This window comes from Deinococcus roseus (genome assembly GCF_014646895.1).
GTDB classification, from domain to species: Bacteria; Deinococcota; Deinococci; order Deinococcales; family Deinococcaceae; genus Deinococcus_C; species Deinococcus_C roseus.
Genome location: NZ_BMOD01000001.1, coordinates 176,843 through 232,512 on the forward strand (window position 1 = coordinate 176,843; position 55,670 = coordinate 232,512).

At 56.1% G+C, this 55,670-nt stretch carries 59 protein-coding genes (1 of these 59 cut by a window edge); 33 read left to right on the forward strand and 26 right to left on the reverse strand.

The window, feature by feature from the left end:
* From IEY52_RS00705 to IEY52_RS00720, 4 genes are all read left to right on the forward strand, one after another.
* A protein-coding gene (locus IEY52_RS00705) for a sensor histidine kinase (RefSeq protein ID WP_188998325.1) crosses the window boundary here: on the forward strand, positions 1-1,310 show its 3' portion. 100 nt of this gene lie to the left of the window's left edge; 1,310 of the gene's 1,410 nt are visible here — the last part of the coding sequence; its start codon lies beyond the left edge, outside the window; it ends in the stop codon at positions 1,308-1,310.
* A 141-nt stretch (positions 1,311-1,451) separates the two neighbouring features.
* Positions 1,452-1,880, forward strand: a complete 429-nt coding sequence (locus IEY52_RS00710) for a prepilin-type N-terminal cleavage/methylation domain-containing protein (protein WP_268239700.1) — start codon at positions 1,452-1,454, stop codon at positions 1,878-1,880.
* Positions 1,877-2,710, forward strand: a complete 834-nt coding sequence (locus IEY52_RS00715) for a prepilin-type N-terminal cleavage/methylation domain-containing protein (RefSeq protein WP_188998329.1) — start codon at positions 1,877-1,879, stop codon at positions 2,708-2,710. The genes IEY52_RS00710 and IEY52_RS00715 overlap by 4 nt, the downstream gene beginning before the upstream one ends.
* 51 nt (positions 2,711-2,761) lie before the next feature.
* Entirely contained in the window at positions 2,762-3,985 is a 1,224-nt protein-coding gene (locus tag IEY52_RS00720) for a hypothetical protein (protein ID WP_188998331.1), read from the forward strand.
* Here IEY52_RS00720 and IEY52_RS00725 read toward each other — a convergent pair.
* The gene (locus tag IEY52_RS00725) at positions 3,972-4,556 is read right to left on the reverse strand and encodes a TetR/AcrR family transcriptional regulator (RefSeq protein WP_188998333.1); all 585 of its coding nucleotides are present in this window, start codon (positions 4,554-4,556) and stop codon (positions 3,972-3,974) included. The genes IEY52_RS00720 and IEY52_RS00725 overlap by 14 nt on opposite strands.
* A gap of 111 nt (positions 4,557-4,667) precedes the next feature.
* Between IEY52_RS00725 and IEY52_RS00730 the strand changes: the two genes are divergently transcribed.
* Positions 4,668-5,306 (forward strand): NADPH-dependent F420 reductase, encoded by a 639-nt coding sequence (locus tag IEY52_RS00730; protein ID WP_188998334.1) that lies wholly within the window; start codon positions 4,668-4,670, stop codon positions 5,304-5,306.
* Positions 5,307-5,372: 66 nt separating this feature from the next.
* Here the strand turns inward: IEY52_RS00730 and cysS are convergent, their stop codons facing one another.
* Entirely contained in the window at positions 5,373-6,818 is a 1,446-nt protein-coding gene (cysS, locus tag IEY52_RS00735; RefSeq protein WP_188998336.1) for a cysteine--tRNA ligase, read from the reverse strand.
* Positions 6,819-7,268: 450 nt separating this feature from the next.
* Between cysS and IEY52_RS00740 the strand changes: the two genes are divergently transcribed.
* Positions 7,269-8,165: an alpha/beta fold hydrolase gene (locus IEY52_RS00740; protein ID WP_188998337.1), complete on the forward strand. Its 897-nt coding sequence runs from the start codon at positions 7,269-7,271 to the stop codon at positions 8,163-8,165.
* 80 nt (positions 8,166-8,245) lie between these two features.
* Here the strand turns inward: IEY52_RS00740 and IEY52_RS00745 are convergent, their stop codons facing one another.
* Positions 8,246-8,782: a YcjF family protein gene (locus tag IEY52_RS00745; protein WP_188998339.1), complete on the reverse strand. Its 537-nt coding sequence runs from the start codon at positions 8,780-8,782 to the stop codon at positions 8,246-8,248.
* A 118-nt stretch (positions 8,783-8,900) separates the two neighbouring features.
* On the opposite strand from IEY52_RS00745, the gene IEY52_RS00750 reads away from it, so the two are divergent.
* Positions 8,901-9,281: a response regulator gene (locus tag IEY52_RS00750; RefSeq protein WP_188998341.1), complete on the forward strand. Its 381-nt coding sequence runs from the start codon at positions 8,901-8,903 to the stop codon at positions 9,279-9,281.
* A 68-nt stretch (positions 9,282-9,349) separates the two neighbouring features.
* Here IEY52_RS00750 and IEY52_RS00755 read toward each other — a convergent pair whose 3' ends face one another.
* Positions 9,350-10,297, reverse strand: coding sequence for a Gfo/Idh/MocA family protein (locus tag IEY52_RS00755; protein WP_188998342.1), 948 nt, complete (start codon positions 10,295-10,297; stop codon positions 9,350-9,352).
* A 10-nt stretch (positions 10,298-10,307) separates the two neighbouring features.
* Complete coding sequence (locus tag IEY52_RS00760) at positions 10,308-10,697, reverse strand: acyl-CoA thioesterase (protein ID WP_188998344.1); 390 nt, start codon at positions 10,695-10,697, stop codon at positions 10,308-10,310.
* Between the two features lie 313 nt (positions 10,698-11,010).
* Between IEY52_RS00760 and IEY52_RS00765 the strand changes: the two genes are divergently transcribed.
* Positions 11,011-12,492 (forward strand): Vgb family protein, encoded by a 1,482-nt coding sequence (locus IEY52_RS00765; RefSeq protein WP_188998346.1) that lies wholly within the window; start codon positions 11,011-11,013, stop codon positions 12,490-12,492.
* An 87-nt stretch (positions 12,493-12,579) separates the two neighbouring features.
* On the opposite strand, the gene glmM is transcribed toward IEY52_RS00765, so the two are convergent.
* Positions 12,580-13,902, reverse strand: a complete 1,323-nt coding sequence (glmM, locus tag IEY52_RS00770) for a phosphoglucosamine mutase (RefSeq protein WP_188998349.1) — start codon at positions 13,900-13,902, stop codon at positions 12,580-12,582.
* A gap of 114 nt (positions 13,903-14,016) precedes the next feature.
* On the opposite strand from glmM, the gene IEY52_RS00775 reads away from it, so the two are divergent.
* Positions 14,017-14,733 (forward strand): ATP-binding protein, encoded by a 717-nt coding sequence (locus IEY52_RS00775; RefSeq protein WP_188998352.1) that lies wholly within the window; start codon positions 14,017-14,019, stop codon positions 14,731-14,733.
* Positions 14,730-15,812 carry a mandelate racemase/muconate lactonizing enzyme family protein gene (locus tag IEY52_RS00780; protein WP_229684591.1) on the forward strand — a complete coding sequence of 361 codons (1,083 nt, stop codon included), beginning with the start codon at positions 14,730-14,732 and terminating at the stop codon, positions 15,810-15,812. Before IEY52_RS00775 ends, IEY52_RS00780 begins: the two co-directional genes overlap by 4 nt.
* 3 nt (positions 15,813-15,815) lie before the next feature.
* Here the strand turns inward: IEY52_RS00780 and IEY52_RS00785 are convergent, their stop codons facing one another.
* On the reverse strand, positions 15,816-16,427 hold the full coding sequence (locus tag IEY52_RS00785) for an NUDIX hydrolase (RefSeq protein WP_188998354.1): 612 nt from the start codon (positions 16,425-16,427) through the stop codon (positions 15,816-15,818).
* Between the two features lie 115 nt (positions 16,428-16,542).
* Between IEY52_RS00785 and IEY52_RS00790 the strand changes: the two genes are divergently transcribed.
* From IEY52_RS00790 to IEY52_RS00800, 3 genes are all read left to right on the forward strand, one after another.
* Entirely contained in the window at positions 16,543-17,124 is a 582-nt protein-coding gene (locus tag IEY52_RS00790; protein WP_188998355.1) for an isochorismatase family protein, read from the forward strand.
* An 8-nt stretch (positions 17,125-17,132) separates the two neighbouring features.
* Complete coding sequence (locus IEY52_RS00795; RefSeq protein ID WP_188998357.1) at positions 17,133-18,083, forward strand: GlxA family transcriptional regulator; 951 nt, start codon at positions 17,133-17,135, stop codon at positions 18,081-18,083.
* Between the two features lie 172 nt (positions 18,084-18,255).
* Entirely contained in the window at positions 18,256-19,005 is a 750-nt protein-coding gene (locus IEY52_RS00800) for a TerC family protein (RefSeq protein WP_188998358.1), read from the forward strand.
* A 30-nt stretch (positions 19,006-19,035) separates the two neighbouring features.
* Here IEY52_RS00800 and IEY52_RS00805 read toward each other — a convergent pair whose 3' ends face one another.
* The 3 genes from IEY52_RS00805 to IEY52_RS00815 all read right to left on the reverse strand — a co-directional run bounded on the left by IEY52_RS00805 (position 19,036) and on the right by IEY52_RS00815 (position 21,580).
* A complete protein-coding gene (locus IEY52_RS00805) occupies positions 19,036-20,337 on the reverse strand; it encodes a replication-associated recombination protein A (RefSeq protein ID WP_188998361.1) in 1,302 nt (433 codons plus the stop codon).
* Positions 20,338-20,458: 121 nt separating this feature from the next.
* Positions 20,459-20,668 (reverse strand): hypothetical protein, encoded by a 210-nt coding sequence (locus IEY52_RS00810; RefSeq protein WP_188998364.1) that lies wholly within the window; start codon positions 20,666-20,668, stop codon positions 20,459-20,461.
* Between the two features lie 375 nt (positions 20,669-21,043).
* A complete protein-coding gene (locus IEY52_RS00815; RefSeq protein ID WP_188998365.1) occupies positions 21,044-21,580 on the reverse strand; it encodes a phosphoribosyltransferase family protein in 537 nt (178 codons plus the stop codon).
* A 273-nt stretch (positions 21,581-21,853) separates the two neighbouring features.
* On the opposite strand from IEY52_RS00815, the gene IEY52_RS00820 reads away from it, so the two are divergent.
* From IEY52_RS00820 to IEY52_RS00830, 3 genes are all read left to right on the forward strand, one after another.
* Positions 21,854-22,969 (forward strand): GGDEF domain-containing protein, encoded by a 1,116-nt coding sequence (locus IEY52_RS00820; RefSeq protein WP_188998368.1) that lies wholly within the window; start codon positions 21,854-21,856, stop codon positions 22,967-22,969.
* A 72-nt stretch (positions 22,970-23,041) separates the two neighbouring features.
* On the forward strand, positions 23,042-24,406 hold the full coding sequence (locus tag IEY52_RS00825; protein ID WP_188998370.1) for a 3' terminal RNA ribose 2'-O-methyltransferase Hen1: 1,365 nt from the start codon (positions 23,042-23,044) through the stop codon (positions 24,404-24,406).
* Positions 24,403-26,898 carry a polynucleotide kinase-phosphatase gene (locus IEY52_RS00830; RefSeq protein WP_188998373.1) on the forward strand — a complete coding sequence of 832 codons (2,496 nt, stop codon included), beginning with the start codon at positions 24,403-24,405 and terminating at the stop codon, positions 26,896-26,898. The genes IEY52_RS00825 and IEY52_RS00830 overlap by 4 nt, the downstream gene beginning before the upstream one ends.
* A 75-nt stretch (positions 26,899-26,973) precedes the next feature.
* Here IEY52_RS00830 and IEY52_RS00835 read toward each other — a convergent pair whose 3' ends face one another.
* The 5 genes from IEY52_RS00835 to IEY52_RS00855 form a co-directional block, all read right to left on the reverse strand.
* The gene (locus tag IEY52_RS00835; RefSeq protein WP_188998376.1) at positions 26,974-27,606 is read right to left on the reverse strand and encodes a LysE family translocator; all 633 of its coding nucleotides are present in this window, start codon (positions 27,604-27,606) and stop codon (positions 26,974-26,976) included.
* Positions 27,607-27,820: 214 nt separating this feature from the next.
* Positions 27,821-28,969 carry an alkaline phosphatase family protein gene (locus tag IEY52_RS00840; protein WP_188998379.1) on the reverse strand — a complete coding sequence of 383 codons (1,149 nt, stop codon included), beginning with the start codon at positions 28,967-28,969 and terminating at the stop codon, positions 27,821-27,823.
* A 39-nt stretch (positions 28,970-29,008) separates the two neighbouring features.
* A complete protein-coding gene (locus tag IEY52_RS00845; protein WP_188998382.1) occupies positions 29,009-29,203 on the reverse strand; it encodes a helix-turn-helix transcriptional regulator in 195 nt (64 codons plus the stop codon).
* Positions 29,200-29,598 (reverse strand): hypothetical protein, encoded by a 399-nt coding sequence (locus IEY52_RS00850; RefSeq protein WP_188998385.1) that lies wholly within the window; start codon positions 29,596-29,598, stop codon positions 29,200-29,202. The genes IEY52_RS00845 and IEY52_RS00850 overlap by 4 nt, the downstream gene beginning before the upstream one ends.
* Entirely contained in the window at positions 29,595-29,990 is a 396-nt protein-coding gene (locus IEY52_RS00855; protein WP_188998389.1) for a hypothetical protein, read from the reverse strand. Before IEY52_RS00855 ends, IEY52_RS00850 begins: the two co-directional genes overlap by 4 nt.
* Before the next feature lie 259 nt (positions 29,991-30,249).
* On the opposite strand from IEY52_RS00855, the gene IEY52_RS00860 reads away from it, so the two are divergent.
* The 5 genes from IEY52_RS00860 (at position 30,250) to IEY52_RS00880 (ending at position 33,305) form a co-directional block, all read left to right on the forward strand.
* Positions 30,250-30,753 carry a hypothetical protein gene (locus IEY52_RS00860; protein ID WP_188998392.1) on the forward strand — a complete coding sequence of 168 codons (504 nt, stop codon included), beginning with the start codon at positions 30,250-30,252 and terminating at the stop codon, positions 30,751-30,753.
* A 130-nt stretch (positions 30,754-30,883) separates the two neighbouring features.
* The gene (locus IEY52_RS00865) at positions 30,884-31,660 is read left to right on the forward strand and encodes a 50S ribosomal protein L11 methyltransferase (protein ID WP_188998395.1); all 777 of its coding nucleotides are present in this window, start codon (positions 30,884-30,886) and stop codon (positions 31,658-31,660) included.
* Complete coding sequence (locus IEY52_RS00870) at positions 31,657-32,355, forward strand: 16S rRNA (uracil(1498)-N(3))-methyltransferase (protein WP_188998398.1); 699 nt, start codon at positions 31,657-31,659, stop codon at positions 32,353-32,355. Before IEY52_RS00865 ends, IEY52_RS00870 begins: the two co-directional genes overlap by 4 nt.
* Before the next feature lies 1 nt (position 32,356).
* The gene (locus IEY52_RS00875; RefSeq protein WP_188999601.1) at positions 32,357-32,908 is read left to right on the forward strand and encodes a hypothetical protein; all 552 of its coding nucleotides are present in this window, start codon (positions 32,357-32,359) and stop codon (positions 32,906-32,908) included.
* The gene (locus tag IEY52_RS00880) at positions 32,895-33,305 is read left to right on the forward strand and encodes an inorganic pyrophosphatase (protein WP_188998401.1); all 411 of its coding nucleotides are present in this window, start codon (positions 32,895-32,897) and stop codon (positions 33,303-33,305) included. Before IEY52_RS00875 ends, IEY52_RS00880 begins: the two co-directional genes overlap by 14 nt.
* On the opposite strand, the gene IEY52_RS00885 is transcribed toward IEY52_RS00880, so the two are convergent.
* The 9 genes from IEY52_RS00885 to IEY52_RS00925 all read right to left on the reverse strand — a co-directional run bounded on the left by IEY52_RS00885 (position 33,259) and on the right by IEY52_RS00925 (position 41,783).
* A complete protein-coding gene (locus IEY52_RS00885; protein ID WP_188998403.1) occupies positions 33,259-33,993 on the reverse strand; it encodes a class I SAM-dependent methyltransferase in 735 nt (244 codons plus the stop codon). The genes IEY52_RS00880 and IEY52_RS00885 overlap by 47 nt on opposite strands.
* A 13-nt stretch (positions 33,994-34,006) precedes the next feature.
* Positions 34,007-35,260, reverse strand: a complete 1,254-nt coding sequence (locus IEY52_RS00890) for a polysaccharide deacetylase family protein (RefSeq protein ID WP_188998406.1) — start codon at positions 35,258-35,260, stop codon at positions 34,007-34,009.
* Positions 35,257-36,411, reverse strand: coding sequence for an LptF/LptG family permease (locus IEY52_RS00895; protein ID WP_188998409.1), 1,155 nt, complete (start codon positions 36,409-36,411; stop codon positions 35,257-35,259). The genes IEY52_RS00890 and IEY52_RS00895 overlap by 4 nt, the downstream gene beginning before the upstream one ends.
* A gap of 11 nt (positions 36,412-36,422) precedes the next feature.
* Positions 36,423-37,085 (reverse strand): glycosyltransferase family 2 protein, encoded by a 663-nt coding sequence (locus tag IEY52_RS00900; protein ID WP_188998411.1) that lies wholly within the window; start codon positions 37,083-37,085, stop codon positions 36,423-36,425.
* Positions 37,086-37,264: 179 nt separating this feature from the next.
* A complete protein-coding gene (locus IEY52_RS00905) occupies positions 37,265-38,539 on the reverse strand; it encodes an O-antigen ligase family protein (protein WP_188998414.1) in 1,275 nt (424 codons plus the stop codon).
* Positions 38,529-39,791, reverse strand: coding sequence for an MFS transporter (locus tag IEY52_RS00910; protein WP_188998417.1), 1,263 nt, complete (start codon positions 39,789-39,791; stop codon positions 38,529-38,531). The genes IEY52_RS00905 and IEY52_RS00910 overlap by 11 nt, the downstream gene beginning before the upstream one ends.
* Positions 39,792-39,794: 3 nt before the next feature.
* Complete coding sequence (fabZ, locus tag IEY52_RS00915; protein ID WP_188998420.1) at positions 39,795-40,214, reverse strand: 3-hydroxyacyl-ACP dehydratase FabZ; 420 nt, start codon at positions 40,212-40,214, stop codon at positions 39,795-39,797.
* Positions 40,215-40,284: 70 nt separating this feature from the next.
* Complete coding sequence (locus IEY52_RS00920; RefSeq protein WP_034335005.1) at positions 40,285-41,325, reverse strand: rod shape-determining protein; 1,041 nt, start codon at positions 41,323-41,325, stop codon at positions 40,285-40,287.
* Between the two features lie 203 nt (positions 41,326-41,528).
* On the reverse strand, positions 41,529-41,783 hold the full coding sequence (locus tag IEY52_RS00925) for a hypothetical protein (RefSeq protein ID WP_188998424.1): 255 nt from the start codon (positions 41,781-41,783) through the stop codon (positions 41,529-41,531).
* A 45-nt stretch (positions 41,784-41,828) separates the two neighbouring features.
* Between IEY52_RS00925 and IEY52_RS00930 the strand changes: the two genes are divergently transcribed.
* On the forward strand, positions 41,829-42,095 hold the full coding sequence (locus IEY52_RS00930; protein WP_188998427.1) for a hypothetical protein: 267 nt from the start codon (positions 41,829-41,831) through the stop codon (positions 42,093-42,095).
* Between the two features lie 56 nt (positions 42,096-42,151).
* Here the strand turns inward: IEY52_RS00930 and IEY52_RS00935 are convergent, their stop codons facing one another.
* Both IEY52_RS00935 and IEY52_RS00940 read right to left on the reverse strand, forming a co-directional pair.
* Positions 42,152-42,655 carry a hypothetical protein gene (locus IEY52_RS00935; protein ID WP_188998430.1) on the reverse strand — a complete coding sequence of 168 codons (504 nt, stop codon included), beginning with the start codon at positions 42,653-42,655 and terminating at the stop codon, positions 42,152-42,154.
* A gap of 35 nt (positions 42,656-42,690) precedes the next feature.
* Positions 42,691-43,860: an MFS transporter gene (locus tag IEY52_RS00940; RefSeq protein WP_188998433.1), complete on the reverse strand. Its 1,170-nt coding sequence runs from the start codon at positions 43,858-43,860 to the stop codon at positions 42,691-42,693.
* A 221-nt stretch (positions 43,861-44,081) separates the two neighbouring features.
* On the opposite strand from IEY52_RS00940, the gene IEY52_RS00945 reads away from it, so the two are divergent.
* The 11 genes from IEY52_RS00945 (at position 44,082) to IEY52_RS00995 (ending at position 55,390) form a co-directional block, all read left to right on the forward strand.
* Positions 44,082-45,344, forward strand: coding sequence for a S1C family serine protease (locus IEY52_RS00945; RefSeq protein ID WP_188998436.1), 1,263 nt, complete (start codon positions 44,082-44,084; stop codon positions 45,342-45,344).
* Positions 45,345-45,489: 145 nt separating this feature from the next.
* The gene (locus tag IEY52_RS00950) at positions 45,490-46,122 is read left to right on the forward strand and encodes a zinc metalloprotease (RefSeq protein ID WP_188998439.1); all 633 of its coding nucleotides are present in this window, start codon (positions 45,490-45,492) and stop codon (positions 46,120-46,122) included.
* A 52-nt stretch (positions 46,123-46,174) separates the two neighbouring features.
* On the forward strand, positions 46,175-46,837 hold the full coding sequence (locus IEY52_RS00955; protein ID WP_188998442.1) for a site-2 protease family protein: 663 nt from the start codon (positions 46,175-46,177) through the stop codon (positions 46,835-46,837).
* A gap of 200 nt (positions 46,838-47,037) precedes the next feature.
* Entirely contained in the window at positions 47,038-47,748 is a 711-nt protein-coding gene (purC, locus tag IEY52_RS00960) for a phosphoribosylaminoimidazolesuccinocarboxamide synthase (RefSeq protein WP_188998445.1), read from the forward strand.
* On the forward strand, positions 47,745-48,008 hold the full coding sequence (gene purS / locus IEY52_RS00965; protein WP_188998448.1) for a phosphoribosylformylglycinamidine synthase subunit PurS: 264 nt from the start codon (positions 47,745-47,747) through the stop codon (positions 48,006-48,008). Before purC ends, purS begins: the two co-directional genes overlap by 4 nt.
* Before the next feature lie 2 nt (positions 48,009-48,010).
* Entirely contained in the window at positions 48,011-48,712 is a 702-nt protein-coding gene (gene purQ, locus IEY52_RS00970; protein ID WP_188998450.1) for a phosphoribosylformylglycinamidine synthase subunit PurQ, read from the forward strand.
* Positions 48,709-50,937 carry a phosphoribosylformylglycinamidine synthase subunit PurL gene (purL, locus tag IEY52_RS00975; RefSeq protein ID WP_188998452.1) on the forward strand — a complete coding sequence of 743 codons (2,229 nt, stop codon included), beginning with the start codon at positions 48,709-48,711 and terminating at the stop codon, positions 50,935-50,937. Before purQ ends, purL begins: the two co-directional genes overlap by 4 nt.
* Before the next feature lie 244 nt (positions 50,938-51,181).
* A complete protein-coding gene (gene purF / locus IEY52_RS00980) occupies positions 51,182-52,597 on the forward strand; it encodes an amidophosphoribosyltransferase (protein WP_188998455.1) in 1,416 nt (471 codons plus the stop codon).
* A gap of 251 nt (positions 52,598-52,848) precedes the next feature.
* Positions 52,849-54,576, forward strand: a complete 1,728-nt coding sequence (locus tag IEY52_RS00985) for a hypothetical protein (RefSeq protein WP_188998458.1) — start codon at positions 52,849-52,851, stop codon at positions 54,574-54,576.
* Between the two features lie 130 nt (positions 54,577-54,706).
* Complete coding sequence (locus tag IEY52_RS00990) at positions 54,707-55,078, forward strand: hypothetical protein (RefSeq protein ID WP_188998461.1); 372 nt, start codon at positions 54,707-54,709, stop codon at positions 55,076-55,078.
* 120 nt (positions 55,079-55,198) lie between these two features.
* Complete coding sequence (locus IEY52_RS00995; RefSeq protein ID WP_188998463.1) at positions 55,199-55,390, forward strand: hypothetical protein; 192 nt, start codon at positions 55,199-55,201, stop codon at positions 55,388-55,390.
* Positions 55,391-55,670 lie beyond the last annotated feature (280 nt).

A 55,670-nucleotide genomic window follows, 5' to 3' on the forward strand; every position in this document is an offset into this window, starting at 1 on the left:
TCAGCATGACCCTGGCCCTCAGGGCACTGGAGAGCCAGTTTGAAACCCGTCTGAACGAGCAAGCAGATGTGATTGGCGAAGCTTTCAATGATCCTTCCAAAGCTTTCGGGCAGCCGGTGGTGCACACCGAGGCAGGCATTCAGGTGCAGGATGCTTCTGGTCATGTGGTGTCCTCTTCAGGAACCCTGACCCTGCTCAGCGAGCCTGTGTCAGCTGCACGGGTCACGGTTCAGGGCAAGTCCTTTCGTCTGGTGCAGCGAAACTGGACACGGGCAGGTCGGGTGCTGGGTCGCATCTGGGTGGCCCTTCCCGAAGACCCCCTGCTGGTTGAGCGCAACACCTTGCTGATCACCGTCAGCGTGGGAGCCCTGATTTCAGCCGTGTTGACTTTCCTGGTGGGTTTGTTTCTGGGACGCCTGGGACTCATTCCTCTGGAGCGGGCAGCCCACCATGCCAACAGCCTGCGCCCTGAACAGCAGGTTCTGCTTCCCTACCAGGGTCAGCAGGACGAGGTGTACCAACTGGTCAGCTCCATCAATGGGCTGCTGGAAAGGACCTGGGCACAGCAGGCTTTTGAAAAACAATTTGTGGGACAGGTGGCCCATGAACTGGGTGCGCCCCTCACCAGCCTGAGGGGGTATGCAGAACGCCTGCAGGCCCAGAGCCCTGATCCTGACCTGCAAAAAATCATCGGAATTGCCCGGGATTTGCAATTCACTGCCCATGACCTGATCCAGTATGCCCGTGGACGCACCGAGATGGACCTGGTGCTGCATTTTGTGCATGCCCGTGAATTGCAGCAAAAACTGGAACGGCTGGTGGAGGGGGTCTCTTACCTGGGGGCCTGGAATTCCACCTATCTGGTGGCCGATGTGGACCGTCTGGCGCAGGCGTTGCGCAACCTGTTCACCAATGCCCGGCGGGTGGTGGGGCCTGCAGGTCGCATCGAGTGCGAATTGGCTTTTGAGCAGGACCAGGTGGTGTTTTACACCCGGGACAATGGTCCGGGCATCTCAGAGCAGGACCTTCCCCATCTGTTCGAGGCATTTTATTCTGGTTCAGGAAGTTACGGTCTGGGCCTGAGTGTGGCCCGCAAAGTGGCAGAGCAGCATGGGGGTCAATTGACGGTGCGCAACCTTCCGACTGGCGGTGCAGAATTCCGGCTTTCCTTGCCCCTTCCCGAAGAAGAGTCTGCGGAAAACCCGGAAGATGACCTCGAAAATGACCTCGAAAATGACCTCGAAAACGGCATGGAAGACGGGATGGAAAATGACATGAAAAAAATTCAGGATTTGCCCAGACAATCCTGATCCAACACCTGGGTCTTCCTTCCAGCAGATCCCTGAACCCCAGTCAGGCAATGCCCCTGCTGCCACCCTGCTGGCTTTGCTGACTTTGTTTTAGCGGGTTGCCCTGAAGTCAAAATTTTCGAATTTCTTTACGCTGGTCAGGTGATTTCATCCAGATCTTGCAAGTCTTTTCATTCGCATGCACAGGGCATGACCCTGCTGGAAGTGTTGCTGGCTCTTTTTTTGTTGTGTGTGGTGGTTTTGAGCAGCTTTGAGTTGCAGAACACCAGCAGCCTTGCTTCTGTGAAAGCCCGTGTGGTGCAGCAAGCCTCCCAGGTGGTGTCCAGTCATTTGGAAGAATTGCGCGCCGCGCCTTTTGAGGACGTTCCCGGATTGTGCTCAACCGGGCTGGCGGTTGCAACAGGTGCAGCCAGCAAGACCCTCTCTGTGCATTGTTCCCTGGTGCCCTGTTCCGAATCCGCAGGAAAGCTCATCTGCCCTGGGCAGGATGTGGCAGCCTATCAGGTGACTTACAGGGCATTGCATCAGGAACGCATTGTGCTGGAGGTGGTCTCGGTGGTGGCCAGATGACAACCCAAAACAGATGCAGAGGATTCACCCTGCTGGAAGTGCTGGTGACCCTGGGCATTGTGGTGCTGGTGCTGGTTTTGACAGCGGGCCTCAGTTCAGGCATGCAACATGCTGCAGCAATGCAAGTCCGGCAGGACCTGTTGCAGCAAGATGCCACCCTCGCGGAAGCCCTGTTGAGCCTGCAGGTGTCCAGTGCAGGAGATCGGGGCAGTGATCCTGCCATATACCTGGGAAAAGACTGGACAGATGAAAGCCGTGCCAGTGCATTGAATTGGATGGCGGGACACTGGATCCTCTTTGCTGTTCCCACACTGGCCTCAGGGACAGGCAGTTCGGGCGATGTGCTGCAAGTCACCCGTGTGGAGGAGGTGGAACAGAAAGCCAATCCCGCTTTGCTGCGTTACCATCTGAAAAAAACCACTTTTTCCCGCTCCAGTTCAAGTGATGCTTTGTTGTGGAACGCCCAGAACCTGTGGTGTGAGGTGGATCAGGCCAGCAGTGCAGTGTCTTGCCTGGAAAGTGCCAGCAATCCTCAGCCTGTGGTGGACCATCTGGAAGCTTTTGAGGTGTTCTTTCTGGGGAAAACCTCAGGCTGGTCAGCCACGCGTCCAGCAGCAGCTGAGCTTTCTGGTGTGGGCATGTATCTCAGGTTCAAAGTGCCTGCAGAACAGCTGAAGACCTGTCTCAGCTATCCCAGCAAGCAGGTGAGGCTTCCTGCTGCAGCCAGTGTGCTGGGCATTCCCTCCAGAACCTACCAGGGCAATCAATGCAAGGCAAAACGTCTGGAACTGGTCAAAGTGCTGCACCTGTCCAGTCCTCAGGTGTATTGAAATCTCTTAACAAGCTGTACCAAAAGAAAAGCTGTAGCGAAAGGATGTTTCATGGATCAATCTTTTCAAGACCATCTGCAAGACCATCTGCAAGTCCATCGTTCAGGTCGCCATCAAGAGGGATTCATTCTGGTGGCCATGCTCTCACTGGCGGTGTTCGTTTTGCTGCTGGGCTCTGGCATGGCCTTCATGGCCCAGAACAGTTTGCAGGTGGGAGGCAATGCGCGGGCCAATCTGCGGGCCAGGGTTGCAGCCGATGCTGCCCTGGAAAGTGGTTTGGCTGTTCTGAAAGCCCATTCAGGTCCTGAGCAGCTTCAAAACCTGCACCAGCATGTGGTCACTGCTCCACTGGCAGGAGAAATGCAGGGCACTGCAGTGTTGTCGGTGCTGCAGCATGATGCCACTGCGGTTCTGGTTCAAATGAAGGGTGAAGGACAGGCAGAAAACCATGCCAGGCACACCTCCCTGATGGTGGTCCAGGGAACCCATCAATCCGATCCTGATGTCTTTGCAGGGGTGGTTTCCATGGATCAGGTGGTCTCACAAGGGACAGTGGCGCTGCAGAATGGGGCCATCTTGCATGCCAATGCAGGTCAAATGTCTTTGGCCAGTCCAGACTTGAAAACGGTAGAGGTGCCTGTTCCACAGGTCCAGTCCAGATCCCTTTTGCAAGAGGAAAGCTGTCAGGGCCTGCTGGGGGATACCCTGTTGACCTCTCAGGTTCAGGCAGATGCCCTGTTTCCGGCAAAGACCCTGGTGTGCGTGCAGGGAAATCTTGCTGTTGCTGCACCTTTGGTCTTGAAAAACACGCGCATTCTGGTGCAGGGAAAGCTGACCCTCTCAGCAGGCAGTCTTCTGGAAAACAGCCTGCTGGAAGTCAAACAGACCCTGCAAGCAGAGGGCCTTGAAGTGAAAGACAGCTCTGTGCTGGCCCAGCAGGACATGGTTTTTCAGGATTTAAAGGGGACTGGAAGGGTGCTGCTGGCCAGTGCAGAACACCTGACCGTTGTGCATGGCCAGCAAAACAACGTTCCAGCTTCCAGCCTGACCCTCATTGCCCAGCAGAACCTGAGCATTGACATGCAAAGTGACTTGCAAGGCATCTTCTGGGCAGGTGGAAAAATCATGCGCAGCGGACCCGGCAAACTCTGGGGGGCCATGGCCGCGGTGGGCTCCATCGATCTGGGGAAAGGCAGCACTGTGGTCAAAATCCCAGGGCTGGGTCAGGACTGGTTGCCTGGAAAATACCGTTTTCGGGTGATCAGTCGGAAGTAATGACCGAGACAACGGGCATGGCATGGGCAGCAATCAGGCTTCTGGCTGCCTGTGCCACCCCTGAAGCGTGGTTCTGGGGACCGAACATGCGTGCAGCTGCCCATGCCCCATCCAACAGCAAAAGCAGGTTGCCTGCCAGAACTTCAGGGTGTTGCAATTCTGCCGCTGTGGCCAGCTGAACAAAATAGTCCAGCAGCACTTCTTTGTGCCGGATGGCTTGCTGGTGGGCCGGGTGGTTCAGGTCCTGAAATTCCGCCGAAGCATTCAGAAAAGCACATCCCAGACACTGAATGCTTCCCGTTAGGTTCTGCACCCCCACAAAGATGCCTTCCAGCTTGCTGCGGGGCTGGCTGTGGGGTGCCGCTTGTTCTTCCATCCATGCCATCATGAAGGTGTGCGTGCGGTCCAGAAAAGCCACCATCAGGTCATCCTTGGAGGGAAAATGACGGTACAGCGTCATTTTCGCCACCCCAGATTCCTGGATGATGGTGTCCACGCCCACTGCGCGGATGCCATGCTGGTAAAACAGCTGGCTGGCGGTTTGCAGGATGTGTTCTCGGGCGTTGCGCATGGGCACCTCTTGCTCTTGACAAGTATACAGACCTGTCTCTATCATATCAACAAGTAGACAGACAGGTCTATCTCTTTACCCCTTCAACTTCACCCCTTCAAGGAGACAACCATGAACATTGGAATTCTGGGATCTGGCATGGTGGGAAAAGCCATCGCAACCGCACTGCTTGCCAAAGGCCATGATGTGGTCATCGGCACCCGTGATCCGGGCAAGCTCAGCGGATGGGTCAGCAGCCAATCGGGGAACCTGCGCATTGCCAGCCCAGCAGATGCTGCCAGCCATGCTGAAATTCTCGTTCATGCCACTTCAGGGCATGCCGCAATTCAGGCCCTGGAATCCGCGGGACGTGAAAACCTGCAGGGCAAAGTGATCATCGACATTTCCAACCCGCTGGATTTCTCCAAAGGCTTCCCCCCCACCCTCTTTGTCAAAGACGATGACTCTCTGGCAGAACAGATCCAGCATGCCTTCCCCGAAGCCCGCATCGTCAAAAGCCTCAACACCCTCACGGCAGATTTGATGCTGAACCCTCAACTGCTGAACGGCACCCACACCATCTTCATGAGTGGCAACGATCAGGACGCCAAGGACCAGGTGCGCGATTTGCTGGAAAGCTTCGGATGGCAGGACATTCTGGACCTCGGAGACCTCAGCACGGCACGCGGCACCGAAATGTACCTGGCCCTGTGGGCCAGGCTGTACGGCAGCCTCAGGCGTTCGCACTTCAATGTCAAAGTGGTGCGTTAAATCAGTGTGGCAAAGCAACACGAACCAAAAAAGAGGCGCAAATGCGCCTCTTTTCGTTGCCATCAACTATTGAATTTTCCAGCGGGTGCCCTGTGCTGTGTCCTCCAGCACCACCCCAATGGCCGACAGTCTGGCCCTGAGCTCATCGCTTTTCTGGAATTCACGGGTGGCCCGGTAATTCTGGCGGGCATCAATGACCAGTTCCATCAGGGTCTGGATCACCTCGGGGTTTCCTGCATCACTGCCCTTGTCTGCAAAGAGGCCCAGCACATCCCCTCCCAGAGCGAGGTAGGCATCCAGCACAGCCTGCAAAGTCTCTTTGCCCACCGATCCGGTCAGGGCAGAATTGACATCACGGGTCAGGTTGAACAGGGCAGCCACCCCTTCAGGCGTGTTGAAATCATCGCTGAGGGCTTCATGGAAGGTGTCCACATGCTGTTTCAACTGGCTTTCCAGGGTGGTGTAACGGCCTTCAGAAGCGGTTTCCAGACGGCGTTTCACTTCCAGCATGGTGTCCCGCAAGCGGGCGTAACCACTCTGGGCCGCCCGGAGGGGCTCCTCGGAAAACTCGGTGATGCTGCGGTAATGGCTGGAGACCAGCAGGAAACGCACCACCATCGGGTCGTATTTTTCAAAGAGGTCTTTCAGGGTGGTGAAATTCCCCTTGCTCTTGCTCATTTTCTCGCCGCCCTGCACCGTCACCATGTTGTTGTGGATCCAGTAACGGGCAAAAGGATGGCCTGCAGCCTCAGCCTGGGCAATTTCGGCCTCGTGGTGGGGGAACTGCAAATCCATGCCGCCCCCGTGAATGTCGAAGTTCTCTCCCAGGTACTTCAGGCTCATGGCAGAGCACTCAATGTGCCAGCCTGGAAACCCCTCTCCCCAGGGGGAATCCCAGCGCATGATGTGCCCCTTCTCTGCCCGCTTCCAGAGTGCAAAGTCTCTGGGATCGCGTTTGTCTTCACGGATGTCCTCGCGGGTGCCAGACTGCAAATCTTCCACCTTGCGGCCGGAGAGTTTGCCGTAAGCCTCGTAACTGGTCACCGAGAAGTACACGCTGCCATCCACCTCGTAAGCATGGCCTCTGTCGATGAGTTCCTGGGTCAGCTTGATCTGCTCTGGAACATGCCCCGTGGCCCGTGGGGTGATGTCTGGTTTCAGCACATTGAGGGCCGTCATGTCCTCAAAGTAAGACCAGTAGTACTTGTCTGCGATCTCCATGGGTTCCAGTTTTTCCAGGGCGGCCCGCTTGAGGATCTTGTCGTCTCCATCGTCGCTGTCATCGGTCAGGTGACCCACATCGGTGACGTTGGAAACAAAACGCACTTTGAATCCAGCATGTTTGAGGTACCGTCTCACCACATCGAAAGACACCTGGGCCTTGGCGTGCCCGAGGTGGGCATCGCTGTACACGGTGGGTCCGCACACGTACATGCCCACATGTCCGGGGGTGGTCGGCACAAAAGCTTCTTTTTGCCGGGTCAGGGTGTTGTACAGGGAAATCTCTGGCATAAATCCTCCACGTTGTTGTGCTGCAATGCTGTTCCAGTCCAATCTGTCCAGCTGAGCAGGAAAGTGATGTTGCAGATGGACAAGCAAAAACCGCGCGAGAACAGCTCTCACGCGGATCAGGTCAAGAATAAACGTCACCTTCCGCTGGGGTCAGCGGCAACAGGTGTTCAGGTGACGGGAAAAAAGCATGGACCCATGATAACCGATTTTTCAGCAAATGCCACTCTGCCAGATTGCGCAGGGGTGTAAAGTTCAGGGGTGGGACAGGAAGAGGCCGAAGGCTGAAGGCAGAAGGCAAAAATGCCGAGAGCCCAGAGCCGAGGGCAGAAGGCAAAAATGCCGAGAGCCCAGAGCCGAGGGCAAAAGGCTGAAGACAAAAGACAAAAGACAAAAGACAAAAGACAAAAGACAAAGTGCAGGATTTTTCTTTTTACAAAACAAGGAATTGAGATGCAACAGGAGTACTCCCGAACAATTGAGCTGGGGCAGCGCAAAATCCATCATCTGGAAGCCGGGCAGGGACCGCCACTGGTGCTGTTGCATGGAACAGCCATTGATTCTGCATGGCTGAGTTATGGCAAGCACCTGATGCACTTTGCCCAGCATTTCCATGTGTTTGCCCCGGATTTTCCGGGTTATGGACAGAGTGTGGATCCGGACAGGCGGTACCAGACCCGGGATTACGTGGCTTTCCTGCCAGAGTTTTTTGAGGCTGTAGGTTTGCAAAAAGCCTCTGTGGTGGCTTTTTCGATGGGAGGAGCCATTGCCCTGCAGGTGGCTTTAAAACATCCCGAGCTTTTTGAAAAACTGGTGCTGGTGGACAGTTTCGGGCTTTTTGGCAGGATTCATGTGCCCCTGCTCCCCAGGCTGGGCATCCGCTCTGAAAAATTTGCCCTGTGGCTGTGGGACCTCAGCAGGAAACACCCGTTTTTTCTGGGACTGGTCCTGAAATTGCTGGTGATCCACAATCCCAGATTGGTCACGTCTGAACTGCTGACCGAATTGCAGGGGGAAATGCACAACCCGGAGACTTTCTTGCGCTGGATGCAATCTGAACTGGGCTGGACCGAGTACACCACCAACCTCTTTGCAGAGCTTCCAGGCCTCAAGGTGTCGACGCTTTTGATCCATGCAGAGCAGGACCGGGTGACTCCGGCCAGCCGAACCCATTACGCTGTGAAGAAAATCCCTGGGGCCAGACACATGATCATTCCGCAAAGCGGTCACTGGGTGATGCGGGAACAACCCGAAGTCTGGCGCAAGTGTGTGCTGGATTTTTTGCTGGAAGGTGTGATGCCTGCAAATGAGCCCTCCAGTTTTCCCTCCAGCAATCCATCCAGCACCTGAAAAGAAATGAGAAACCGCACTTTTGAATCATCCAGCAAAACCCAATGTGGATGATTCAAAGGGAAAAACAAAAGTAAATTTTATTGTTGATCTTGATTCGGGGTCCCTGGATTTGCCGGGGTTTTCTTTTCGGCTTTGCTGTACTCTGCATCAAAAGTGCGGGCCGCAATTTCTTTGCGCTCTTTGTCGGTGAGTTCCAGACCCAGTTTTTTGCGTTTGAAGTACTCTTCGGCCAGTTTGCCCAGTGCAAAAGTCCAGCCATAAACCAGGGGGGCGGTGATCACCCCACCCAGAACCGGGGCCACCACTTTGGCCACTTGCCGCATGGCCTGTCTGGCGAGCATTCCGTAAGCGAAAGAGGCTCCGAGTTCCACCATGATTTCTTTGGCCCGTTTGCGGTTCAGTTCAAAACCGTAGATTTTGCCGACGTGCACGACCATCTTGATCTGCACCGGGGTGATCAGCAGGATGTCTGCCACCGGGATGGGCTCTGCTGCGATCACCGCCGAGAGGGTGGCCGCGCCCTTGATGACATCCTCGGCGTTCTCGGCTGCGGTCTTGTTTGGTTCGATGTCGAACTTAAAGTTTTCGAGCAGTTGTTTGATGATTGGAAGCATTTCAAATCAATGTACGCGACATTTACACGGCAAGTTGCATTCGATTACACTTTATGAACGACATGTAAGACACTTGTGACACCTCTCCGTTTACACTCCTACCAGAGAAAGAGGTCCTATGGCTAGCAACCCGAAAATCCTAGTGATTGATGATCAGAATGTGAACCTGATTCTGATCGAGAAAGCGTTGCGTTCAGGGGAATATCAGAACATTGTCACCACCAGCAGTCCCGAAGATGGGCTGGACCGCATTTTGAACGACAAACCCGACCTGGTGCTGCTGGATCTGATCATGCCCCGATTGAACGGCATTGAGATTCTTGAACATCTGAAAAGTCTCTCCCAGAACATGCCTCCCATCTTGATTGTCACCTCCGAGAACAGCGAAAACATGCAGCAAAAGGCCCTGGAAGCAGGGGCAAGACAGGTCATCAAGAAGCCCTTTCAGCGTGCCGAGTTGCTTGACAGTGTCCGGCAGTGGCTCGCCTTTGCCTACTGAGCAAAACGCTTTAAGTTCATTCACCAGCCTGATCCCATTTCAGGCTGGTTTTTTTTCTGCTGCGTCTATCAGGTTCTGGGATAATCCACAGCGTTCAGCACCTGCTCCAGGGTCTCCATCTGTGGCAGGGAATCCTGCTGGAGCGTGAAACGCAGGGGTTCTGTGCCTGCAATGGCTTTTTCAAAATGCTTGACCATTTCTGCATAAGGGTTGATTTTCGGGAAGGTTTCCGCCTTGCCATTCACGGTCAGGTGCGCTTCATAATTGTCGGTGGCAAAAGGGGCTTCCAGGATCAGGTTGCCTCTGGTGCCCTGCACTTCAAATACCTGCTGGAAAGGCAATCCAAAAGAACAGTTCAAGAGCCCGATGCAAGAAGAATAATGCAGCATGGCCCCCAGATCGAGGTCCACTCCACCTGTGGTCATGCGGGCCACGGCATGCACCTGTTCTGGCACCTCACGGGTGATCAGACGCATGATGTCGATGCCATAGCAGCCCACATCGTAAAAAGCCCCGCCGCCCAGCCTGGGGTCCCAGCGGATGTCGTCCGGGCGGTCCAGATTGAAACCGTAGGTGACTTTTAAAAAACGCACCTCGCCGATGGCACCTTCCCTGAGCCGTTCCAGCATGCGTTCAATTTGTGGGTGAAAGCGGTAGGAGAAAGCTTCCAAAACCAATTTTCCTGATTTCTGCTGGGCTTCAATCATTGCCCTGGCTTCGCTGGCATTGAGGGTCAGGGGCTTTTCGCACAACACATGCTTGCCTGCCTCCAGTGCCTTGATGGTCCATTCCAGGTGTTCAGAGTTGGGCAATGGCACATACACGGCTTCGATGTCTGAATTTTTCAGCAGTTCCTGATAAGAAGACGAATGTGGGATCTGGTTTTCTTCTGCAAAGGTGTGGGCTTTCTGCGGATCTCTGGCGGCCACCATGTGAACGGTGCTTCCCGCTTCCCGGATGGCGGGCACCAGTGCGGATTGTGCGATGCGTGCTGCTCCAAGGATTCCCCAGTTCATGTGGGTCAGTTTATTGCATGCTGGCGAGCAGGTTGTCGGGAATTCTTACAGGGCGGTAATTTTTATCGGTGGCAATGTGCTCGGTGGTGCCTGTTGCAACGGTCTCACCTGCTTCAGAGGTCAGCAGGTAATCAAAAGCCATGGTGCGGGATTTCACTTCTGACACCACCACCTTGATGTGCACCACATCATCAAAACGGGCTGCCCTGCGAAACCGCACATCCAGACGGGTGAGCATCAGGTAGATGCCCTGCTTTTCCACCTCGCGGTAGTCCATCTGCAATTCCCGCATGAATTCCACCCGGGCCAGTTCCATCCACACGGCGTAATTGCTGTGGTGGGCCACCCCCATCTGGTCGGTTTCGGCGTAACGGACACGGATATGGGTGCTGTATTCCATGTCTGGGATTCTAACCGATCTGCAAATGAGAGGAGCAGGCAATTCAGGCCGGGCAATTCAGGGAACCCTTGAAACCCTGTGTTTTGCTTGTGAAATAAAGATCTTCTACGGGGGATGGTTGGGGCAATAGGTGTTGTGTTTTTAAGTTTATTTAAAGGTATTGCTGACAGCATGGTTCCACACAACCCAAGAGGTGAACCATGATTGAACCATCCATTTGCCCAACAGCCCCATCCACCCTTTTGCTTCCTTTGCACCCTGCCCATTCTGCACACGCGGCAAACCATGACCTGCAAACACTGGGAGGTGCAGCATGAAAACCTTCCATGCCCTCCTGATGGCAAGCACACTGCTGTTCACAGCCTGTGGCAGCGTTCCAGCACCTTCAAACCCCACCCCTCCTGTGCAGCAAACCGACAGTCCAGTGGTTTACTTTGAACTGGACACCCAGACCGGAAAAGTCACCCCCCTGGGACAGGCTGCTGGAGTGCAGAAACAGACGGTGTACCGTTCCGGGACAGGTTTCAATTTCTCGGTCGCCACAAAAGAGCAGCTGGACGGGGTTTACACCCTGCAATTCACCGTGACCAACGCCACCGGGCAGGACATGGGTGTGGATGGCGAAATCACTGCCACCTTTGTGAACTTCCAGGCCCAGGACGGTGCAGGTGCCAGCGTGCCTGGAGGCGGTGTGGTCAATGCCTCTGGACACCAGGCCCAGACCTACTTCCCTTACATTGCCATCACCAACAGCAAAAACCTGGAAGGCACCAACCCCCTGCCCATCGAACCCACCACCAATTTCAAGTTCACCACCAGCATTCAGGTGCCTGCTCCAGCCACCAAAGCCGTGGTGGGCCTGGTGCTGCGGGCCTCCCAGCAATTCAACACCCTCCCGGTTGCACCCAATGCCTGGCTGACTCCAGCGTATGGCAAATACAGGGACAACATCTTCCAGCAGGGCAGCGAGGAAAAAGCACGCTTCAATGCTCCAGGGTCCCTGACCACCTGCCCGGATGGAACCGTCTACCTCACGGACCTCAATGGCCTGTGGAAACTTGATCACCATCAGGCGGTTCTTGTGCGTACAGGAGCAGCCTTCTCCAACTTCTCCCAACTGGCCTGCAACGAAGACGGTCTGTTCATGACCCAGATGAACCTGAACCGGATCTACAAACTTGATCCTGTCTCTTATGCCCCCACGTCCATTGCTGGCACCGGAGCCGTGGGCTCTGCAGATGGTCCTGGCAACACCGCCACCCTCTATGCTCCTTACCACATGGTGGCTTATGGGACCAGCCTGTACTTCAACGAATACGGCTCCTACAAGATCCGCAAGCTCAGCAAAACCACCACCGGGGATTATCAGGTGACCACCCGCTACGCTTCCACCGAGCAAACCGGAGGCATTGCTGTTGACCCGCAAGGCAACCTGTTTTACAGCACCTTTTATGGACTCTGGCGGCTGGATCCCCAGAGCAACACCCCCGTCAACATCAATTCCCAGACGCTGGGGATTTCCACGCTGCAATGGCACCCCTCAGGGCGTGTGGTCGCGGCAGTGCTGGGCGACAACCGGGTGTACGTCTACACCCCAACCAGCAGTGACCTCACCCGCTCCTGGACCCGCACAGTCCTGGCAGGCAATGGTTCTGTCGCTGATCCCGTGGCTTATGGGACAGCCAGCACTTCACCCCTGTCCTATCCTTATGGCATGACCATCGACCCTTATGGCAACCTGCTGGTGGCCAGTTTCAGTGCCCACCTGATTTACCGGATAGACCGCCTGAGGTGAGACTCAAACAGCCAAAAAACATCCCAAAAAAGACCGTCCCAATTGGGACGGTCTTTGACTTTTGCATTTCAGCTGCTTTACTGCAGGTTATTGCAGGCTGCGAATCACATCTGCCACTTCACCAGCGATCTGCTCGATCTCGGTCTGGTCTGGGCCTTCCACCATCACGCGCACGATAGGTTCGGTGCCACTGGGACGCAGGTTGATGCGCCCTCTGCCAGCAAGTTTGCCCTCTGCTTCTTTCACAGCGGCCTGCACTTCCGGACGCTTGCTGATGCCGTGTTTGTCTGCGCACTTCACATTCAAGAGGGTCTGGGGGAACATCACCAGTTCATCATGCAGGTCATCCAGAGATTTTTTCTGCTGTTTGCTGGCTTTCAGGACTTGCAAGGCGGTCAGGATGCCGTCTCCGGTGGGGCTGATGTCTGTGAACAGCACATGACCGGACTGTTCACCTCCCAGTGTGAGGGCTTTTTCCACCATGCGCTCGTGCACGTAGCGGTCTCCGACAGCGGTGCGCTCCAGGTGGATGCCTTCCTGTTTGAGTTTCACCTCTAAGCCCATGTTGGCCATGATGGTGGTGACCACCCGTTTTTCATTGCGGGCTTTTGCAGTCAGGTACAGGATGTGGTCTCCCTGAATGACGTTGCCTCTGGAATCCACCAGCAGGGCACGGTCTGCGTCTCCATCAAAGGCAATCCCCAGGTCAAAATCCCCTTCTTTGACAATCAGGCGCAGGTGCTCCATGTGGGTGGACCCGCAGTTGCGGTTGATGTTCAGGCCATCTGGTGTGGTGTAAACGGCAAACACATCTGCACCTGCCCGCTGAAACACCCTGGGGGCAATGCGGTAGGCTGCACCGTTGGCACAATCCAGCGCAATCCTCAAACCGTCCATGCGGGGAGCCTGGCTGACCAGATAATCGGTGTACAGGCGTTCTGCTTCCCGGTAATTGGTGACTGCACCCAGTGCAGAACCCGTGATGTCCGATAGGTCGGGATGTTCCCCAATCAGGGCCTCAATTTCCAGCTCCAGAGAATCCGACAGTTTCTCGCCGTTGGCACCAAAGAATTTGATGCCGTTGTCATCGTAGGGATTGTGGCTGGCGCTGATCACCACACCCGCACTGGCTTTCAGGTGGCGCACCAGATAACTCACCCCAGGGGTGGGCATCACAGACACGTGAACCACATTGACCCCACGGGAGGTCAGGCCTGCAGCCAGGGCAGCTTCCAGCATGTCACCTGAGTAACGGGTGTCCTTGCCGATCACCACACTGGGACGTTCAAAATTGCGCTTCAAAACTTCTGCAGCGGCCTGCCCCAATTCCAGCACCCAGCCTGCAGTGAGCGGGGACTTTCCTGCAACCCCTCTGACCCCATCTGTTCCAAAAAACTTGCGTTCACTCATAACGCTAACATTGTACGGGAAATGGTTCAGGATGCCCTGACGCTGGAACACAGGGTTTTGCCCGGCTAAGCAAGCCTGCCCTTCCAGCACGCACTTGCAATACAATCAGGCCACATGTTGAGCCGTGAAACCACTCCTTATCCTTTGAAAGACCAGCCCATCCTGATTGTGGTGGGGGTCACTGGTGTTGGCAAAAGCACCACCCTGGACGAATTGCAGGCCCTGGGTGTGCCGTTCACCCTGCTGCCCAACCGCCGGGAAGTCACCGACGATTTCATTTTTGATGGTGAAGTGATCACCGACCGCAGCGAGCGTTTCAAGCGCACCGCAAAGTTCCGGGAAACCCATCCTGGTGGCATGGGCCAGCTGCTGACCGAACTGTACCTGCAAGAAGCGCCCGGTCACACCCTGATCTTTGATGGCCTGCGTGGCCTGGATGAGGTGCAATACGCCGCCGAGCACTCCAGCAGCCGTTTCATTGTGCTGGATGCCCCTGATCTGGTGCGGGCTTCCCGATTGCTGGGCCGTGGTGACACCTTCGATCAGGTGAAAGTGGAGAACTCAGGCAACACCCTGGATTCCCTGAAGGCCCTGAAAGGGATTGAGCAGGTGTTCTCTGAGGAGGACATCGTGACCCTGTCCCAGCTGGACGCCAGACCCGAGGACATCCTCGCCAAGGTGAAAATCGTGGTGGATGAGCGCCAGAATTACGATCCCAGAGAAGCCAATGCCCACCTGAACAGCCTGGGAGACAGCAAAAGGGTGCTTTACGTGGACACCACCCAATATGGACCTGCAGAAGTGGCAAAACAAGTGAAGGACTGGCTGTGAAGATCCAGAACCTGGAACTGGTGCTGTACCGCCTGCCCATGAAAAGCGCCCTGAAGTGGGGTGCCGTGTCTGCCATGAGCACTGCAGATGCCGCTCTGGTGAGGATCACCCTGGAAGATGGCAGCACTGGAGAGGGCGAAGCGCTGGCCCGTCCCACCATTTACGGCGAAACCCTGCACAGTTTTGTGGGCATTTTTGACCTGCTCAAACCCCGCCTGATCGGGATGGACATTGAAGATGTGGATGGCCTCTGGAAAACCGTCCAAAGTGTGGCCAACAACCACACCATCAAAGGGGCCATCGACAGTGCCCTGTGGGAAGCCCGTTTCAGAAGCAGAGGCCAGGACCTCTTTGCTGAATTGCAGGGACCCCACAAAGCCCTGAAGGTCAGTTTCATTCTGGGCATCACCGACCTGGAAGGCATGCTGCAGGAAGCCCGGGAGGTACACGCCGCAGGGGTGCGGGTGCTGAAGGTCAAGGTGGGCCGGGATTACCAGAAGGATTTGCAGGTGATTCACGCCCTGAAAGCCGAACTCCCGGACATGGACCTTTACGCAGACAGCAATGAGACCCTCACCCCGGATGCTGCCCCCCAGATCCTGCAAGCCATGGGAGAAGCCGGTCTGTTGTGGGTGGAGGAACCCCTGCCTGTGCACCAGACCCGTGCCCGCATGGAGCTGAAAAAGCTGGGCGTGCTGCCCATCATTGCAGACGATTCCTGCTTCACGCTGGGCCAGCTGGAGCGGGAACTGGACCTGGACACCTTCGACATCCTGAACATCAAACCCCCCAGAACGGGCATCACTGGAAGCCTGAAGATGCTGGAACTGGCAAAAGCTGCAGGCAAACGGGTGATGATTGGTTCTCAGGCCGGAAACCTGACCAGCATGCGACACAGTGCCCTGATCGCCAGTCTGGAAGGCGTGGATTGCCCCAGCGAACTGACCTTCTTCCTGAAGCTGGGTGGCGACATCTCCGGGCCAAATCCAGTTTTGCAGGACGGGCACCTGAACCTGCAAGATCTGGCTGGACTCAGACCTGACCCTGAAAAACTGCAGCAATACAGCATCAGGCTCTAAACCCTAATCAAAATCCGCTGGCAAATCTGGATTCCGCAGGTGCTCAAACATCCTGCGGATCTGTTTTTCTGTGATGCGCTCTGTGGACAGGGGGGGCAGGGCATCTTCGCTGAAAAAGCCCACTGCGCTGGTTTCGATGCTGGTCTGGGCCGTGCCTCCCAGCAGTTCACAGTGCACGAAGATCTTGTAGCTGTCCCAGATGGAGTGCGGGTGGTCGTGGCGGTTGCGGTCATAAATGGCCAGCAGTTTCACGGCCCGCACATCAAAACCTGCTTCTTCACGGGTTTCCCGGATTGCCATTTCCGAGGGGCTTTCTCCCTGGTCTGCCCAGCCTCCGGGCAAACTCCAGCCTCCATCGGTCATTTCCTGAACCAGCAAGATCTGCTCATCTTTGAAAACCACAGCCCGCACATCAATTTTGGGGGTGGGATACCCTGCTTCGGCTTTGAGAAAAGCAAGCAGTTCTTCTGCAGGACGGTCTGTGTACGGGGCCAGCATTTCTGCGGCCATTTCCTGCAAGCGCTGGTAACGCTGGGTGTCGAAAACGTTGTTGGAATAGGCAAGCCCGGCCTGGGCAAGCCCGAGGATTTCTCTGGCCCACTGGAGTCGTGACATGCACCCAGCATACCTGCAGGAATCCCAGATTCATGCAATCAAGATGTCACAATCCGTCCGTTTGCTGGCAGTTTATGCCCTGAAAATCCCAACACACACGCAGTATTCTGATGGCATGAAAACAGCACTGTTGGTCATTGATGTGCAGGATTCCTTCAAAGCCCTCCCCCGCTGGCAGAAACGCAGCAATCCCCAGTTCGAGGAGAACCTTTCCCATCTGATTCTGGAATTCCGGGCACAGGGACATGAAATCATCTGGATCACCCACCAGGAATTTGACAGTCCCGACAACCCCTTCCACCCCGAGCACCCTGCTTACCGCCTGATGGACTTTGTGGAGCGCAAACCTGGAGAGGTGCTGTTCGAGAAAAGCACCCGCAATTCCTTCACCTCGACCGGCCTGCAGCAGTACCTCACCCAGAAGGGCATTGGGCATCTGGTCATCACGGGCATCCAGACCGAGCAGTGCTGTGAAACCACCACCCGTGTGGCAGGAGACTTCGGGTACCGGGTGTCTTTTGTGACCGAGGCCACCCAGACCTTCCCCATCAAGCACTGGGCCAGAGATGAGCACATCAGCACCGACGAGATCATCAAGGCCACTGAGTACCATCTGGCGGGCCGCTTCGCCACCATTCACACCGTAGACAGCCTGCTGGGGCAGCTCCAGACCGGCAAAGAACCCGTCCTGCTGTAAACTCAGTCATGCCCAGGGTTGCTTTCTTGATTCTTGAGGGGGTCCATCTGCTGGACCTGGCCGGGCCAGTGCAGGTGTTCTCCGAGGCTGAAGAGCTGGGGGCCGACTACAAACTGATCCACTGTTCTGTGAAACCCACGGTGAAAAGCGCCCAGGGGATCACCCTTGCTGATCTTGCTCCGCTCCCAGATTTGCTGCCTGGAGATTTGCTGCTGGTGGCGGGCTGCAAGGTGGGGGGCAACCTGAGAACCATGCCCTGCCCTCCCGATGAGGTGATTCACTGGCTGCAGGAACACCACCGCAGGGGAATCAGCATCACCTCGGTGTGTTCTGGGGCGGGGGTGCTGGGGTACGCTGGCCTGTTGCAAGGCCGCAAATGCACCACCCACCACATGCTGACGGACCAACTTCAGGAGATGTTTCCAAAAGCAAAAGTGCAGGACAACCGCCTGTATGTCACAGATGGGAACATCACCACCAGTGCCGGAATTGCTTCTGGCATGGACATGGCACTGCATTTCATCGAGCAGCAGCATGGGGCCATTTTTGCCGCGAAACTGGCCCGTGGGATGGTGGTGTACCACCGCAGGCAGGGCATGGATTTGCAGGACAGCCTGTACATGCAATACCGTGCCCACCTGCACAGCGGGGTGCACCGGGTGCAGGACTACCTGATCGAGCATGCCCATGAACAGGTGCCCCTCTCGAACCTGGCGCAACTGGCCCACCTGAGCCCCAGGCACCTGACGCGTGAATTCAAGGAGCATACGGGCCTCACACCTTTGCAATACCAGCAACGTCTGAGGCTGGAAAAAGCCCGTCAGCTCATGCAGAACCGCAACCTGACCGTGGAGCGCATTTCGGAGATGTGTGGATTTGAAGATGCCCGCCACTTCCGCAGGCTGTACCGGGAGTTGCTGGGGGTCAGTCCCAGAGAAGCCCGTGCCCTGCAGAGTTAGCAGGCCGTTCCAATTGTGAATTTCTTTGCATCTCCAGCTGCTTTTTCCAGTCAGTCTGAAACCCGGGTCCATCAGGACCCGTAAAAACAGTCAACCTCCAGCCTCCAGATGGAACTCACTCACACCCTCTCTGGAAAACACAGCTGGAGGAATGGCTCTACAGGGGGTTTGGATGTTTGAATGGATGGGCAGTTCTGAAATGTGGATCGCGTTTGCGACCCTCACCCTGCTGGAGATTGTGCTGGGGATCGACAACATCATTTTCATTTCGATCCTCAGTGGCAAGCTTCCGGCAGAACAGCAGGCACGGGCACGCACCACAGGTCTGCTGCTGGCGATGGGAACCCGCTTGCTGCTGCTGCTGTCGCTGGCCTGGATCATTCGCCTGACCGCACCACTTTTCACGGTTTTTGGCCAGGAGATCAGCGGTCGGGATCTGATCCTGATTGTCGGGGGTCTCTTTTTGCTGTACAAAGCCACCCGTGAAATTCACGAGAAGCTGGAAGGCCAGGACCATGAGGGGGTCAGCAAAGCCCCACCCAACTTCAGTGCGGTGATCGGGCAGATCCTGCTGGTGGACATTGTCTTCTCGCTGGACAGTGTGATCACGGCCGTGGGCATGGTAGACAACATCTGGGTGATGGTGTCCTCGGTGGTGGTCACGGTGGCCATCATGCTGTTTGCTGCTGGCCCCATCAGCAGTTTTGTGAACCGACACCCCACCGTGAAGATGCTGGCCCTGTCTTTCCTGCTGCTGATTGGAATGACCCTGGTGGCCGAAGGGGTGGGCTTCCATGTGCCCAAGGGCTACATTTACTTTGCCATGGGTTTTGCAGTGCTGGTGGAACTCCTCAACATTCGCACCCGCAAAGGAAAAGGCAAAAAGGTGCAGTTCAACGAACCCCAGACCGACAACCCCTGATCTGGGCATCACCTGACCCTGAGCTTTGGCTCAGGGTTTTTCTGTGTTTTCTTCTCTGGTCTCTTTGTGGTGCTTTTGCTGCAGGGCAGACCAGCGTTCCCGCACCCTGGATTCCCAGCCTTCTCCGGTGGGCTGATAGAACTGGGTGTCCAGCAGTTCATCTGGAAGGTAGGTCTGGGCAAAAGAACCTTCTGGATCATCAAAATAGTAAGCGTATCCTCTGCCATACCCCTGAGACTTCATCAGGCCTGTGACGGCATTTCTGAGGTGCAGGGGGATGGGGTGCTGGCGGTCTTCTTCGGCCATGCGCAGAACCTCGCCCCAGGCCTTGTAAACGCTGTTGGATTTGGGGGCCAGCGCCAGATACACCACAGCCTGGGCCAGGGCCAGATCCCCTTCCGGGCTTCCCAGCAGGTGCATGGCTTGCTGGGCACTCATGGCCAGCTTTAAAGCGTTGGGATCTGCCAGTCCGATGTCCTCTGCGGCCATGCGCACAATGCGGCGGGCAATGTAGATGGGATCTGCGCCACCTGCAACCATGCGGGCCAGCCAGTAAAGGGCACCATCCACATGGGAGGCGCGCACGCTCTTGTGCAAGGCAGAGATCAGGTTGTAGAAGTCCTCCCCCTGCTTGTCCATGCTGGGCACATGGGTGCCAAACGCTTCTTTGATGGCTTCCGGGGTGATGGGGTTGGCAATGCTGGAAGCCACTTCCAGTGCCCCCAGAGACCGTCGGGCATCTCCGTCTGCCAGTTGAATCAGCAGTTCCCGGCCTTCAGGGGTCAGGGTGACGCCAGCAAGTCCTTTGGGATCGGTCAGGGCACGGTCAATGAGTCCAGAGATGTCCTCATCGGTGAGGGGCTTTAAAACCAGCGTTCTGGCCCTTGAGCGCAAAGCTGGGTTCACCTCAAAGCTGGGGTTCTCGGTGGTGGCCCCGATCAGGGTCAGCAGTCCACTTTCCACATGGGGAAGCAACGCGTCCTGCTGGGCCTTGTTGAAACGGTGAATCTCGTCCAGAAAGAGCACGGTGCGTTCTCCTCTGGCGCGGCGGCCCTGGGCCACCTCCACCGCTTCTCGCACGTCCTTGATCCCGGCCGTCACTGCAGAAAGCTGAATGAAATGGGCCTTGGCGGTTCTGGAAATCAGGCGGGCCAGCGTGGTCTTCCCCACTCCAGGAGGTCCCCACAAAATCAGGGAGCTAAGAAATCCCCCTTCCAGCATGCGTCTGAGTGGTTTTCCTGGGGCCAGCAGGTGTTTCTGTCCATACACCTCGTCCAGGTTGGTGGGCCTCAGGCGTTCTGCAAGGGGGGGCGTGGGTTCAAAGAGGGTCACAAGCCCATTTTAAGTGTCCCTGTGAGCAGATAAAGCATTTTACTTACAGATTGTGGGCTTCCCATTTCATGGACAACAAAAAGCCCTGTCCGGTCTGGACAGGGCTTTGAGACATTTTGCTTTATGCAACAAGGTTGCGCAGCATGTTTTCCGGAATTTCCACGGTGATGGCTCCCCGCAGGTAAAGGTCATGGGTGGCCTGTCTGCCACAAATTTGCTCGAAGCGTTCCAGACTGACCACGCTCTGCCCTTCGGGGGTGTCAATGTATAGGCGGTTGGAGGTTCCTGGCACCCAGCGGGCGCTGCATGTGGACATGGTGGCTCTTTTCATGGGGTCCTCCTGAATTAGAAAACGAAATGCACCCTGCAGGGTTCCTTTTGGGGAAGAAGCTTGACAGGGAAAGAGAAAGGTTCGGACAGTTGTCTAACTTATCTTGATGATATGTTTAACTTCCGGGACTGTCAAATCTGGAACCGATCCCATTGTGAATTTGCTCTAAAAGTTCAGGAATTCTAAATTTTACTTGACAGTTTTATGAAAATTACCCTGAAATCCCGCTGAGAACGCCAAAAAAGTCACAGGTCTTTTTATGAAGACCTGTGAAAAATTCCACACAAACTTTGCTGTTTTTTCCCGAAAGGGAGAATTCCTGGAATGTCTCAGGGAAAACCCCAGAGCTTGTTAAATGTGTGACTCTTTACAATTTTACTCGACTTTGAACAGCGGCAGGTGCCCCAGGGCGATCACATCGTCCCGTTCATCCCCTTCGGTGAAGACGGTCAGCACCGCCACCACCTCACCACCCACCTCGGCAATGATCCTGGACAGGCTGATCAGGGTGCCTCCAGTGGAGACCACATCGTCCACAATGGCAATCTTCTTGCCTTTCAGGCTCCCCACATCCAGGCCGTCCAGCACCAGGGTCTGGGGTTTTCCGGTGGTGATGGAGACCACTTCACGGACCACGGGGTTGATCATGTAAGGCTTCTGGGTTTTGCGCACCACCACGTAGGGTTTGCCGCACTCCCGGCTCACCACATGGGCCAGGGTGAGGGCTTTGACCTCGGGGGTCACCAGCACATCCACCTCTCTGGGAAGCTTTGCAGCCAGGGCGATGCCTGCTGCCTCGGTCACCTCGGTGTCTCCGAGCATGTTGAACAGGGCCACACTCAGACCGGGGGCCAGTTCCACGATGGGAAGCTCCCGACTGACGCCACCAATGTTGACAGGATAGGTTTTCACAACCTGTTATTTTAAACGTTTCAGGCGGTCAATGCATCAGGGGCAGAGCAATCAGCGGTCAGCGATCAGCAAAAAGCTTTCTGGAATGCTCTGTCTGGGTGTCCAGAAAAGATCAGAATCCATATTTTTGCTGGTCGTCCAGGCTGCGCTGGATGATGCTTTGTGTTTTTTGCTGTCAGAGTCATGCAATACCGCAAGACCTATACTGGGTTCAAGAGCATTTCCATTGTTTCACACAGGGAAAACCATACTCCCAGAAAAGGAAGCCACACCATGTTGCCCCGCTTCAAAACCACCTCCACAGAGCCCCAACAGGATGCCTCTCGCAGGCCCACCTACCTGCTGGTGATGGGTCTGGTGGTGCTGGTGGGATGGTTTTTCTCTGTGGTGGTGCTGGATGCGGTGCCCCTGATCCACTGGATTGTGAATGGAGCTTTCGGCCTTCTGACGGTGCTGACCCTGCTGCTGGCTTTTGTTCCGGGCACACTGGCGGTTTTTGAGGTGGGTGTGACTCTGGTGATCAATTTTGGGATGCTCTCCACGGTGGTGGTGGGCCTGCTGGACCATCCCAGAACGTATGACCCGCTGGAATACGTGATGCTGGTCCCCATGGCTTACCTTGCTGCTTTCTCTTTCCTGGGGGTATGGCGGGGCACCCTGGTGTGCTTCTCGGTTTTTGTGGCCACAGTGGTGATCACCCTGAGGCATTACCTCCCCATTCTGGACCACCTGACAGATCCAGAAGCGCAGGCTTTCCGCATCCTGCAACTGCATTACATTGCCAGCATCGTGGAAATTGGCGGTCTGTATGGCCTCACCACCTTTCTGGAACGGCAAACCCGCGCCAGAGTGCAGGCAGAGGCCACTGCCAGATTCGCTTTCATTGACCCCCTGACCGGACTGGGCAACCGCAGGCGCTTTCAGCAGGTGCTGGAAGGCACCCTGAAACACGCCCAGCACGACGGGACCGGATTTGCCCTGATGTTTGTGGACCTGGACCACTTCAAGCAGGTGAACGACCTGCACGGGCACCAGGCCGGAGATGCCCTGTTGCAACAGATTTCCAGCCGCCTGGCCCAGAGCATTCGCCAGACGGATTTGCTGGCCCGCATCAGTGGAGATGAATTCGCCATTGTGGCAGATGGCATTTCCGAGGCCAGAACCGCCACAGCTCTGGCAGACAAGCTGATCGCTGCTCTTGCTGCAGAATTTGCCCTTGCAGATCTCAAATTAAAAGCCTCAGCCAGCATCGGAATCAGCCTGTATCCCCAGCATGGGGAAACCGCACAGGAATTGCTGGCCCATGCAGATCAGGCCATGTACCTCAGCAAATCCAGAGGGCGGCACGGATACACCCTGTATGGAACCGAACAGATTGTGCCCTGTTGAAGCTTTTATGCTTACTGCAGCAGGTCTTTTTGCGCACTCCAACCCACCCGGCATGTGACACAATTGGTGGGTATGTTGTTTTTATTGCGTTTGATCCATGAAAATGCCAGCGACCTGGGCTACCTTCTGCACAAGCATCCAGCAAAAGTGCAGCAGTTCTCTCTGCCTTTTGGGGAGAGCACCGTGTTTTACCCCGAGGTCTCTGATGAGAGCACCACCGCCTGTTTGCTGGTCAATGTCGACCCCATTTACCTGTCCCGTTTGCGGGCCGGAGACGTGGGCAGGCCACTGGAACCTTATGTCAATGACCGACCTTATACAGCAAACAGTTTTTTAAGTGTGGCTTTAGGGGATGCTTTTCGCACCGCCATGACCGGCCGCAGCCAGCACAGGCCCGAACTGGCCGCCCAGGCTTTGCAGCTTGAAATTGAAATCCCGGTATTGAAGTGCAACAGCGGTCTGGATCTGATGCAGAGGATTTTTGAACCTCTGGGCTACACCATCGAGGCCCAGCAACTCCCACTGGATGAACAATTCCCAGATTGGGGTCCCAGCCCTTATTTTCATGCAAAATTCCGGGTGCAGGCAAGGGTGCAGGATGTGCTGCGGCATTTTTATGTGCTGCTTCCAGTGCTGGACAACGCCAAGCACTATTTCATCAGCATGGATGAAATTGAAAAACTGCTGCGCAACGGAGAAGGCTGGCTGGAACAGCATCCAGAGCGGGAATTGATTTTAAAGCGTTACCTGAAGTACCGCCAGAACCTGATCCGCAAAGCAGCCCTGCAATTTGAAACCGAAGAGGAAGAGGAAAACCCCATTCAGGAAACCCCTGAGCAAAAAGAGAAACGCATCTCCCTGAACCAGCAGCGCCTCACTGCAGCCACCGAAGCCCTGGTGTCCAGTGGGACAAAAACCGTGCTGGACCTGGGGTGTGGCGAGGGGAATTTGCTCAGGCATCTGGTCAAGCATCCCTTTCAACGCATTGTGGCCGTGGATGCCTCGATCCGTCCTCTGGAACTGGCAAAAGAGAAATTTGCTGGCAAATCCATCGAGTTCATGCATTCTTCCATCACCTATCTGGATGACCGCCTGACCGGGTTTGATGCTGCTGCCCTCATCGAGGTGATCGAGCACCTGGATCCCGAGCGCATTCAGGCCATGGAGCGCAGCGTGTTCGGGCACATGAAACCCCGCACCGTGGTGGTGACCACACCCAATGTGGAGTACAACGTGCTCTTTGAGGAGATGACCGGACTGCGCCACCGGGACCACCGTTTTGAATGGACCCGTGCAGAATTTCAGAACTGGGCCAGCAAGGTGGCTGAAACCTATGGTTACCAGACTGAATTCCGCACGGTGGGCGATGTGCATGAACTTTACGGCTCTCCCACCCAGCTTGCCCTTTTCACCCGAACCCCCAGGAGCAAAGCATGAACATCCAGATTCCAGAACTCTGTCTGGTGGCCCTGATCGGGGCTTCCAGCAGTGGAAAAAGCACGTTTGCAAAGCAGCACTTCAAACCCACTGAAATTTTATCCAGCGATTATTTCCGTGCCCTCCTGACCGACGACGAAAACAACCTGGAGATCACCAGAGAGGCTTTTGAGCTGCTGCACCATGTGGCCAGAAAGCGTCTGCTGGCTGGCAAACTCACGGTCATCGATGCCACCAGTTTGCAGAAAGATGCCCGTGCACAGATCCTCAGGACCGCAAAAGAAACCGATGTGCTGACCGTGGCCCTGGTGCTGGACATCCCAGAAGAAACCCTGATGGAGCGGCACCACGCCCGACCAGACCGTGAATTTCCGGTGTCGGTGATTCGCAAGCACGCTTACCAGCTCAAGAACAGTCTGCGTTCCCTGGAAAAAGAGGGGTTTCGCCAGATCCACGTGCTGAAACCTGAAGACTTGCAGACCCTGACCCTAGAGCGCAAGCCGCTTTACAACAACCTCAAGCACCTGACTGGTCCTTTTGATTTTGTTGGGGATGTGCACGGCTGTTTTGCAGAGTTGCGGGAACTGCTGATCAAACTGGGGTATGTGGTCACGGAAGATCTGCAGGCCCACCACCCGGAAGGCAGAACCGCTGTCTTTGTGGGAGACCTCGTGGACCGTGGTCCAGACAGCGTGGGTGTGCTCAGGCTGGTCATGAACATGGTGAAGGCCGGAACCGCCCTGTGCGTGATGGGCAACCACGATGAAAAACTGAAAAAGCACCTGTCTGGCAAGCGGGTGCAGGTCAGGCATGGTCTGGAGCAAACTGCAGAACAACTGGCCGCCACCTCCCACGAATTCCACCAGGAGGTCAGCCGATTTCTGGAGGGCCTGATCAGCCATTACGTGCTGGATCAGGGCAATCTGGTGGTGGCCCACGCGGGCCTGATCGAGCGCTACCACGGCAGAACCTCTGCACGGGTGCGGGAATTCTGCCTGTACGGAGAAACCACCGGAGAAAGCGACGAGGAAGGCCTGCCCATCCGCCTGGACTGGGCCAAGGATTACCGGGGCAAGGCCCGGGTCATTTACGGTCACGTGCCCGTGCAAAAAGCCCAGTGGGTCAACAACACCATCGACCTGGACACCGGTTGTGTGTTCGGGGGGAAACTGACCGCCCTGCAGTACCCTGAGCTCACGCTGGCGGAAGTTGCAGCACACAAGGAATACTGCGAGCCAGGCACCAAACTGAAGAACCTGCTGAACGCCCAGCAAGCTGCAGACCACACCCTGCGCTGGCAGGACTTTGCCCGTGAGAAATTCATCGAAACCGCTGTGGGCACCGTGCGCATCCATGAAGCCAACAACATCGCTGCACTCGAAACCGCCAGCCGTTTCGCACTGGATCCCAGGTGGCTGATTTTCCTGCCTCCCACGGTCTCCCCGAGCCACACCAGTGAACGCCCGGATTTGCTGGAACACCCGGAAGACGCCTTCAGGTATTACCAGAAGCAGGGCCTCTCCCAGGTGGTCTGCGAGGAGAAGCACATGGGTTCCCGTGCCATTGCCGTGGTGTGCAGAAACAGCGATGTGGCCCGCACCCGTTTCGGCATGACCACGGAAAGCCTGGGGGTGGTGTATTCCCGCACAGGCCGCGCCTTCTTCAACGATGAGCAGATCGAGAAAGCGCTGCTGGAACGCCTGAGTGCAGCCCTGGAACGTGCAGGTTTCTGGGAGGAATTCCAGACCAACTGGGTGTGCCTGGACGGTGAGCTGTTGCCCTGGTCCTTCAAGGCCCTCTCCTTGCTGAAAGAGCAGTATGCCTCCACAGGCAGTGCAGCCACCCACGCCCTGCAGACGGCTGTGCAGTTGCTGCAAAAACACCCGGATGCCACAGCAGTCCTGCAAAATGCACAGGAAAGGCTCAGCAACCTGACCGATTACGTGCAGGCTTACCAGAATTACTGCCAGAAAGTGGATTCCCTGGAAGACCTGAAGTTTGCTCCCTTCCACCTGCTTGCCACCGAAGGCCAGGTGCACAGCGACAAAACCCACCTCTGGCACATGGAAACCCTGGAACGCCTGAGCACTTTTGATCCTCTGCTGGCTGCAACCCCGTATCAGGTGGTGGATTTACACAGCGAGGAAAGCATCCAGCAGGGCATCCAGTGGTGGGAAACCCTGACCCGAAGTGGCAAAGAAGGCATGGTGGTGAAACCCATGCAGTTCGTCCCGGACCGCAGGACCCAGCCTGCCCTGAAAATCCGTGGACGGGAATACCTGCGGATCATTTACGGCCCGGAGTACACCCAGCATCTGGACCGTCTCAGGGGCCGCGCTCTGGGAGCCAAACGGGAACGCGCCACCCGCGAGTTTCATCTGGGTCTGGAAGCCTTAAACCGCTTTGTGACCCACCAGCCGCTCTGGAAAATTCACGAATGCATTCTGGGGGTGCTGGCGCTGGAAACCGAGGGCATTGACCCGAGGCTTTAAACCCATTCAAAAACTTACCCCTGCTGTTCTGGCAGGGGTTTTTTGCGTTTTCTGAAAGGGATCATTCGGGCTGGCTTACTGGCTGTCCCGCACTCCAGCCGTCACCGCACCCAGTGCCATGTAAATCCCACCCGACACATACTTCTGTCTTTTCATGAAAACCGGGTTGCTTTGCAGGCGCTTGCCCAGCCAGCCAGACAGCAGTGCAACGATGCTGTCGCTGGTGACCCCCAGAACCACAAAAATTCCACCCAGCAGCAGGATCTGGTTCAGCACCGGACCGGCCTGTGGGTGCACAAACTGGGGCAGGAACGCCACGAAGAACAGTGCGGTTTTGGGGTTCAGAGCATTCACAATGATGCCCTGGGTGAAGATCCTGGAGAGCTTTTCTCTGGGAACCTCGGGGTTCTGCTGGGACTCAGAGCGATCCAGCATGGTGCGGATGCCCAGGTAAATCAGGTAGCCTGCCCCCAGAACCTTCACCACAGTGAAAGCCACAGCGGAAGACAGCAGCAAAGCGGAAAGGCCTGCCGCTGCAGCCAGAATGTGCACCAGACTGCCCACGGCAATCCCCAGCGCCGAAACCAGTCCAGCACGCTTGCCCTGTTGCACACTGCGGGCCACGATGTACAGCACTGCAGGGCCGGGAATGGCCAGCAAGGCCAGCGCAGAAAGCATGAAAATCAGCAAGGTGGAAGTTTCGATCATGGGGTCTCCTCTATCAAGAAATCCACAAACGTGTGGAGGTTGTCAAGCATAGATCTCTGGCTTTCTGCCTTTTGCCTGCTCTCAGAGCATTGTTCAGGCGGTTTAATTGGCCACCACCTTCTGTCCTCTGCTTTGAGCTTCTTGCCCTCGGCCCTCGGCACTCAGCGCTCAGTATCTTTGCCTTCTGCTTTCTGCCTTATGCCTTCTGCTGAAATCAGGTGTGAAGAACGCCCAGAGGCACCCGCATCTCGGTTTCGGTGAGGCCGCCATGGTTGCCCAGCCAGCCTTTGAGCTGGTGGGTGTCTGGGTGATAATTCCAGTTGAGTTCGGTGCCTGATCGGGCGTGGGCCAGCAGGTCTCCGGTGCGGTCCAGAAAGCTGAGCTCTGCAGGGTCTCCTCCGAAATACCCCTCTTCCCAGAGCTGGGTTGTGGGGACCACATCGGCCCACTGGGAAAGCAAATCTTGCACCTCCTGGGCATGTCCGGGTTTCACATGCACATAGCGGGCCACCTTCTCCCCGGAAACCGGGCGCACCAGATGGGGTTGCAAGTCAGGTTGCTGGTCCAGCCACACGTTCTGCACAATGCTTTTGTGTCCATGGTCTGCAGTCAGCAGGAACGTGGTGTTGTCCGGGAGTCTTCTGATGGTGCGCTGTAAAATCCCGTCCAGACCCAGCATTTCGTCGCTGGCCTCCTGACTTTCGGGGTTGAAGCGGTGGCACATGTCATCAAAATGGGGGTAATACACCACCACATAATTGGAGTGCTGCAAGGCAGCAGACACCAGTGTAGGAATGGTGTTGGGTGTGAAGTAAAAGCCTTCCTGATGTGCCCCTTCATGGTGCCAGCCACTCAGAAAAGAGCCCAGAAAAGCGGCTGGAAAAATGACTGTGCTTTTGACCCCCACGCTCTGCAACTGGCGGTACACAGAGCGCGTTTTTCGCATGAACCCCACATTCACAACCTGGCGGGTGAATTCATCCCTCTGGTGCACCAGATTGACGATGCTGCCCAGTTCTGGAAGCCACAGGCACCCGGAGAGCCACCCGGTTCTGGCTGGAGGTGCCCCCATGTGCAGGGTGGTCAGGGCAGCCATGGTGGCACTGGGGAACACGCTGGTGAGGGTCCTGTGCTCCGAAAAATGCTGCAGGATGGTGGTGTCCTGCTGCTGGGTGTGCCTGAGAATCTGCTGCTGTCCCAGACCATCTGCAATGAACAGCACCACTTTTTTCTGAAAGGGGATGGGGTCCCTGAGGGGTGCATCTGGAGGGTTCAAACCGAAATGCTGCTGGATGCTGCTGATCAAATTGAGAATGCTGCCCCCCAGCAAATCCGGCCTGAGGGTGTTTGAAAGCAGGGTCATGCGCTTCATTCTAGCGGGAGCGCATGCAAAAACCATTTCCTATTCTTCGTATTGAAAAATGTCCTCGATGTTCAGGCTGAACACCCTGGCGATCTTGAACGCCAGCGGCAAACTGGGATCGTATTTCCCGGTCTCCAGGGCGTTGATGGTCTGCCGGGAGGTGTCCAGCATGATGGCCAGATCGGCCTGGGTGAGGTTGCGTTCTGCACGTAAAACCTTGATGCGGTTTTTCATGTTCTGGATTGCACCCCCATGCTGACAATGAAGGTGAGTGTGCCCAGTGCCCAGCCGGTCCAGACGGGCAACATCGGAAGCTTTCCAGCCTGTTGCAGGGGATACCAGGCCATGGTGACCAGCATCACCACCACAAAAGCCAGGGCTGCAGCTTTCAGGAGCCGGATTCTGCCGTATTCATCGTTGGTGAGGTACACCCGGTAAGCCCAAAAGAACAGCATGAACGGAAAAGCCGTTCGGATGCCCACCGTGACCCCGTGCAGAAAACCATGCGTTCCAGTCTGCGGGCCGGTGCGGTCCATCAACATGGAAATCAGGACGGTCAGGGCTGCAATGATGATGCCCGAGCGCAGCATGATCTGCAGGACTTTTCTGACCCGTTCTTCCCGGTTCATTCTCGCTCCGTTCTGGACTGGAAAGCCATGGCGAGCCCATAAGCGGCAGACCCCACGGTCCAGATCACCCACAGGGGAAGACCGGGCCAGCGCAGGGCCATTTGCAAAGGGAAGTAGACCATGCTGAGGCCCATCACCACCATGAAACCCACAGCCACAGCTTTGAGGGTCATGACCCTGCCGAATTCGTCCATGACCTGATATCCACGGTAAGCCATCACGATCAGGGAGATGGGAAGCACCACCATCAAACCCGTGCCCATTCCTCTCAGGTAAGCAGGGGATGGCGAGTCAGGGGCAAAAATCAGGATGAGGCTGCCCAGAACCGCAATCACAATGGCGGTGATGGCTCCCCTGAACATGGTTTTCCGTATGCGGCTGTCGCGTTCCATTGGTGCCCCCATCTGCAAACCGTCTGAACTCATCTTAGGGATTTTTCAGGAAATGTCAAGTTCACTTTACATTTCCGTTTTCCCTGCAGCAGCTAAGCCAGATGGACATCACCTTTAAGCATGCGTTGTAGGCCAAATTGAAGCGCTTTATTTGAATTTGTCAAGTGGGAACGGGCACATGGAAGGCAACTGGCAGGCTGCATAATGCTTTACAGAACCGCGTCATACGTATAACCCCAGAGCGCGGAAGGAGAACACCATGGACCTGTCTGCCTCTGCCAAATTCAGAAACCCACTGTTTAACGCACTGAAAAACCTGCTGAATCAGCCCATCTTGCCCGCTGCCAGCACCCCGGAACTTCCCAGCATGGACCTGTCCCACCTGCCCATCCCGGGCCTCAACACCCACCTGAGAAACGGCTACCAGCTGGAAACCGTGCTCTTTGAAGGTGCAGGCAGCTCCGGGCGCTACACCCGTTACGCTGTGGAGTTTCACAGCCACACTGGCAAACCCTTCACCACCGAACTCACCCGCGAATGGCCCACCCACACCGTGGTGGTTGGCGCAAAAGTGCAGTACATGGACCCCGAGAAACTCAAGCCCAGAAACGGCACGGTCCTGAGGATCGGCAAAGTGGACCCGGACGGCACCCGTTACATGGTGGAAAGCAAAGCCACCCCACAACTGATTGCGCTGGCCTTGCAGGGAGATCCGGTTTCCCAGCAGAAGTACCTGAAAGCCCTTCCCTGGAAGAAAATCTGATCCGGTCACCTGATCCCATCGAAGGAAAAAACCAACCCCCAACAGGCACCTGAACCTCTGCCTCCTGTTGGGGGTGTGCTGTATTGGGGTCAAGAGCTTTCTAAGCAAAACCTCCTATAGAATGTTGTCCATGCTCATTTACCAGATTCAAGGCAGCTTAGACGAACTCGATGACCAGCTCCCCGCCCTGTGGGACGCTGGCTGCACCGGAATGCAGGAATTGAATGGCAGTGTACAGGCTTATTTTGAACAGCGCGTCGAGGTTCCCCTGACCGGAGAATGGATCGTCGCAGATGACACCGACTGGCTGGAAAAGTGGAAAGCCGACCTCAAACCCGTCACTGTGGGGCAGATCACCGTGGTCCCCACCTGGTTGCAGGAAGAAGCCCCCAAAGACAGCATCCCCCTGATCATCGACCCGGGAATGGCCTTCGGAACCGGACACCACACCACCACCCAGTTCGCCATCAAAGCCCTGCAAAGTCTGGACATGCCCGGCAAGAAAGTGCTGGATGTGGGTGCAGGCACCGGACTGCTGGCCCTGGTGGCAGGCAAGCTTGGGGCACACGCCAGCGGCGTGGACCTCGACCCGATCACCGTGCCCATTGCCAGAGAAAATGCCGAAATCAACGGTCTGAACGTGCCTTTTTACCAGGGTGTGCTCTCCGATGTGCTGGACCAGGGACCCTGGGATGTGCTGGTCTGCAACCTGTTCGCAGAACTGCACGACGCTCTGATGGGCGAATACCTGGAAGCCCTGATTCCCGCAGGAGACCTGATCATGACCGGCATCCTGCTGGACCGCATGCATCTGGTGCACACCGCCCTGGAACGGGAAGGCTTCACGCTGGTCAGCAGTGAAACCGAAGGGGAATGGGCGCTGATCCTGGCAAAAAGCCCGGCATGAAAACCTTCGAGAAACGCTTCAAAGTGGAGACCCTGTCAGACACCATCGAACTGAGCGGTCCAGAGGTTCAGCACATGCGGGTGCTGCGCCTGAAAAACGGCGATGAAGTGCACCTCTTTGATGGTTCTGGCTGGGAGGCCCGCGCCCGCATTGAGGAGATGGACACCTTCACGGCCACCCTGGTGGTGCTGGAAAAATTTCAGAACGATCTGGAACTGCCAAAGCCCATCACCCTGGCCCTGGCCCTTTTAAAAGGCGACAAGCTGGCCGATGTGGTGCGGGCCTGCACCGAACTGGGGGTCAGCCGTTTTCAGCTTTTAAAGACCCAGTACGCCGATGTGCCCGACCTGGGCGACAACAAACTGGTTCGCCTGAAACGCATTGCCGAAGAAGCCAGCAAACAATCCAGGCGGGCCGTGGTCCCGGAAGTGCTCTCCCCCATCACCCTCAAGCAGTTGCCCAGCGTGACAAAAGGTTTTGTGGCCCATCCACACACCCAGAGCACCCTGCTGGAACACCTGACCTGGGACAGTGAGGTCTGGTTCGCCACTGGCCCAGAAGGGGGTTTCAGCGCAGCCGAAATCGAGCTTTTGCAGCACAAAAATTTCCTGCCCATCACCCTGGGAAAACGCATCCTGCGGGCCGAAACTGCACCCATCGCCCTGCTGGGAGCGCTGGCAAGCACGGGGGTCTGACATGAAAAACCTTCACCTCAAAGTGCCACTTCTGCTGGTTTGCACAGTGCTGCTCTCGGGCTGCACTTTCATTTCTTTTCCGCTGATCCCCGATCCCGTTTCTGTGGAGCTTCCCGTGCTTCCCAGAACCGAAGGGCTGGTTCTGCAAGACAAAACCCTGCTCCTGAAAGTCAGCATCCCTTCTGGAGAAGGCTACCTGGGCGTGATCTGGTACCAGCAGGACAAAGAGCTGGGACGGGAAAGCGTCTACATTGACGAAAAAATCCCGGAAGTGACCTTCAAACAGGAAGCCGACCCAGCCAAACCTTACCGGGTGGTGTTGCTGTACCAGAAGAGGATCATCCGGCAGTATGAATACGTGCCTCCACAACCCGCAAAAACCGAGGATGACCCCAAAACAGACCCTGAACCTGACAAAACAGTTCCCGCCACAGAAGCCCCACCCACAGACCCTACAGACCCACCCACAGATCCACCCTCAGACCCAGCACCAACCGATCCCACTGGCCCCTCAGACACACCCCAGGAACCTCCTCAAGATGGAAGCCCTTAAAGCATTTGAGGCGCTGGTGGAATGGGAAAAAGGCACCACCACCCGCTACCGTTACGAAGAGGGACAGGTGGTGTTTTACCGTGAGGATCCCAGGGCTGCACCCTGCAACTACGGTTGCATTCCGGGTCTGATGAACCCAGCAGACGATGCCGAAGTGGATGTGATCTGGCTGGATGGGCCTCTGCCTGTGGGCTGGAAAGGCAGCATTGAGGTCAGTGGTTTGCTGTTTTTGCTGGACCAGGACCACAAGGTGCTGACCGGAGATTTGAGGCACGTGCAGCCTGTGCTGGACTGGTTTCCTTCAGAAAGAGGAGCCAGGGTGCTTCCTGCAGAGGAGGCTTTACACTGGCTCAATGCCTTGAAGCTTGCACCACCATCACATGGCTCTGGGCAGTGAGCGGATCTCCTGAAAAAGACCCTGAAAATTGTGCCTCCAGACCCACAGAATCCAGCATCCATTCCAGTTCATAACGGGTGAAATAGCGCTGGGTGAGGGTGTGGTGTTCCCGCCTGAGCAGTCCCGCATTGTCTGTGGTGTCCACAAGGTACTGGGTGGTGGCCAGTTGTTTGACCTGATCGATGCGCTGCATCACAAAAACATCCCGTCTGAATTCTGGGGTGATGAAGGTCTCCCCTTCGTGGCGCAAAACCCCTTCCAGCCCAAAATTTGGCACGTACACATCGAAAGCCAGGGTGCCTGATGGAGCGAGGTGCTTGCTGATGCATTGCAGGGCTTTTTTCTGGTCCTGGGGGGTGTAGAGGTGCATCAGGGCATTGAAGGGGGCAATGACCAGGTCGAAGGTGTCGTGCAAATCAAACTGGCGCATGTCTCCTTCCACCCACTGCACTTCCACTCCTTCTTGCTGGGCGTAACTGCGGGCATGGTCCAGCATTTTGGCGCTGAGCTCCAGAGCAGTCACTTCCAGCCCTCTGCGGGCCAGGGGGATGGTCACCCGGCCACTGCCTGCACCCAGTTCCAGCACTTTGCCCCCCACCCGTTCAGCGAGTCGGGCATAAAAATGGATGTCGTCGTAATAACCAGCGTATTGCTGCTGGTAAAGGTCTGCCAGAGGGTTGTAATCCATGAAGGGTTTTCCGTCAGACCTTTTGCTGTTCGCGTTTTTTGGTTTTCTTGCCGTAGCGTTCCAGCAGGGTGTCCCGATCAATGTAAATCAGGCGGGCGGTGTTGTTTTTCCACTGTCCGGTGTACACAAAACGGATCAGATTGAATCCGAAGTACAGGAAGGGGTTTCCTTTGCTCTGCGGCAAATCTGCGTACTGGAAGCCCAGTTCTTCCCCGATTTTGTCCATCAGGCTCAGGCCAAAGAAAATCTGGATGTTGCGGTATTTGGGATTGTTCTCAATTTCTTTTGCCAGGTCCTGCATGGATCGCCGCACCATTTTCAGGGCAGAGAATTTGTTGTGCCGGGCCACTTTGACCATGCGGCGGTTGTGCAGGTGCAGTTCGCCCTGCATGGAGTTGTGCTCCACAATCTCACCGCTGCCCAGCATGATGCTCTCTCCGGGAAAGGCGGCCAGCCCAATGCGGTACAGACCGTGTGCAGGCCGGGTGAGGGGATCAATGCCATGTGAGCGGTCATACACCCGGTCATACCAGGCCAGCAGCCTTTCCCAGGTGCTCTTGATGGTTCCGGTCCGGAGGCCCTGCAACTGGGCGAGGGGTTTGCAGCTGTACCCATAGGTTTTGAGGTCCTGCAGGAGGTTGGGCAGCATCTCAATGACTTTTTCAGAACCCCAGCGGGCATCGTGCAGCAAGACCACAGCTCCAAAGTCCAGTTCATCTAAAATGCGTTCCCGCACGTCTTCGCTGCTGACCTGCTGCAACCATTCTCCTGCAGCAATGGTCCAGTGCACGGGTTTGAGGTTCAGGGCTTTTTCGGCCCAGATGGTGCCCCAGGTGTACACCCCATGCGGAGGACGGAAATGCTCGGGTTTTTGACCCAGCACCCTTTCATAGACGGCCACGGCTTTTTGCAAATCTGCTTTGACCTGCCAGGGCAAGCGCAGCAGGTGGTTCACATGCCTGTAACCGTGCAGAGCCACTTCATGGCCTTCTTCCAGCACCTGACGGGCCAGTTCGGGGTGTTTCTCAATCTGGCTTCCCAGCATGAAAAAAGTGGCCTTGACATTGCGTTCACGCAGGATCTCCAGCACCTTTGGGGTGGTCTCGGGGTCCGGACCATCATCGAAAGTGAGGGCCACTTCCGGCACGGCACTGTCCCCTTCCCTGAGCACCCGATGGTTGAAGGTGCGTTTGATCAGCATGGGAACGCCAAAAATGGCAGCAAGAAACAGCAATGACGTGAACAGTGCAGGTTTTTTACTTTTCATGAGACCCTCCGGATCAATCGCCAGCCCACCAGGGTGAAAAAGACATTTGCAAACCACAGGCCAACCTCGGGGGGAATCAGACCAGCACTGGCAAAAGCCCGACCGAGCAGCAACGTCAAATAGTACACTACCACGATCAACACGGAAACCCCCAGGGACACCCCGGTCCCTCTGCCATAGCGGATGGCCAGGGGCATGCTGATCAGGGCCAGCACCAGGTTGGCAAAGGGAATGGCCAGTTTGCCGTGCAGTTCCATGCGGGCGCTGTACTGGTCGGCAGCAGTGATCACTTTGCCGTTCTGACCGGCGTAATGGGCACCGTAAGCCGTGGTCCACAGGGTGCTGATGGAAGTGGTCTCGGCAGCAAAACCATCTGCAAAGCGGGCAATGGTTTCATTGCGGGAAATTCCGGTTTTGATGGTCAGCACAGCATCCTTTTTCTCAGGGATGTTGCTACTGAACACGTCTGGAACCCGTTCGGCAAGCTGCTCGGGGGTCACATCCTGCAACTGCTGGATGGCCGGGAAATCCACTGCATACCCCTGAAATCCCACCAGCGACAGGTTGAACCCATCAAATTTGCCGGTCTCTGCGAAATACACCCGGGCCTGTTTGTCTGCCCAGGACACCAGACGCAGGTTTTGCATGGTGTCTGTGTTGGAATCGTAGCCTTCAAAGAACACTTCCAGACCGTTTCCCAGCGCCAGGGTGGTGCCTTTCAGGCGGCCCAGGCCCTGGGGGGTCGAGGGCAAATCCTCGTACCACATGGTTCGGGCTTCCAGGTTGGCTCTGGGGGCCACATACTCACTGACCACCAGGCTGCTCAGGGACACGATGGTGGCGACCAGCACCACAGGTTTGGAAATCCATGCAAAAGAAATTCCACCACTTTGCATGGCAATGATTTCCCGTTCGGTGTTCATGCGGCCAAACGCCAGCACGGTCATCAGCACCACGGCCATCGGGGCGACCTTCACGAAGCTGTCGGGAATTTGCATGCCCAGCCACTTGAGGATCTTGATCAATCCGACCCCATCGAGGTACTGGGAACCCACAAAGAAGTAACCGAACAGGATCACTGCGGTGTAAAGCACGAGCCCCAGAAGGAGGGGGGGCAGAATTTCTGCATAGATGTAATTCCTGAGACGCATGTTTGAGGTACCTACCTGTAAGCTTTGGGGTTCTTGTTGAAGAGGTCGCTGAAGTTCTTGAAAAGCAGTCTGGACCAGCCATCCTGCAGCCTGCGTCCCGAGGTGAGCATCAGGGCATCGGGAACGTATTTCACCTGCCCGCGCCGCATCAGTTTGTACCCCAGAATCACGTCCTCCCGGGTGTAACTGAGAGGATAGCCCCCGACTTCCAGGGCAGGCTTTCGGTGAAAACCCATGTTGCTGCCTGCCAGATTGGGATGACGGGACAGCCTGGAAATTTGCAGAAAAGCCTTGTACCCATACTCACTGAACCAGGCATCGGCTTCGGGGACCCCATAAAAACGCAGGGGACCGTATACAGCAATGGCTTCTTGCAAAGCCAGCGCCATGTGTTTGACCCATGTGCTCTGGGGCAGGCAATCGGCATCGGTGGTGAGGATCACATCTCCAGTGGCGGCTTCCAGTCCAGCCTGGCGGGCACTGCCCACCCCGGCCCGGACACAGCGCACCACTTGCACCCCGTAACTGCGGGCAATGGCTGCAGTGTGATCGGTGCTGTTGTTGTCCACAATGATGATTTCATCCGGCTCCAGGGTTTGTTGTCCCAGGGCCGTCAGCAGATTTCCCAGCAATTTTTCTTCGTTGTAGGCGGGTACGATGACACTGATTTTCATTGGTGGTGTGACGGGGTCCTCATTCCTTCCATCTAGCCAGTATACATAGTGCCCTTCTGGGGACAGCAGCACACAAATGCATCTACTGTATCAAAATGTTCTCATCCAGGGCAGGGCAAGACGGTGTTTCACCGGGCAGGCGGAAAGCAGCAAGGGCTTAAAGGGCTGGCGAAGCAAACTCAGGTGCTGTTGTGTTTTTTTTCCTCCCGAAGCTTTTTGGGTGGGTTGTTTTGATCGTTCTGATTGCGTCTGTCGTTCTGGCTGTGTCGATCATTCTGACGGTGTCGATCATTCTGAAAGCGCTGCTGCATCTTGCTGACAGCAATCCCCATGGCAAAGTAATACACCTCACCGAAGTGAGGGCCGGGAACACCTGTGGGCAAATCCACCAGACTGAGGGTGAGGTACGCAGCACACAGCCCTGCCAGCAAGCTGTCTTTGCTTTTCCAGCTGGCATAAGCAGTATAAGCAGTCAGCATGAGGATGCCGATGGTTCCGATGAAGCCGGTTTCACCCAGGGCATGCAGCACCAGGTTGTGGGCAATGAAGCCTGCACTCCACAGGGGCTCCATCCAGGTGGGACAGGGACCAAAAGGCTCCACTGGAGGAAAGAGCGTACAGGTGCTGGTCCAGTGTTCCAGCAGGCTTTTCTGGATGTAGGGTCCCAGCTGGTAAGGCCCCACCCCTCCTGCAAAATGGGCCAGGAAGGTGGCCCAGGCATCCCGCCAGATGTCTTCCCGTCCGTTGGCGAAATCCACCCGCTGAAAAATGCTGCTGTAGCGGGTGAGCGGCAAAACAAACACCAGCAGACCCACCAGGATTCCGCCCACCTCGGTCCATTTGAGGGCGCGGCCCTTGAGGTTTCTCAGGCCCATCACCAGCATGCCTGCCAGGGTGGCCACAATGGCCCCCCGGCTTCCGGTGGCCAGGAGTGCAGTTCCCAGAAAGAGCAGGAGCCCCAAGCGGGCATAGAGCATCTTTTTCATGCTGAGCACAATCAGGATGCCCAGCATGGCCACAATGCCCAGCGACACCGAGTAGTACACCGGGTGTTCCAGGCGGGCATGCAGGAAGTCTGTGGGGTGTCGGATCAGGGTGGTGATGAAGGCAATCACCAGGGTGATCACCTCTCCGAACAAGAGCGGCTTGAGGTACCTGCTGCCTTTCAGGGTGTACCCGGACACGAAAAGTGCCGTGATCCACAGGGTGCGCACCGCAGCCAGCAGAACAGAAAGCCAGGCCACGGGAGTGAACAGGGCAGCCACCATCTGGGTGCCCCAGAAGATTCCCAGCAACCAGCGCATGGAGCGGTCCAGCCCTCCCAGGTACTTGAGACCATACAGGGCTGCTGCATAAAGGGGAATGACAATGGGCACCAGTGCAACAATGTTGCGAATGCGTGGGTCAACAGGCTGGTCCTGTGGCACATCAGGAACCTGAGGCTTATCCCGCATGGGGGCCTCTGGAAGGTTGGGGGGCCAGGGTGCGTCCGTGCAACACGAGGCGATAGTACACCATGGTCAGGGCCAGAAAAAGCCCAGCCATGAAAAAAGTTCCTGCTCCGGGAAGCAAAGTCCAGGCCAGACCGCCCAGGGCTGGACCCACGGCAAAGCCCAGGGCTTCAAAGGTCATCAGGACAGACCAGCCCACTGCACGGAATTCTGCAGGAAGCAACTGGATCACCACTCCATTCCAGCTGGAGAGGTACACCCCATAACCTGCAGCCAGAGCAGCCACCGACAGCAGCAACCAGAAGTAAGCCTGATGGATCAAGAGGGGCAAAGCCACAAAAGACACGCACATCAGGCCCAGACCCACCAGCATGGCCGGAATCAGACGGGCGGTGTTGCGGGTGCTGGCAGCCGTGGTGTACATGCCCGCAATGAACATCAGCACAGCAACCACGATCAGGCCCAGCAAAAGCACGGGAGACCAGCTTTTCACTCCGGCCAGATCTACGAATCTCTGCCACACACTGGAAAACAGAGCGGGAATCAGCATCTGAATGAAAGCTGCTGGAATCAGTTGCCTGAGGGCAGCATAAGGAAAGGGATCTTCCTGACCGTGCTGCTGCCAGAATTTCAGCGTGCTGGACGTGACCCGCCGGAGGTAGGAACGCTCCTGAATCACTTTGTCCAGTGCCGCCGTTTTGAGGTTCCAGTTCAGCAGGGCACTGATCAGAAAAAACACCTGGGTGACCATCAGCGCTGGAAGAAGCCAGTCCACATGGGTTTGCACCAGAAAACCGCCCCCCAGCATGCCCAGGGCAGTGCCCATGCCAATCATCATGTTGCCGTAGTTGGCAGCCAGGTTTTCCTGACCCTCTTTTGCCTGCAAACTGCTGGTGGTCATCACCAGAGGCCACATCGGAGCAACCAGCAGGCCCCAAACAGCCGTGAGCAGCATGCCGCCCAGAATGCCCAGGTCTGGCAGGAAAAAGATGTTCAGGAAGCCCAGCAGGGCGGCCAGGGTGAGCATTTTTCCGGTGCCAAATTTGCCGTAATACTTCAGAACAAACACCTTGGCAGCCGCATCCACCAGATAGTGCGCAGAGATCACCAGCCCCAGCTGGGCGGTGGTCAGGCCATGTTGTGAGGCAGCGTAGGGGTAATAGGCAATGAAAAACCCCGAGCGCACCAGTTCACTGAACCCCAGCGCCAGAATCAGGGGAAGGATGCGGGAAGGATGCTGCCAGGGAACGGGCACACCTTACCTGGCCAGAGCAAAAGTGATGACTGCACTGGCAGCCACTTCGTCATCCACCCGGATTTCGGCTTTCATTTTGCCGATGCCGCGCCGGAAGAATTCCAGTTCGGCGTGAATGTGGAGCTGGTCGCCGGGGACCACCTGACGTTTGAAACGGGCCTCATCCACACCGGCCAGGAAAGCAATCTGTCCGGGCTGGCGGCCTTCTTCCAGCAGGAACACTCCAGCCTGGGCCATCGCCTCAATCAGCAGCACACCGGGCATCACAGGGTACTGGGGAAAGTGTCCATTGAAGAAAGGCTCGTTGATGGTGACGTTTTTGAGGGCATGCACCTTGCCGTTGCCGTGTTCGATCACACGGTCAATCAACAAAAAAGGGTAGCGGTGAGGCAATGCCTGCATGATGTCCTGAATGGTTTTCATCTCAACCTCGCAAAAAGAAAGTGGGAGGGCACAAAAAGGGGGTGCAGGGCACCCCTTGAACCGGCTGAATTTAGCGTTTCAGGTAGGTGTCGCTGGACACCAGGGCGTGCCTGAGCACGGGAATCATTTCCAGCGCCTGTCCGGTGCCAATGGCCACACACTGGGTGGCGTTTTCGGCAACAGCAACGGGAATTCCAGTGGCCTGACGCAACAGCTCATCAAAGTTGCGCAACAGACCTCCCCCACCGGTGATCACAATGCCCCGGTCAATGATGTCCGAGACCAGCTCGGGTGGTGTGTTTTCCAGCACCCTCTTCACACCCTCCACGATTTTCACAATGGGTTCTTGCAGGGCTTCCACGATGTCTTCGGTGTTGAGTTTGATGGTCTTGGGGAGGCCGTTGATCAAATCGCGCCCGCGCACCTCTGCGGTCAGCACATCGGATTTGTTGACCACCATGGCGGCCCCGATTTTGACCTTGATGGCTTCCGCAGTGCGGTCCCCGATCATCAGGTTTTCCTTGCGGCGCACATAACGCATGATGGATTCGTCAAATTCGTTTCCGGCCACCCGCAGGGATTCCGAAACCACGATGCCCCCCAGGGAAATCACAGCCACGTCGGAGGAACCCCCTCCAATGTCCACGACCATGTTTCCGATGGGCTCTGCAATTTGAAGCCCTGCACCAATGGCGGCAGCCAGAGGTTCTTCAATCAGGTAGGCACGTCGGGCACCAGAGTTGTGGGCTGCACGCAGCACAGCCCGTTTTTCCACTTCAGTCACGCCAGAAGGAATTCCGACCATCAGTTGAGGACTGAAAATATTGAGAAACTTGCGCCCGCCGTTGACCTTGCGCAGGAACATGGAAATCATTTTCTCGGTGAGGGCGTCGTCTGCAATCACGCCATCTTTGATGGGCCGCACGGCCACAATGTTGCCGGGGGTGCGCCCCAGCATGCGGTAAGCTTCTTCTCCGACAGCCATCACTTCTTTGGTGTCACGGGCCATGGCAATCACGCTGGGCTCTTGCAGCACCAGGCCCCTGGATTTGGTGTAAATCAGGAATGTGGCTGTACCCAGGTCAATTCCGATGTCTTCTGAAAACCTCAACTCGTTCCCCCTTGAACCCCTACAGCGTTTTTGAAGACCTTTCAGACAGCATTCAAACTGCCAAAGCGTCTTGCAACGCACCAACTACCATCATACGCAAAAAGATGAGGGTTTCAGAACCCTGATCTATTTTTTGCACCTGTTCTGATTGAGCACTTCTGATTCAACACTTCTGGTGCAACATGATGACTCAACCCTGCATCTCAGCGGCGTGGTTTGATCCAGGTCGCCAGAGCGGTGAGCAGCACGCCAATCCCCACATAAACGATGCCACGGGTGAAAGCCCCCATGGAGGCCAGCCCTGACATGCGGGCCACCTGCCCTTCCAGCACTTCAAGAAGCAAAATCAAATTGGGCGCACCCGGATTCAGGCTGGCAAAAGCCGCCAGGCTGAGCGGGAGCGTGCTGAAAGCCAGCACAGCGAAAACCACAGTGAACAGGTATGCGAGGAAAACCACGCGACTTATTGTATGGTATTCCCGAGAAATTGCGAGGAGGTCTTCATGCCACTGCCTGCCCGAGTGAGAGTCAGCAAACTGAAAAACTGCCCCAGCGACAGCGTTTTGAAAATCCTGCACCAGTTGAATGCCCGCGCTGCAGAGTTGCGCAACATCCCCCGGCTTCAGGGAAGCGTGGCCTCTGCTGGAGGTCAGGTGATCGGGTTTGCGGTGTCTGACCCACCAGAAGCTTTTGTGAGCACCACCTGGCAGAAACGCGGGATCGAAGAGGAATTGATCCGGGCGCTGTCAGAAGTGAACAGTTCACAGTAGACAGCGCTCAGTGCGAAACGGGCCGTCCCGTGAGCACGCAGTCAGAGCAAGACAGTTCACAGCAATCCAGTGCTCTCGATTCGATACACCCATCGGATGTTCTGAAGGCGTTCTTTCAGGGTGATGAGCAGGATCTGGGCCCGGTCTGAGGTGCAAATTGGTCCAGAGATGCCCAGCCTTCCTCCTCCTGGTTCACCCAGCAACACCCGGTAAGCTGCAATGGAATCATGGGATGATGAAAGCTGTAGGCGAATGAAAAAAGGGGTCACCGTCTGGTCGCTGATCAGGATGCACATGCCAGAAAGTTCTGCCGTATCTGCATCGAGCTTTATCGCACTGGTGGTCAAGACCCCATCCAGGCTTTCCCATTCCCACTCGGAATGGTGCTGGGACAGAAGTTGTGGAAGATAAAATTCCAGTGCAGAACTGAGGTCTGCAGCTGGTTCCACTTTGAATTCTGCGCCAACAGCAGTCTGTTCCAGACAGGCAGTCAATTCAGCAGCAATGCGGGTTTCCAGACTTAAATTTTCAGACCTCTGGTCAGGATCTGGTGCATTCATGGTTTCCACTTCTCCGAGAGGTCCAACACGCCAGATTAACCCTTCTGGGCAAGTTTCATGGGTTCAGGCAGGTTGTACACCAGAAACATGGATGGAATGAGCATGAACACACTGACCCACAGGGCAGGCATGATCCCGAAATGGTCTGCAATGCCTCCAATGAGGGTGAACAGCAGGCCTGAGACCCCCCAGGAGAAACCCATCATGATGCTGCTGGCCAGGGCCACATGGTTCGGGGCATATTCCTGTGCGGCCACCACACCGACGGGAATGGTGGCATTGGTCAGGCCACCCACCACAAAAGTCAGCGGGTAGTACCAGAGGTCCGCAGGTGAACTGTAAAACAGCAGGATGTAGAGGGGAATCAGGCCCAGCAGACTGCTGCGCAATACCTTCACCCGGCCATATTTGTCGGAAAGCCGTCCGCCCACAATGCCCCCGATGGCACTGGCAATGGCGTAAATGCCCAGCGAGTAGGCCACTTCGTTTTTGCCAAAGCCCCGGTCATGCAGCAAAAAGGGCAACAGGCCGTTGTAACCAATGGAAGTCAGGGACCGCAGAACAGCCATGCCCCAGAGCTTCTGGATGGGGCCTTTAAAGACGCTTAAGTATTCCTTTACTGTGGCTTTCTTTTTCTGGGTGTGGATGGACGGCACACTGAAGTAGATCCCCACCCCGATCAGCACAATCAAGGGAATCATGTAAGGCAAACCCTGCAACCCCAGAACCACCACCAGCACTGGTCCCAGTGCCATGCCTGCGGTTCCCCCTGCGCTGAACAGACTGGCCCACAGTCCCCTCTGGTGGGACGGACTGTAATCCGAGACATAAGCCGACCCCGAGGGGTGCAAAATGCCGCTGCCAATGCCAGACAGGGCCACCAGGGCCACCAGAAAAGCAAAAGAAGGCATGTAAGGAAGCAAGCACAGCCCCACACCTGCCAGCGTTGGTCCGAGTGCCAGCATCAGGCGGCGGTCAAAACGCTCTGTGTACACGCCCAGCACGGGTTGCAACACACTGCTGGTCAGGGACATCACGCTGGACAGAAAGGCCACTTGCGTGAGGGTCAAACCGAAAATGGCTTTCATGTCTGGACCCAGAGGTCCCAGCAGGGTGGTGAAAGCATCGGTGAAAAAGTGGCCCAGGGTGGCTGCCAATGCAATGATCACGGCACTTGGGGCAAGCAGAGGGGGGGCAGTGCGCATGGGGCCATCATAACCCCGGATTTGTGTTGGTCAGTAAGCCAAATTTCCTAGTCTCACCGCTCAAATTGCTCATGAAAAAATCCTGAGCCTTCACAAACAGCAAGACCTGCGTCAATCGCACTCAAAATTTTCATGTGGCATTCAAGATGGCATTAGATTCATCGGGCATCATGAGAAGCAGAAGGCTTTTAAACAGCACCACAAGCATCAAGGAGGCACGTGTGAAACGAAACATCGCCATTCTCTCTCTGGTCACCGGCCTGGTTCTGGGCTCCACCCTGCTCCGGGACAACCTGTTCACCAGCACCGTACAGGCCCAGGGTGTCCCCCAAATCAGCCTGAACGAGGGGCAGGCCCGCCTGCAGAACGAGCAGAACACCATGGACATCGTGAAAAGCTATCAGGACGGGGTGGTGTATGTTTCCGTGTATGCCCAGCCTGAAGAGAATGCCTTTGCAGACAGTCCTTTTGGCGGCAACTCCGATCCTTTTGAATACTTCTTTGGCAACCCACAGCAGCAAGCTCCTCAACAACGCAGCACCCCCGAGGAACCCGAGCAAAGTGGGGTGGGCAGTGGGTTCCTGATCGATGATCAGGGGTACATCCTCACCAACTACCATGTGGTGGCAGACTCCGCCAAAATCCGTATCCGTCTGCACCGCAGCGACAAGGAATACGATGCCACTGTGGTCGGCAAGGCTCCTGACTACGATCTGGCCTTGCTGAAGGTGGACAACCTCGACAAAACCCTGGCTGTTCCCATGAAGCTGGGAGACAGTGAAAAACTTGCTGTGGGTCAGAAAGCCATTGCCATGGGTGCTCCCTTCGACCTGGATTTCACCGTCACAGAAGGCATCATCTCCAATGTGGGACGGGTGATTCCCACGGGTCAGCGTGGCATTCCCCAGAAAGCCATTCAGACCGATGCAGCCATCAATCCTGGGAACTCTGGAGGACCCCTGCTGAATTCCAGCGGTGAAGTGATCGGCATCAACACCCAGATCCTCTCTCCTTCTGGTGGGCAGAACGCCGGGATTGGTTTCGCCATTCCCATCAATGTGGCCAAGAGCATCCTGACCGGACTCAAATCCGGGAAAACCGTCAGTGGACCTCGCATTGGGGTGAGTGGGTTGCCTCTGAATGCCTACCCCCTCAACCAGTTGCGCCAGGAGCTGATTGACCAGTACAAGCTGCCCAAACAGGGCGTGCTGGTTCAGGAAGTCACCAAAGGGTCACCTGCCGAAAAAGCAGGCCTCAAAGCTGGAAACAAGAGCTTCAAAACCAGCATTCCCCAGTTGCCCAACATCGTTCTGGGCGGCGATGTGATCACCACGGTGGATGGCAAGAAAGTGGAATCCACCTCGGACATTGCCAACCAGCTGTTCAGCAAACAAAATGGCGACAAGGTGAAACTTGAAGTGGTGCGGGATGGCAAGACCATCAATGTGGATGTGACCCTCGCGTCTTTTGATGACAGCCAGTAAAACAGCCAGCAAAACAGCATCCCTGCGATCACCCCTGAATGTTCAGGGGTGGTTTTCTGTGAACTGCCTGCGGTTTCTGCTGAACATTCAGAACCTGCCCCACAGCCAGAATCGGTACAGTGCAGAATCGGTATAGTGGAAAGGCATGTTTGGCCCCCTGAGCCTCCTCACCACCGATGCCCTGCAATTTGTGATGCTGGTGCTGGGCATCTGCCTGGGCCTGGTCACCCACAATTACGTGCAGGCCAGGCTGGCCTTAAAACTGGGCAATTCCACCCCAAAAGCTTTTCTGACTTTTGATCCCTTTGTGCACCTGAACCTGTTTTCACTGGTGCTGTATTTGTTTCTGGGTTTGTGCACCCCCAGAAAAATCCCTCTGGGCGAACACCACGAGAAACACCAGCACGAGGTGTGGATCTGGCTGGCGGGGCCTGTGGTGCTGCTGGGGGTGGCCCTGTTCTTGCTGCTGCTGATCCGATTACAACAGGTGTTTTTGCCAGCGCTGGACCCTGCAGGGCATGGCCTCTCCCTGGCCAGTCTGGGATTGGTGGTGCATGCCATCATCTTTTTGCTGCCCCTGCCAGAACTGGATGGAGGTAGGGCATTGCTGGCTGTCACCCAGGGGAAGTTCCGGCAATTGCTGATCCGCATGTGGCGTCTGGGGGTGCTGTTCACCTACCTGATCTTCTTTCTGCTGGTGTACTCTGGGGCGACCAACCAGCTTGCTGCTCCCATCTATGGCCTGCTGAGGGGGTGGGTGAATTTGCTGCCCTTCTGAAGGGGTTGCAGCACAGAGAATCTTCATCTTCTGCACCTGTAGAATACGAGCCATGTTCAGTGGCGGAATTTTAACCTTGCTCTCCCAGGGCGAATATGTGGCTTTCATCATCGTTGTTGCAGCAATCCTGATGTCTTTCATCATTCACGAATGGGGACATGCCTACGCAGCGGTGCTGGTGGGCGACCAGACCCCCCGTTTTGACGGACGCCTCACCCTCAATCCTGCAAAACACATTGATCCTTTTGGTTTTCTGCTGATCCTGCTGGTGGGATTTGGCTGGGCCAAACCGGTGATCACCAATCCCAGCCGCTACAAATACAAATGGGGCGATTTGCTGGTGTCCAGTGCAGGCATCATCATGAACCTGATTCTGGCCATTGTTTCCCTGTTGCTGTACCGGATTTTCAGCAATGTCCTGGATGGAGGTGTGGTGCTGAGCACCTTGCAGGAGGTGTGCAGCACGGTGGCTTTCATGAATGTGGGGCTGGCGGTGTTCAATGCCCTGCCCATCCCACCCCTGGACGGCAGTCACATCCTGCTGAACCTGCTTCCCAGAAACATGCAGTTCCAGTGGAGGCAGGCCATGTACTCCTCCAACAATTCTTTTCTGCTGCTGATTGCCCTGATGATCAACTACTACCTGCTGGGGAACCCTCTGGGCAAGCTGATTCTGGTGGTTTTTCAGGGTCTGGTTTTCCTGACCAACATCTGAAGCAGGTTGTTAAGACACCTCTTGCCAACACATCACTCTGGCATGTTAATCTGAATCAGTGAGTCTCAAGCGCCCCCGACTGGTTGACACCAAAGGGGTGAAGACTACCCCGGGCTTGAGGCATTACATTTCCGGCACATCACACAAATAAAGTGATTGCGAGGCACACGTGAGTGCCTCGCTTTGTCGTGAGGAGAGCCATGCAGAAACTGGACATGAAGTACGAAGGGAAAGCCAAACGCGTCTACGCCACCGAAGACCAGGACCTTTATGTGGTCGAGTACAAGGACGATGCCACAGCTTTCAACGCGCAAAAACGCGGCACCATCGGGCAGAAGGGTGTGGTCAACAACGCCATCACCGCCATTCTGTTTCCCCAGATTGCCGACCACGGGGTGCCCACGCATTTCGTGGAAAAACTTTCCGACCGGGAGCAACTGGTCAAGGCCGTCACCATCGTTCCTGTTGAAGTGGTGATCCGCAACGTTGCAGCCGGAAGCTTCTCCAAGAGACTGGGCATTGATGAAGGCACCCCCCTCTCGCAGCCTGTGGTGGAGTACTGCTACAAGTCTGACGCGCTGGGTGACCCCCTGATCAACACGGACACCGCTGTTGCACTGGGCTGGGCCTCTTTAGACGACCTGAGCACCATCAAAGATTACGCCCTGAAAGTCAACGCTTTCCTGAAAGACTTCTTCCTGAAGCGCGGCATCAAGCTGATCGACTTCAAGCTGGAGTTCGGGAAACTTTCTTCAGGCGAAATCGTGCTGGCAGATGAGATCTCACCTGACACCTGCCGTTTCTGGGATGCCAAGACAGGCGAGAAACTGGACAAAGACCGTTTCCGCCGTGACCTTGGCAATGTGGAAGAAGCTTACCTTGAGATGCTGCGACGTGTGGAGGCCCAATGAAGTACCTGGCGAAAGTTTACATCACCCTGAAAAAATCCATCCTCGACCCCCAGGGTCGCACCGTGGAGCGTTCCCTGCACAACCAGGGTTACGCCAGCGTTCTGAATGCCCGTGTGGGCAAATACATTGAACTGACCTTTGAAGGGGACCGTTCAAAAATCGAGACCGAACTGAAAGACATTGCAGAGAACATCCTCTCCAACCCTGTGATGGAGAGCGTGCACTGGGATCTCGAGCAGGTCGAGCAGCAGGTTCACTGAAGATGAAAACTGCAGTGATTCAATTCCCCGGTTCCAACTGCGACATGGACGGCGTTCATGCTGCAGGGGCCGTGATTGGACAGCAGGCCGTTCCTGTCTGGCACACCGAAACCAGTCTGGAAGGCTTTGACGCCATTCTGGTGCCTGGTGGCTTCTCCTACGGAGACCACCTGCGCAGTGGGGCCATTGCGGCCCACAGTCCAGTGATGAAGGAAGTCAAGCGTCTGGCCGAAAAAGGGGTGCCCGTGATTGGCATCTGCAACGGCTTCCAGATCCTGACCGAAGCAGGCCTCCTGCCCGGTGCCCTGGGCCGCAACAACAGCCTGCACTTCCTGTGCCACGACGTGCACCTGCGCGTTGAGACCACCCACTCCCCCTTCACGAACCAGTACCAGAAGGGCCAGATCATCAAGATCCCCATTGCCCACAACGAGGGCAGCTACTACGCCGATTCCGAGACATTGAACCGTCTGGAAGGCGAGGGTCTGGTGGCTTTCCGTTACGTGACCCCTGACGGACATGAAGTGCTGGAAGGCAACCCCAACGGAGCCCTCAACAACATTGCAGGCATCCTGAACGAGAAGCGCAATGTGCTGGGCATGATGCCCCACCCCGAGCGCTACGTGGAGAAGCTGCTCGGCAACACCGACGGTCTGGGCGTGTTTGAAAGCCTGCTGGAGTACGTTGCAGGAGGTGTGAAATGACCGCCGTGAAAGACCTGCGCGATCAGGCCAGCACTTTTGGTCTGACCGTCGAAGAATTCGACAACCTGGAATCCCGCACGAAGCGCCCCGTGAACGCCCTGGAAGCCGCCATCGTGGGAGCCATGTGGTCCGAGCACTGCGGCTACAAAAACAGCCGTCCGCTGTTCAAAGTCTTCCCCACCACCGGACCCCAGGTGCTGCAAGGCCCCGGCGAGAACGCTGGTGTTGTAGACATCGGTGAGGGTTACGCTGTGGCCTTCAAGATGGAATCCCACAACCACCCCTCTGCTGTGGAACCCGTTCAGGGCGCTGCAACCGGTGTGGGCGGCATTCTGCGCGACATCTTCGCCATGGGTGCCCGTCCTTTCGCTGTACTGGACTCCCTGCGTTTCGGCAATCTGGACAGCAAGCGCACCCAGTTTCTGGTGCACGGGGTTGTTGAGGGCATCTCCCACTACGGCAACGCCATCGGTGTACCCACCGTGGGCGGCGAAGTGACCTTCCACCCCTCCTATCAGGAAAACCCCCTGGTCAACGTGATGGCCCTCGGCCTGATGAAGCACGAGGACCTCGCCAAGGGCACCATGGGCGCCGTGGGCAACAAGATCATCTACGTCGGGTCCAAGACTGGACGGGACGGTCTGGGTGGAGCCGTTTTCGCCTCTGCTGACCTCTCCGACGCTTCCAGTGAAGACCGTCCTGCCGTGCAGGTGGGCGATCCCTTCATGGAGAAACTGCTGCTGGAAGCCACCATTGAGGCCATTCATGCGGGTCTGGTGGCAGGGGTGCAGGACATGGGTGCTGCGGGTCTGGTCTCCTCCACCTGCGAGATGGCCTACCGCGCCAAACTCGGTGTGAACATCTACCTGGACAAGGTCCCCACCCGTGAAGAGGGCATGGTCCCCATGGAACTGGTGCTCTCCGAGTCCCAGGAGCGCATGGTGCTCGTTCCCGTTCCCGGCAAGGAACAGGAACTCTTTGACCTGCTCTCCAAGTGGGAACTGGACGTGGTGGAAATCGGGGAAGTGGCCGAACACGACACCTACCGCCTGTACTGGCACGGTGAAGTGGTGTGCGACCTGCCCGTGGACCTGCTCAACGAGGCCCCCACCTACACCCGTGAAGGCATCGAATCCGAAGAGATCAAAGCCAAGCGCGAAAAAGACCTCTCTGGCGTTGCTGTTCCCGAAAACCTCGAAGACGTGCTGCTGACCTTGCTGTCTCACCCCAGCATTGCCTCCAAGCGGGCCATCTTCGAGCGTTACGACCATCAGGTCATGACCAACACCGTGGTGGTCCCTGGTGCTGCCGATGCTGCCGTGCTGCGCATCAAAGGCACCTCCAAGGGTGTGGCCGCCTCCAGCGACTGCAACCCCCGCTTTGTGTACCTCGATCCTTACGTTGGAGCTGCAAGTGCCGTGGCAGAAGCTGCCCGCAACGTGGCCTGCGTGGGGGCAACCCCTCTGGCGATCACCGACAACCTGAACTTCGGAAACCCCCACCGCCCTGAAGTGTACTTCCAGCTTGTCGAGGCCACCAAGGGCATTGCAGACGCCTGCCGCGCCCTGAACACCCCCGTGACCGGCGGCAACGTCAGCCTGTACAACCAGTACAACGAGGAAGGTCGCACTGTGGCCATCCATCCCACCCCCACCATCGGGCTGGTCGGAGTGCTGCCAGACGTGACCAAAAACGCCACCATGAAGTTCGACAGCCACGCCCAGAGCGTCTACCTGCTCGGCAACCTGACCGACGAAATTGGTGCCAGCCAGTACCTGGAAACCATTCATGGACTGGAAGCCGGACAGGTGCCTGTGCTCGACCTTGATCTGGAAAAACGTGTTCAGCAGGGCATCATTGAACTGATCAGAAGTGACCTGACCGACACCGCCCACGACACCTCTGAAGGTGGACTGGCCATTGCCCTGGCAGAAATGGTCATTGCTGGACAGGTTGGGGCCACCATCCAGATCGACAGCACCCTGCGTGCAGACGCGATCCTGTTCGGAGAAGCCCAGAGCCGCATCATCACCGCTGTCCCTGTCGGCAAAGAGGAAGCTGCTGAGAAACTGCTCAAGGACCTGAATGTCCCCTTCACACGAATTGGCTTTGTGGGTGGTGATAAACTGGCGATCAGTCTGTCCAGACACGGACAGCACCTCTCGCTGGACATCCCAACGCTGACCAGAGCGTTTGAAGAACCGATCCGGGCTGTTCTGGGGTAAACCCCACCCCCCTTCGCTTCGCTGTCCCCCCTAACAAGGGGGGATCTGTGGCGAGGAGAGCAGAACCAACCGGAACCTCAGCAGCACCCACCCCCTCGACCCCCCTAGCTTCGCTGTCCCCCCTACAGAGGGGGGAAGGGTAAAGCCCCCTCGTTCGCTCTCCCTCTCAGGAGGGATCAGCAGCCCCTTACAAACCCCGATAAGAAAACGGACAGGGGGACGGGGGTACACTTCAGGTGACACCATGCTATTCGATGATTTCGATAAACCCAGAGAGGAATGCGGCGTTTTCGGCATTTACTCCCCCAGACCGCTGAATGTCGCGTGGCTTTCTTACCTGGGCATGTTTGCCCTGCAACACCGCGGGCAAGAGGCCGCCGGGATGTGCGTCTCCAACGGAGAGGACTTCCTGGTTGAAAAAGACCTTGGACTGGTCACACAGGTCTTCGACGAGACCCGCCTGCAGAAAATGGACCTGGAAGGGGCCAACATTGCGATTGGCCACGTCCGGTACTCCACAACTGGCTCCAACCTGCGCTTCAACGCACAACCCCTGACCGTGCGTTCCAACAAGGGGATTCTGGGGATTGCCCACAACGGCAACTTCGTGAATGCCCGTGAAATCCGGCAACTGATGCTCAATGAAGGGGTGATCTTCCAGACCACCAACGACACCGAGGTCATGATCAACCGGATTGCCAAGTACGCCAACCTGGATCTGGTGGATGCCACCGCTCGCGTCATGCAGGAAATGCGTGGCGGGTTCGCTGTGGTGATCATGAACCGCAAGATGCTGATCGGTCTGCGCGACCCCAACGGTGTGCGTCCCCTGTGCATCGGGCAGCGTGAAGACGGTGCCTACGTGTTCGCCAGCGAAACGGTTGCCCTTTACGCCGTAAACGCCACCTTCATCCGTGACGTGAAGCCCGGAGAACTGGTCTGGGCCGATGAAAACGGTCTGCACTCCCTCGAAGTCATTCCCTCTGTTCCCACCCCCTGCGCTTTCGAGTGGATTTACTTCGCCCGTGCAGACGCCAGTGTGGATGGGGTTTCCACCCACGAGGCCCGTGTTCGGATGGGCATTGAGCTGGCCAAGGAGCAACCTGTTGAGGCCGACATTGTTGTGCCTGTGCCAGATTCTGGCATCGGTGCAGCCATCGGGTACTCCAGACAGAGTGGCATTGCTTTCGACTACGGACTGTACAAGAATCCTTACGCTGGACGCAGTTTCATTGCCCCCACCCAGGAAGCCCGTGAGCTGAAAGTCAAAATGAAGCTCTCCCCCACCGCTGCTGTCAAAGGCAAACGGGTGGTGCTGATTGATGACAGCATCGTGCGTGGCACCACCAGCCGCCAGATTGTGCAACTCTTGCGCGACGCTGGAGCCACCGAAGTGCACTTCCGGGTGTCCAGTCCACCCATCACCCATCCCTGCTACTACGGCATCGACACCGCAGCACGCAAGGAACTGGTGGCCAGCACCCACACCGTGGAAGAAATCCGCCAGATGATCGGGGCCGACACCCTGGCCTTCATCTCGGAGGAAGGCATCAAGAGCGCTGTGAGTGGCCCTGGCCTGTGCCTCGCCTGCTTCAATGGGAAATATCCAGCGGGAGTTCCGCTGGAGAATGATGTGAACAAACACGCGCTGGAAGTGTAAAGACCAGCGCAGAAAAGAGGCAGAGACATCTCTGCTTCTTTTTTTGTCCATCAGCATCTGCAGGTCAGACCCAGGACTTCAGATTCTTTGCACTCGCTTCCAGAGGCATCTCCCCTATTTTCAGACCAGCAATCCTCCTGACTCCAGAAAAATTGTGCACAGTACAATGAAGAGCAGGCACATCTTCAGCACATCGGTTGATTTTCCTCTGGAACTCTCTTTCCAGAGGTGTTCCTGTCATGGAGTGAAATATGATTCAACGCGATTTCAGAACCCCAGCCCCACAGAAACCCAGAGCCAGATCACGAATGCATGCAGTGTCCCTGATGGTCTTCCTGGGCCTCAGCAGTGCTTACGCCTGGAAGCCCAACACACACGTTTACCTCGCAGAAGAGGTCATCAAAGATGCCATTCCAGATGGTCAGGTCACCATCTGCAGAACAAATTTCGTGACCCATGAGATCACCCAGAACTGCAGCAATTATCAGGTGGACCCTGAGATTCTGCAGGCCATTCGGTCTTACCCTCAGCAGTTTCGGGCAGGGGTGCTCGGACCGGATGCTTACCCGGACATCCTGACCGGGCAGCAAGTCATTCACCCCGATGAGAGCTTGCCCCACAAGCCAGAGCCTCCTGGGGGAACCAACAGCTGGTTGCAGTACCTGTGGGACCGCAGCAATGCAGAACAGGGGGGCAGCCATCTGCCTGTGCGGGCTTTCACAGTGGGCTTTCTGACCCACTCCGCAGGGGACCTGTTCGGGCACACCTTCGTGAACAATTACACTGGAGGCCCCTTTTCCATTGGTCCAAATGCGGTCAGGCATGTGGTGCTTGAGGGCTACATTGGCAAGAGAACCCCGAACATCACCGACATCTATGGCCAGCCGGTCACAGAGAACAGCTTTTCCATCGATCAGGGGGTCAGGGAGTTCATTTACCAGAACATGGTGAACGCCACTCCAGGCTCTGTGCTGCTCAATCAACTCATGGGAGGTGGAGGCACCACGGCTTCTGTGCCCTACATCTATTCGGGTCTGCGTGCAGGTCTGCAGCGGGACATCGACAATTATTACGCTGCACTGAGGGAGTTTGATCGGAGGTCTGCCGAGAAAGTTCGTGCGGCAGAAAATTGCAGGGCTCTGGATTTCTCCTGCAGTGCAACCCTCCTTTACGGAGAGGCAGCGGCAATTCAACTGGAGAAAGCTGCCTATCGGGTGGCCAATGGTCCCATCGTGACCTACAAGGAATACTGGGTGGATGACATCGATCTGGGCCTGCGGGCATGGCCCGAACTGAGCCAGCAACTGGCAAAAGCCCTGGTGTTCAATCCCAGTGGTGTGGACACCGCCCGTGCCCAGCAACTGGCCCAGACGTATGTGCAAGAGCACCTGCTTTCGATGTCAGGTGTGCCGGACATTGTGGGCATCACCTGGGAGGTCATCGAGAAGATTCTGGATGCCCTGGTGCCCCAGTTCCTGATCGACGCCATCAATGACCTGAAACGGGACCTGCTGAACACCATGCTGCAGGCCGCCATTGGGATGACCGTGGATGACCTCAAGAAATACGTGACCAACCCTGAGCTGTATTTCGATCAGGTGATGGCCACGGGTCCCAACCCCATCACCATTGATGCTTTCAACCGTCAGGAGCTGCACATCGACGAGAATGGCATGTCCAACCCCTCGAACCCGACCCGCTTTGATTACCGTCAGGTGGCTGCAGCGTACAACACCGTGACCCTGACCAAAATGCTGCTGCTGGGAAGTGGCGAAATGAACCGTTTGCTGCAGGATCTGGGGTCCTCCCAGAAATTGCAGGCCCCGAACATCATGCTGGGTTTCGTCCGTTCACTCGATGACAGCAACCAGTGGGTCGCCAACAATCCTGATCAGCTGATTCTGGCAAAGGACTGTGGTGCTTTCCGCCAGGTGTTCATGCAGCAATCGGGCGAAGTGGATCCCTGCGTAAACAATTGAAATTCCGCAGCACATTTGAGGTTACCGCCAGGGTTCAGGCAACAGGATTCTGGCAGGCCTGCTTTCTTCATGGGAACAATTCAAAGTCCGTTGCATTGCATGAAGCAGGCAAAGCAAGCATCAAGATGACATGAAAATATTTCAGGTTTCACTTTTGATCGGAATCAGCACAATGATGGTTGCCTGCCCTGATGTCCATCCTGTTCAACATCTCAAATGGGACGATTCCAGAATTCTGCGCGGAACGTATACCGGTGATTATGAACGCATCACAGACAGCGGGTTCGAAAAGGTGGGCACCCTGAAATTTCAGTTCACCCCCCATTATGTCAATGAAAGCAAATATGATTTCGAACCTGTCCAGCCCTGCGCTTTGCAGGGCTTTGTGTTTCTGGGAGGGTGTCAAGACGGGCAAGCCTGCGTTCCATCGGCAGTGTCGATGGCTCCAGGGAATTTTCGGCAAGAATCAGATGGTATCTTGCAGGCCTGCCCTGTACCATGATCTCAGAGAAGATGACTCCGCCAAAGGAGCCTTCCTGAAAACCGTCCCAGACCATTTCCAGCTGACCTTTCCCTTCAGGCCCAAGCCTGCAGGATCTTCCCCTATGGCAAGGAGTCTGTCATGAGACACATCGAATTTGAAGCCAGACTGCGTTACCAGGAATTGCAACAGGAAGCCGAAGCTTTGCAGCAACTCAGGCAGGTGCCCAGGATTCATCTGCTGCGCAGGGTGGCCACAGTCCTGATGTCTCTGGCAGATCGGCTGGATCCACCCGTGATGGCTGTGGTGGCAAGACAGGATTGTGCTTGCTGATCAGAAACATCACATTCGAAAGCCTGGATGTTTTCATGAGATTGATCTTCAGTACAAATGTCCTGTTTTTAAAATAGCAGCTGCCTCTGAGTAAACCAAAGCGACTGGAATAAAAATATCAAGCCCTCACAGTTTCAACTTATAAAGTAAAGCCTATTTGGGTTTTCAAGAAACCAGACCTCTCAAATTTCGCCCCAGAAGCGTGTTTTTACTTCAGGCCCATTCAGCATTCCAGCAAAAACCTTAAAAATAAGATGTTCTTTCTAAAACAGGCATGGTA

Bases quoted from the DNA above. Each gene is read 5' to 3' on its own strand.
- IEY52_RS00715 (WP_188998329.1), top strand. From the start codon at position 1,877: ATGACAACCCAAAACAGATGCAGAGGATTCACCCTGCTGGAAGTGCTG.
- IEY52_RS00720 (WP_188998331.1), top strand. From the start codon at position 2,762: ATGGATCAATCTTTTCAAGACCATCTGCAAGACCATCTGCAAGTCCAT.
- IEY52_RS00725 (WP_188998333.1), bottom strand. From the start codon at position 4,556: ATGCGCAACGCCCGAGAACACATCCTGCAAACCGCCAGCCAGCTGTTT.
- IEY52_RS00730 (WP_188998334.1), top strand. From the start codon at position 4,668: ATGAACATTGGAATTCTGGGATCTGGCATGGTGGGAAAAGCCATCGCA.
- cysS (WP_188998336.1), bottom strand. From the start codon at position 6,818: ATGCCAGAGATTTCCCTGTACAACACCCTGACCCGGCAAAAAGAAGCT.
- IEY52_RS00740 (WP_188998337.1), top strand. From the start codon at position 7,269: ATGCAACAGGAGTACTCCCGAACAATTGAGCTGGGGCAGCGCAAAATC.
- IEY52_RS00745 (WP_188998339.1), bottom strand. From the start codon at position 8,782: ATGCTTCCAATCATCAAACAACTGCTCGAAAACTTTAAGTTCGACATC.
- IEY52_RS00750 (WP_188998341.1), top strand. From the start codon at position 8,901: ATGGCTAGCAACCCGAAAATCCTAGTGATTGATGATCAGAATGTGAAC.
- IEY52_RS00755 (WP_188998342.1), bottom strand. From the start codon at position 10,297: ATGAACTGGGGAATCCTTGGAGCAGCACGCATCGCACAATCCGCACTG.
- IEY52_RS00760 (WP_188998344.1), bottom strand. From the start codon at position 10,697: ATGGAATACAGCACCCATATCCGTGTCCGTTACGCCGAAACCGACCAG.
- IEY52_RS00765 (WP_188998346.1), top strand. From the start codon at position 11,011: ATGAAAACCTTCCATGCCCTCCTGATGGCAAGCACACTGCTGTTCACA.
- glmM (WP_188998349.1), bottom strand. From the start codon at position 13,902: ATGAGTGAACGCAAGTTTTTTGGAACAGATGGGGTCAGAGGGGTTGCA.
- IEY52_RS00775 (WP_188998352.1), top strand. From the start codon at position 14,017: ATGTTGAGCCGTGAAACCACTCCTTATCCTTTGAAAGACCAGCCCATC.
- IEY52_RS00785 (WP_188998354.1), bottom strand. From the start codon at position 16,427: ATGTCACGACTCCAGTGGGCCAGAGAAATCCTCGGGCTTGCCCAGGCC.
- IEY52_RS00790 (WP_188998355.1), top strand. From the start codon at position 16,543: ATGAAAACAGCACTGTTGGTCATTGATGTGCAGGATTCCTTCAAAGCC.
- IEY52_RS00795 (WP_188998357.1), top strand. From the start codon at position 17,133: ATGCCCAGGGTTGCTTTCTTGATTCTTGAGGGGGTCCATCTGCTGGAC.
- IEY52_RS00800 (WP_188998358.1), top strand. From the start codon at position 18,256: ATGTTTGAATGGATGGGCAGTTCTGAAATGTGGATCGCGTTTGCGACC.
- IEY52_RS00810 (WP_188998364.1), bottom strand. From the start codon at position 20,668: ATGAAAAGAGCCACCATGTCCACATGCAGCGCCCGCTGGGTGCCAGGA.
- IEY52_RS00820 (WP_188998368.1), top strand. From the start codon at position 21,854: ATGTTGCCCCGCTTCAAAACCACCTCCACAGAGCCCCAACAGGATGCC.
- IEY52_RS00825 (WP_188998370.1), top strand. From the start codon at position 23,042: ATGTTGTTTTTATTGCGTTTGATCCATGAAAATGCCAGCGACCTGGGC.
- IEY52_RS00830 (WP_188998373.1), top strand. From the start codon at position 24,403: ATGAACATCCAGATTCCAGAACTCTGTCTGGTGGCCCTGATCGGGGCT.
- IEY52_RS00835 (WP_188998376.1), bottom strand. From the start codon at position 27,606: ATGATCGAAACTTCCACCTTGCTGATTTTCATGCTTTCTGCGCTGGCC.
- IEY52_RS00840 (WP_188998379.1), bottom strand. From the start codon at position 28,969: ATGACCCTGCTTTCAAACACCCTCAGGCCGGATTTGCTGGGGGGCAGC.
- IEY52_RS00845 (WP_188998382.1), bottom strand. From the start codon at position 29,203: ATGAAAAACCGCATCAAGGTTTTACGTGCAGAACGCAACCTCACCCAG.
- IEY52_RS00850 (WP_188998385.1), bottom strand. From the start codon at position 29,598: ATGAACCGGGAAGAACGGGTCAGAAAAGTCCTGCAGATCATGCTGCGC.
- IEY52_RS00855 (WP_188998389.1), bottom strand. From the start codon at position 29,990: ATGGAACGCGACAGCCGCATACGGAAAACCATGTTCAGGGGAGCCATC.
- IEY52_RS00860 (WP_188998392.1), top strand. From the start codon at position 30,250: ATGGACCTGTCTGCCTCTGCCAAATTCAGAAACCCACTGTTTAACGCA.
- IEY52_RS00865 (WP_188998395.1), top strand. From the start codon at position 30,884: ATGCTCATTTACCAGATTCAAGGCAGCTTAGACGAACTCGATGACCAG.
- IEY52_RS00870 (WP_188998398.1), top strand. From the start codon at position 31,657: ATGAAAACCTTCGAGAAACGCTTCAAAGTGGAGACCCTGTCAGACACC.
- IEY52_RS00875 (WP_188999601.1), top strand. From the start codon at position 32,357: ATGAAAAACCTTCACCTCAAAGTGCCACTTCTGCTGGTTTGCACAGTG.
- IEY52_RS00880 (WP_188998401.1), top strand. From the start codon at position 32,895: ATGGAAGCCCTTAAAGCATTTGAGGCGCTGGTGGAATGGGAAAAAGGC.
- IEY52_RS00885 (WP_188998403.1), bottom strand. From the start codon at position 33,993: ATGGATTACAACCCTCTGGCAGACCTTTACCAGCAGCAATACGCTGGT.
- IEY52_RS00890 (WP_188998406.1), bottom strand. From the start codon at position 35,260: ATGAAAAGTAAAAAACCTGCACTGTTCACGTCATTGCTGTTTCTTGCT.
- IEY52_RS00895 (WP_188998409.1), bottom strand. From the start codon at position 36,411: ATGCGTCTCAGGAATTACATCTATGCAGAAATTCTGCCCCCCCTCCTT.
- IEY52_RS00900 (WP_188998411.1), bottom strand. From the start codon at position 37,085: ATGAAAATCAGTGTCATCGTACCCGCCTACAACGAAGAAAAATTGCTG.
- IEY52_RS00905 (WP_188998414.1), bottom strand. From the start codon at position 38,539: ATGCGGGATAAGCCTCAGGTTCCTGATGTGCCACAGGACCAGCCTGTT.
- fabZ (WP_188998420.1), bottom strand. From the start codon at position 40,214: ATGAAAACCATTCAGGACATCATGCAGGCATTGCCTCACCGCTACCCT.
- IEY52_RS00930 (WP_188998427.1), top strand. From the start codon at position 41,829: ATGCCACTGCCTGCCCGAGTGAGAGTCAGCAAACTGAAAAACTGCCCC.
- IEY52_RS00935 (WP_188998430.1), bottom strand. From the start codon at position 42,655: ATGAATGCACCAGATCCTGACCAGAGGTCTGAAAATTTAAGTCTGGAA.
- IEY52_RS00940 (WP_188998433.1), bottom strand. From the start codon at position 43,860: ATGCGCACTGCCCCCCCTCTGCTTGCCCCAAGTGCCGTGATCATTGCA.
- IEY52_RS00950 (WP_188998439.1), top strand. From the start codon at position 45,490: ATGTTTGGCCCCCTGAGCCTCCTCACCACCGATGCCCTGCAATTTGTG.
- IEY52_RS00955 (WP_188998442.1), top strand. From the start codon at position 46,175: ATGTTCAGTGGCGGAATTTTAACCTTGCTCTCCCAGGGCGAATATGTG.
- purC (WP_188998445.1), top strand. From the start codon at position 47,038: ATGCAGAAACTGGACATGAAGTACGAAGGGAAAGCCAAACGCGTCTAC.
- purS (WP_188998448.1), top strand. From the start codon at position 47,745: ATGAAGTACCTGGCGAAAGTTTACATCACCCTGAAAAAATCCATCCTC.
- purQ (WP_188998450.1), top strand. From the start codon at position 48,011: ATGAAAACTGCAGTGATTCAATTCCCCGGTTCCAACTGCGACATGGAC.
- purL (WP_188998452.1), top strand. From the start codon at position 48,709: ATGACCGCCGTGAAAGACCTGCGCGATCAGGCCAGCACTTTTGGTCTG.
- purF (WP_188998455.1), top strand. From the start codon at position 51,182: ATGCTATTCGATGATTTCGATAAACCCAGAGAGGAATGCGGCGTTTTC.
- IEY52_RS00985 (WP_188998458.1), top strand. From the start codon at position 52,849: ATGATTCAACGCGATTTCAGAACCCCAGCCCCACAGAAACCCAGAGCC.
- IEY52_RS00990 (WP_188998461.1), top strand. From the start codon at position 54,707: ATGAAAATATTTCAGGTTTCACTTTTGATCGGAATCAGCACAATGATG.
- IEY52_RS00995 (WP_188998463.1), top strand. From the start codon at position 55,199: ATGAGACACATCGAATTTGAAGCCAGACTGCGTTACCAGGAATTGCAA.